Annotated in this window: 56 protein-coding genes and 1 tRNA gene (2 of these 57 only partly in view); 29 read left to right on the top strand and 28 right to left on the bottom strand. The window is 65.7% G+C overall.

Going from position 1 to position 54,709, the window contains the following annotated elements; all coding sequences use genetic code 11:
* Nucleotides 1-179 carry the end of a hypothetical protein gene (locus LGN19_RS09920; RefSeq protein ID WP_226214316.1) on the top strand. 226 nt of this gene lie to the left of the window's left edge, so the window shows 179 of its 405 coding nt (coding positions 227-405); the start codon falls outside the window, past its left edge; it ends in the stop codon at nt 177-179.
* Between the two features lie 200 nt (nt 180-379).
* Here LGN19_RS09920 and LGN19_RS09915 read toward each other — a convergent pair whose 3' ends face one another.
* A complete protein-coding gene (locus tag LGN19_RS09915) occupies nt 380-1,540 on the bottom strand; it encodes a porin (protein WP_226214314.1) in 1,161 nt (386 codons plus the stop codon).
* A 3-nt stretch (nt 1,541-1,543) separates the two neighbouring features.
* Here LGN19_RS09915 and LGN19_RS09910 point away from each other — a divergent pair, with 3 nt between their 5' ends.
* From LGN19_RS09910 to LGN19_RS09900, 3 genes are all read left to right on the top strand, one after another.
* Nucleotides 1,544-1,681, top strand: a complete 138-nt coding sequence (locus LGN19_RS09910; RefSeq protein ID WP_164462811.1) for a hypothetical protein — start codon at nt 1,544-1,546, stop codon at nt 1,679-1,681.
* Between the two features lie 176 nt (nt 1,682-1,857).
* On the top strand, nt 1,858-2,133 hold the full coding sequence (locus LGN19_RS09905) for a DUF4148 domain-containing protein (RefSeq protein WP_226214313.1): 276 nt from the start codon (nt 1,858-1,860) through the stop codon (nt 2,131-2,133).
* Nucleotides 2,134-2,197: 64 nt separating this feature from the next.
* A complete protein-coding gene (locus LGN19_RS09900; RefSeq protein WP_226214311.1) occupies nt 2,198-2,701 on the top strand; it encodes a hypothetical protein in 504 nt (167 codons plus the stop codon).
* 22 nt (nt 2,702-2,723) lie between these two features.
* Here LGN19_RS09900 and LGN19_RS09895 read toward each other — a convergent pair whose 3' ends face one another.
* On the bottom strand, nt 2,724-3,449 hold the full coding sequence (locus tag LGN19_RS09895) for a ZIP family metal transporter (RefSeq protein WP_226214310.1): 726 nt from the start codon (nt 3,447-3,449) through the stop codon (nt 2,724-2,726).
* A 186-nt stretch (nt 3,450-3,635) separates the two neighbouring features.
* On the bottom strand, nt 3,636-4,931 hold the full coding sequence (locus LGN19_RS09890; protein WP_011356015.1) for an O-acetylhomoserine aminocarboxypropyltransferase/cysteine synthase family protein: 1,296 nt from the start codon (nt 4,929-4,931) through the stop codon (nt 3,636-3,638).
* Between the two features lie 133 nt (nt 4,932-5,064).
* Between LGN19_RS09890 and LGN19_RS09885 the strand changes: the two genes are divergently transcribed.
* Nucleotides 5,065-5,733: an O-methyltransferase gene (locus LGN19_RS09885; protein WP_226214308.1), complete on the top strand. Its 669-nt coding sequence runs from the start codon at nt 5,065-5,067 to the stop codon at nt 5,731-5,733.
* Nucleotides 5,734-5,742: 9 nt separating this feature from the next.
* On the opposite strand, the gene LGN19_RS09880 is transcribed toward LGN19_RS09885, so the two are convergent.
* The 5 genes from LGN19_RS09880 to LGN19_RS09860 form a co-directional block, all read right to left on the bottom strand.
* Entirely contained in the window at nt 5,743-6,903 is a 1,161-nt protein-coding gene (locus LGN19_RS09880; protein WP_226214306.1) for a DUF1176 domain-containing protein, read from the bottom strand.
* A gap of 259 nt (nt 6,904-7,162) precedes the next feature.
* Nucleotides 7,163-7,975 carry a nucleotidyltransferase domain-containing protein gene (locus tag LGN19_RS09875; RefSeq protein WP_122949031.1) on the bottom strand — a complete coding sequence of 271 codons (813 nt, stop codon included), beginning with the start codon at nt 7,973-7,975 and terminating at the stop codon, nt 7,163-7,165.
* Between the two features lie 55 nt (nt 7,976-8,030).
* Nucleotides 8,031-9,254, bottom strand: coding sequence for an RtcB family protein (locus LGN19_RS09870; RefSeq protein ID WP_122949723.1), 1,224 nt, complete (start codon nt 9,252-9,254; stop codon nt 8,031-8,033).
* Nucleotides 9,255-9,313: 59 nt separating this feature from the next.
* Entirely contained in the window at nt 9,314-10,456 is a 1,143-nt protein-coding gene (locus LGN19_RS09865; protein ID WP_226214305.1) for a slipin family protein, read from the bottom strand.
* 258 nt (nt 10,457-10,714) lie between these two features.
* Nucleotides 10,715-10,787 (bottom strand) — tRNA-Phe (locus LGN19_RS09860).
* 339 nt (nt 10,788-11,126) lie between these two features.
* On the opposite strand from LGN19_RS09860, the gene rtcR reads away from it, so the two are divergent.
* Both rtcR and LGN19_RS09850 read left to right on the top strand, forming a co-directional pair.
* Complete coding sequence (gene rtcR / locus LGN19_RS09855) at nt 11,127-12,752, top strand: RNA repair transcriptional activator RtcR (RefSeq protein WP_226214303.1); 1,626 nt, start codon at nt 11,127-11,129, stop codon at nt 12,750-12,752.
* 73 nt (nt 12,753-12,825) lie between these two features.
* On the top strand, nt 12,826-13,350 hold the full coding sequence (locus LGN19_RS09850) for an SUKH-3 domain-containing protein (protein ID WP_226214301.1): 525 nt from the start codon (nt 12,826-12,828) through the stop codon (nt 13,348-13,350).
* A gap of 38 nt (nt 13,351-13,388) precedes the next feature.
* Here LGN19_RS09850 and LGN19_RS09845 read toward each other — a convergent pair whose 3' ends face one another.
* Entirely contained in the window at nt 13,389-13,973 is a 585-nt protein-coding gene (locus LGN19_RS09845) for a nuclear transport factor 2 family protein (protein WP_226214299.1), read from the bottom strand.
* Nucleotides 13,974-14,101: 128 nt separating this feature from the next.
* Between LGN19_RS09845 and LGN19_RS09840 the strand changes: the two genes are divergently transcribed.
* Nucleotides 14,102-14,644, top strand: a complete 543-nt coding sequence (locus LGN19_RS09840; protein ID WP_043178107.1) for a MarR family winged helix-turn-helix transcriptional regulator — start codon at nt 14,102-14,104, stop codon at nt 14,642-14,644.
* 58 nt (nt 14,645-14,702) lie between these two features.
* On the opposite strand, the gene LGN19_RS09835 is transcribed toward LGN19_RS09840, so the two are convergent.
* Nucleotides 14,703-15,914, bottom strand: coding sequence for an IscS subfamily cysteine desulfurase (locus LGN19_RS09835; RefSeq protein ID WP_226214298.1), 1,212 nt, complete (start codon nt 15,912-15,914; stop codon nt 14,703-14,705).
* A 253-nt stretch (nt 15,915-16,167) separates the two neighbouring features.
* Between LGN19_RS09835 and LGN19_RS09830 the strand changes: the two genes are divergently transcribed.
* The 5 genes from LGN19_RS09830 (at nt 16,168) to LGN19_RS09810 (ending at nt 20,290) form a co-directional block, all read left to right on the top strand.
* Nucleotides 16,168-16,716 carry a flavin reductase family protein gene (locus LGN19_RS09830; protein ID WP_226214296.1) on the top strand — a complete coding sequence of 183 codons (549 nt, stop codon included), beginning with the start codon at nt 16,168-16,170 and terminating at the stop codon, nt 16,714-16,716.
* Between the two features lie 36 nt (nt 16,717-16,752).
* Nucleotides 16,753-18,231 carry a 4-hydroxyphenylacetate 3-hydroxylase family protein gene (locus LGN19_RS09825; protein WP_043178102.1) on the top strand — a complete coding sequence of 493 codons (1,479 nt, stop codon included), beginning with the start codon at nt 16,753-16,755 and terminating at the stop codon, nt 18,229-18,231.
* Between the two features lie 48 nt (nt 18,232-18,279).
* Nucleotides 18,280-18,666: a hypothetical protein gene (locus LGN19_RS09820; protein WP_011356002.1), complete on the top strand. Its 387-nt coding sequence runs from the start codon at nt 18,280-18,282 to the stop codon at nt 18,664-18,666.
* A gap of 71 nt (nt 18,667-18,737) precedes the next feature.
* Nucleotides 18,738-19,427 carry a DUF2848 domain-containing protein gene (locus LGN19_RS09815; RefSeq protein WP_174958266.1) on the top strand — a complete coding sequence of 230 codons (690 nt, stop codon included), beginning with the start codon at nt 18,738-18,740 and terminating at the stop codon, nt 19,425-19,427.
* A 320-nt stretch (nt 19,428-19,747) separates the two neighbouring features.
* A complete protein-coding gene (locus LGN19_RS09810; protein ID WP_226214294.1) occupies nt 19,748-20,290 on the top strand; it encodes a MarR family winged helix-turn-helix transcriptional regulator in 543 nt (180 codons plus the stop codon).
* Between the two features lie 228 nt (nt 20,291-20,518).
* Here LGN19_RS09810 and LGN19_RS09805 read toward each other — a convergent pair whose 3' ends face one another.
* The 6 genes from LGN19_RS09805 to LGN19_RS09780 form a co-directional block, all read right to left on the bottom strand.
* Nucleotides 20,519-21,706, bottom strand: a complete 1,188-nt coding sequence (locus tag LGN19_RS09805) for an OmpP1/FadL family transporter (protein ID WP_226214292.1) — start codon at nt 21,704-21,706, stop codon at nt 20,519-20,521.
* 517 nt (nt 21,707-22,223) lie between these two features.
* Nucleotides 22,224-22,649, bottom strand: a complete 426-nt coding sequence (locus tag LGN19_RS09800; RefSeq protein ID WP_174958264.1) for a nuclear transport factor 2 family protein — start codon at nt 22,647-22,649, stop codon at nt 22,224-22,226.
* A 23-nt stretch (nt 22,650-22,672) separates the two neighbouring features.
* Nucleotides 22,673-23,425, bottom strand: a complete 753-nt coding sequence (locus tag LGN19_RS09795) for an alpha/beta fold hydrolase (RefSeq protein ID WP_226214290.1) — start codon at nt 23,423-23,425, stop codon at nt 22,673-22,675.
* A 383-nt stretch (nt 23,426-23,808) separates the two neighbouring features.
* On the bottom strand, nt 23,809-24,798 hold the full coding sequence (locus LGN19_RS09790) for an AraC family transcriptional regulator (protein ID WP_226214289.1): 990 nt from the start codon (nt 24,796-24,798) through the stop codon (nt 23,809-23,811).
* A gap of 447 nt (nt 24,799-25,245) precedes the next feature.
* Nucleotides 25,246-26,007, bottom strand: a complete 762-nt coding sequence (locus LGN19_RS09785) for a class I SAM-dependent methyltransferase (protein ID WP_226214288.1) — start codon at nt 26,005-26,007, stop codon at nt 25,246-25,248.
* Nucleotides 26,008-26,020: 13 nt separating this feature from the next.
* Nucleotides 26,021-26,647 carry a LysE family translocator gene (locus tag LGN19_RS09780; RefSeq protein WP_175221717.1) on the bottom strand — a complete coding sequence of 209 codons (627 nt, stop codon included), beginning with the start codon at nt 26,645-26,647 and terminating at the stop codon, nt 26,021-26,023.
* 180 nt (nt 26,648-26,827) lie between these two features.
* On the opposite strand from LGN19_RS09780, the gene LGN19_RS09775 reads away from it, so the two are divergent.
* The 3 genes from LGN19_RS09775 to LGN19_RS09765 all read left to right on the top strand — a co-directional run bounded on the left by LGN19_RS09775 (nt 26,828) and on the right by LGN19_RS09765 (nt 29,262).
* On the top strand, nt 26,828-27,628 hold the full coding sequence (locus tag LGN19_RS09775; RefSeq protein ID WP_174958260.1) for an AraC family transcriptional regulator: 801 nt from the start codon (nt 26,828-26,830) through the stop codon (nt 27,626-27,628).
* A 125-nt stretch (nt 27,629-27,753) separates the two neighbouring features.
* Nucleotides 27,754-28,173, top strand: coding sequence for an ATP--cob(I)alamin adenosyltransferase (locus tag LGN19_RS09770; protein ID WP_226214287.1), 420 nt, complete (start codon nt 27,754-27,756; stop codon nt 28,171-28,173).
* A gap of 93 nt (nt 28,174-28,266) precedes the next feature.
* Nucleotides 28,267-29,262, top strand: coding sequence for a LysR family transcriptional regulator (locus tag LGN19_RS09765; RefSeq protein WP_226214286.1), 996 nt, complete (start codon nt 28,267-28,269; stop codon nt 29,260-29,262).
* 325 nt (nt 29,263-29,587) lie between these two features.
* Here LGN19_RS09765 and LGN19_RS09760 read toward each other — a convergent pair whose 3' ends face one another.
* Entirely contained in the window at nt 29,588-30,496 is a 909-nt protein-coding gene (locus LGN19_RS09760; RefSeq protein WP_226214285.1) for a LysR substrate-binding domain-containing protein, read from the bottom strand.
* A 108-nt stretch (nt 30,497-30,604) separates the two neighbouring features.
* Here LGN19_RS09760 and LGN19_RS09755 point away from each other — a divergent pair, with 108 nt between their 5' ends.
* From LGN19_RS09755 to LGN19_RS09745, 3 genes are all read left to right on the top strand, one after another.
* Entirely contained in the window at nt 30,605-31,687 is a 1,083-nt protein-coding gene (locus LGN19_RS09755; protein WP_226214284.1) for a tartrate dehydrogenase, read from the top strand.
* A 225-nt stretch (nt 31,688-31,912) separates the two neighbouring features.
* Nucleotides 31,913-33,223 carry an MFS transporter gene (locus LGN19_RS09750; RefSeq protein WP_226214282.1) on the top strand — a complete coding sequence of 437 codons (1,311 nt, stop codon included), beginning with the start codon at nt 31,913-31,915 and terminating at the stop codon, nt 33,221-33,223.
* 127 nt (nt 33,224-33,350) lie between these two features.
* Nucleotides 33,351-33,716 carry a nuclear transport factor 2 family protein gene (locus LGN19_RS09745; protein ID WP_226214280.1) on the top strand — a complete coding sequence of 122 codons (366 nt, stop codon included), beginning with the start codon at nt 33,351-33,353 and terminating at the stop codon, nt 33,714-33,716.
* A gap of 33 nt (nt 33,717-33,749) precedes the next feature.
* Here the strand turns inward: LGN19_RS09745 and LGN19_RS09740 are convergent, their stop codons facing one another.
* The 4 genes from LGN19_RS09740 to LGN19_RS09725 form a co-directional block, all read right to left on the bottom strand.
* Complete coding sequence (locus LGN19_RS09740) at nt 33,750-34,247, bottom strand: shikimate kinase (RefSeq protein ID WP_226214278.1); 498 nt, start codon at nt 34,245-34,247, stop codon at nt 33,750-33,752.
* A gap of 270 nt (nt 34,248-34,517) precedes the next feature.
* Complete coding sequence (argG, locus tag LGN19_RS09735) at nt 34,518-35,852, bottom strand: argininosuccinate synthase (RefSeq protein WP_031399031.1); 1,335 nt, start codon at nt 35,850-35,852, stop codon at nt 34,518-34,520.
* A 329-nt stretch (nt 35,853-36,181) separates the two neighbouring features.
* The gene (locus tag LGN19_RS09730; protein ID WP_226214273.1) at nt 36,182-37,252 is read right to left on the bottom strand and encodes an FUSC family protein; all 1,071 of its coding nucleotides are present in this window, start codon (nt 37,250-37,252) and stop codon (nt 36,182-36,184) included.
* Nucleotides 37,253-37,415: 163 nt separating this feature from the next.
* On the bottom strand, nt 37,416-38,948 hold the full coding sequence (locus LGN19_RS09725) for a sensor domain-containing diguanylate cyclase (protein ID WP_226214266.1): 1,533 nt from the start codon (nt 38,946-38,948) through the stop codon (nt 37,416-37,418).
* Between LGN19_RS09725 and LGN19_RS09720 the strand changes: the two genes are divergently transcribed.
* From LGN19_RS09720 to LGN19_RS09685, 8 genes are all read left to right on the top strand, one after another.
* The gene (locus tag LGN19_RS09720; protein ID WP_164462653.1) at nt 38,887-39,129 is read left to right on the top strand and encodes a hypothetical protein; all 243 of its coding nucleotides are present in this window, start codon (nt 38,887-38,889) and stop codon (nt 39,127-39,129) included. The genes LGN19_RS09725 and LGN19_RS09720 overlap by 62 nt on opposite strands.
* Nucleotides 39,130-39,538: 409 nt before the next feature.
* Nucleotides 39,539-41,074: an amino acid permease gene (locus LGN19_RS09715; protein WP_174958254.1), complete on the top strand. Its 1,536-nt coding sequence runs from the start codon at nt 39,539-39,541 to the stop codon at nt 41,072-41,074.
* A gap of 264 nt (nt 41,075-41,338) precedes the next feature.
* Nucleotides 41,339-41,584 carry a DUF3717 domain-containing protein gene (locus LGN19_RS09710; RefSeq protein ID WP_043178075.1) on the top strand — a complete coding sequence of 82 codons (246 nt, stop codon included), beginning with the start codon at nt 41,339-41,341 and terminating at the stop codon, nt 41,582-41,584.
* Between the two features lie 181 nt (nt 41,585-41,765).
* Nucleotides 41,766-42,683, top strand: a complete 918-nt coding sequence (locus LGN19_RS09705; protein ID WP_011355987.1) for a LysR family transcriptional regulator — start codon at nt 41,766-41,768, stop codon at nt 42,681-42,683.
* 109 nt (nt 42,684-42,792) lie between these two features.
* On the top strand, nt 42,793-43,668 hold the full coding sequence (locus LGN19_RS09700; protein ID WP_175221723.1) for an alpha/beta fold hydrolase: 876 nt from the start codon (nt 42,793-42,795) through the stop codon (nt 43,666-43,668).
* A 202-nt stretch (nt 43,669-43,870) separates the two neighbouring features.
* Nucleotides 43,871-44,773: a DUF4424 domain-containing protein gene (locus tag LGN19_RS09695; RefSeq protein ID WP_226214264.1), complete on the top strand. Its 903-nt coding sequence runs from the start codon at nt 43,871-43,873 to the stop codon at nt 44,771-44,773.
* A gap of 72 nt (nt 44,774-44,845) precedes the next feature.
* On the top strand, nt 44,846-45,448 hold the full coding sequence (locus LGN19_RS09690; RefSeq protein ID WP_226214262.1) for a hypothetical protein: 603 nt from the start codon (nt 44,846-44,848) through the stop codon (nt 45,446-45,448).
* Nucleotides 45,435-46,406, top strand: coding sequence for a WD40/YVTN/BNR-like repeat-containing protein (locus LGN19_RS09685; protein ID WP_174958250.1), 972 nt, complete (start codon nt 45,435-45,437; stop codon nt 46,404-46,406). Before LGN19_RS09690 ends, LGN19_RS09685 begins: the two co-directional genes overlap by 14 nt.
* Before the next feature lie 106 nt (nt 46,407-46,512).
* On the opposite strand, the gene LGN19_RS09680 is transcribed toward LGN19_RS09685, so the two are convergent.
* The 3 genes from LGN19_RS09680 to LGN19_RS09670 form a co-directional block, all read right to left on the bottom strand.
* Nucleotides 46,513-46,866: a hypothetical protein gene (locus tag LGN19_RS09680; protein WP_174958249.1), complete on the bottom strand. Its 354-nt coding sequence runs from the start codon at nt 46,864-46,866 to the stop codon at nt 46,513-46,515.
* A 179-nt stretch (nt 46,867-47,045) separates the two neighbouring features.
* A complete protein-coding gene (locus LGN19_RS09675; RefSeq protein ID WP_226214259.1) occupies nt 47,046-48,659 on the bottom strand; it encodes an intermembrane transport protein PqiB in 1,614 nt (537 codons plus the stop codon).
* Between the two features lie 23 nt (nt 48,660-48,682).
* On the bottom strand, nt 48,683-49,345 hold the full coding sequence (locus tag LGN19_RS09670) for a DUF3313 domain-containing protein (RefSeq protein ID WP_226214257.1): 663 nt from the start codon (nt 49,343-49,345) through the stop codon (nt 48,683-48,685).
* Nucleotides 49,346-49,734: 389 nt separating this feature from the next.
* Here LGN19_RS09670 and LGN19_RS09665 point away from each other — a divergent pair, with 389 nt between their 5' ends.
* Nucleotides 49,735-50,337, top strand: coding sequence for a TetR family transcriptional regulator (locus LGN19_RS09665; protein WP_226214255.1), 603 nt, complete (start codon nt 49,735-49,737; stop codon nt 50,335-50,337).
* A gap of 127 nt (nt 50,338-50,464) precedes the next feature.
* On the opposite strand, the gene LGN19_RS09660 is transcribed toward LGN19_RS09665, so the two are convergent.
* Nucleotides 50,465-51,085 carry a TetR/AcrR family transcriptional regulator gene (locus tag LGN19_RS09660; protein ID WP_226214253.1) on the bottom strand — a complete coding sequence of 207 codons (621 nt, stop codon included), beginning with the start codon at nt 51,083-51,085 and terminating at the stop codon, nt 50,465-50,467.
* Nucleotides 51,086-51,179: 94 nt separating this feature from the next.
* Between LGN19_RS09660 and LGN19_RS09655 the strand changes: the two genes are divergently transcribed.
* Nucleotides 51,180-52,421 (top strand): glycosyltransferase, encoded by a 1,242-nt coding sequence (locus LGN19_RS09655; protein ID WP_226214252.1) that lies wholly within the window; start codon nt 51,180-51,182, stop codon nt 52,419-52,421.
* Between the two features lie 15 nt (nt 52,422-52,436).
* On the opposite strand, the gene hutC is transcribed toward LGN19_RS09655, so the two are convergent.
* From hutC to LGN19_RS09640, 3 genes are all read right to left on the bottom strand, one after another.
* Complete coding sequence (gene hutC, locus LGN19_RS09650) at nt 52,437-53,132, bottom strand: histidine utilization repressor (protein ID WP_175045152.1); 696 nt, start codon at nt 53,130-53,132, stop codon at nt 52,437-52,439.
* A gap of 182 nt (nt 53,133-53,314) precedes the next feature.
* The gene (locus LGN19_RS09645; protein WP_226214250.1) at nt 53,315-54,442 is read right to left on the bottom strand and encodes a porin; all 1,128 of its coding nucleotides are present in this window, start codon (nt 54,440-54,442) and stop codon (nt 53,315-53,317) included.
* Between the two features lie 179 nt (nt 54,443-54,621).
* On the bottom strand, nt 54,622-54,709 hold the final stretch of the coding sequence (locus tag LGN19_RS09640) for a hypothetical protein (protein WP_226214248.1). 227 nt of this gene lie beyond the right edge of the window; 88 of the gene's 315 nt are visible here — the last part of the coding sequence; its start codon lies off the right edge, out of view; it ends in the stop codon at nt 54,622-54,624.

Here is a 54,709-nt window from a genome sequence, read left to right as displayed (position 1 = left end):
CGACACATTCCGGCACAACGCCAACCGCGCAGGCGGCACCGGCCGCCGCGAAAAAGCCGGTGCCGGCCGACCTCATGCCCGGCGAGCAGATCGACTATGCCGGGCATCGCTGCGGCAATCCGAACCTGTATGTGAAGACGCATAACTGCCTGTTTCCACAGCGCAATTCAACGCCCTGATCATCGGGGCGCAACCAAAAAAAAAGCCCGGCACTCGACGAGTCCGGGCTTAACGCGTGACGTGCCGTGCGGCAGCGACCCGCTTGCGTGGTCTGGAACGGGCGCTGCCCGTCACGTTTCCGATCGTAGCGATACGACGCTTCGCGAAGCTGATCGGAACATGAAATTTTTGTCACGTTGCGCGCGTATCGCCGCCGCGATCAGAACCGATGACGCAGCCCGAGATTGACGATGCCCTGCGTGCGCGTTCCGCCATAGCCATACGAGCCGATCGACGCCTGCGCCGTTTGCGTGCCGCCGTCGAGCGTGCGCTGCTCGCCGTTCGCGCGTTGCCATGCACCGACCGCGTAAAGGTCGGTACGCTTCGACAGCACGTAGTCGGCGCCGGCGGACACCTGATGGTAGGTCGCGCTCGTATCGCCGCGGGCGCGTGTGTAGCTGTAGCCGACACCGACGAGCAGGCTGGGCGTCGCCTGGTAGTTGAAGAAGCCGCGCGCGGTGTCGTACTTCTGCGTGCTCCGAAACGCGGACATCGCATCGGCCTTGTACAGCGCGTTGCTGTAGTCGATGCCGACCGCGAACGGCGCGAAGTTGTAGCGCAACGCACCGCGCGCGATGCCGATCGATTTCGCCGAAATGTAGCCGCCGTTGACCAGCGACCCGTCGAATGTGCCGTCGGAGGTGCCGTTCCAGCCGGTGCGGATGCCGTTGGCGAGCGATGAACGATTGGCCGCGTAGTAATAGCCGCCCGCCACGTCGACCGGCCCGTTGCTGTACGACAGGCCGGCCGACCAGGTTTGCCCGGCGCCGCTCTTGCCGGCCACGCCGCCGAGTGCGTACATGCCGACGAACTGGAATCCGTTGATCATCGGCGACGTGTATTTCACCGCATTGTCGGTGCGCGACGACGTGTCGTAGTTGTCGACGTCGCCGGGTGTCGCGTAGACGCTGCCGAAGTAGAAGTCGCCGGTGACCGGCCACGCGACGTCCGCGAGCGCGTCGTACTGGCGGCCGAGCGTCAGCGTGCCCCAGCGCGCGCTGTCGAGGCCGACGAATGCCTGCCGGCCGAACATCCGGTTGCCTTGTCCGAGCGCGCCGGTGTTCGGATTGAAGCCGTTTTCCAGCGTGAAGATCGCCTTCAGCCCGCCGCCCAGATCTTCCGCGCCCTTCACGCCGAAGCGGTTGCCGAGCAGGTTGCCGTTGCCGAGGCCGACGAGATTCCTGCCGTCCGCGTTGGCGTTCCATACGTACGTCAGCGACGTATCGAACAGGCCGTACAGCGTGACTTCCGACGCGTGGACTGCCTGGGCAGTCGTCAGCAGCGCCCCCGACATCATGACAAGCCGAACTGGAGTTTTCATGGTGTGTCCCTGAAGTTCAAGATGATCGTTTTGTGCATCGTGCTATTCCGGTACCGCGTGCGTGGCCGGCGGGTGGGGAATATCGCGATCGCGCTGCCGATTCTGGAAAGCGTTCGGATCGTGAAGGTGAGGGACAAATGAGAAAAATGTCATCGCCGCGTCATGGGTGCATCAGCCCGCGAAGATTGTTCATTCGGAATGCGATGCAAATGATGCTGGAGCAGTGACGAAACCGTCATGCGGCAATCACGATTCCGCACCGCCGCTGGATCAAAGTGAAGGCTCCTGTCACGGATTCACAGCAAGGAGCAACCAACATGAACATTCCGCGACCGATGATCGTCGCCGCCGCTGCCGCACTGTCGATGGCGGCCCTCTCGCAAGCGGTGGCCGCACCGCAGAAGACCCGGCAGGAAGTCCTTCAGGAACTGGTACGGGCGCGCCACGACGGCGTGATCCCGAGCCCGAATCACGACTACCCGGCGAGCCCGGCCACCGTCGCGCGCAACCAGGAAATCCATCGCGCGACGGTGCACCGCGGCGAGACGGCACCGCTGGTCGATGCGCACGACAACCGTTTTGCGGTTCGTTGATCGTTCATTCGCGGTCGACCGGCGTAGTGCCTGCCGGCTACACCCCACGGAAGAGGAGCGTGCCATGCGCAAATTTGCGAAAGGAATCGTGCTTGCGGCGTGCCTGATGTCGACGGCCGCGATGGCGGCCGGCTGGCCGGAACGTGCGTTGTCGCACGCGTCGGCGCATGACGTCGGCCGGCGTGCGAACGAGCGGATGCGCTGCGAGTTCGCGGCCGTGCCGGCCGGCGAGTGGAGCGCGACGTTCACGCGTGGGCAATGCGAGGTCGGCAACGGCCGGCTGACGTTCGTGCCGGCCGATGCCGTCGGCGGATCGACCGTCGCGGAGAAGCGGATCCTGCTCGGCGATATCCGCACCGCGTCGCATCAGTCACGCAAGCTGAAAGAGCAGCTGCAACTGACGACAGGCGACGACGTGATCGCGCTGAACGTGCTGACCGACGACGGCAGCCGCAAGTCGCGCGAACATGCGATCGACCTGTGGGCCGCGTTACGCAACGAAGGCGTGACGCCCGTCAACGGCACGCGCATCGTCGAACCGTATCCGACGGGCGCGACGACGTGGTAGCCGGCGCGCCGCCGCATCCGGCTTATCCGGTCTTCACCGATCCTTCGATCAGGAAGAACACGATGAAGCCGATGAAGAACGCGGCCGTCGCGAATGGCGTTTCGGGTACCTCGTGCGCTTCGACCAGCAGTTCTTCGGTGACGAGGTACAGCAGTGCGACGGTGCCCAGCCCGAGCAGCGCCGCGTAGAGATTGGGCGGAAGTCCGGCGAACACCGCGTTACCGGCCACGGCCGCGAGGCTCAGCAGCGCCGCGAGCCCGACCGGTACGACGATCGACAGCAGGCGGCCGATGCCGGCGGCCGCAAGCGCCGCGCTGACCGACAGCGCGAGGAACAGCACCTCGAGCGTCAGCGCGATGGTCAGGATGATGCCGCTTTCGTCGCTCGCGGAGAACGCGATGCCGAGCACGAGGCCGTCGACGACGAGATCGATCGCGGTGACGATGATCAGGCTCACGGGCAACTGCGCGGCCTCGAAGCGCGTCTCGATCGCGCCCGACAGCGCACGGATCGCGAGCATCAGCGCGATACCGAGCACGAAGCCGACGACGACCGGAAACAGCGCATGCGCGCGATCCTGCGGCAGCAGTTCGAGCGCCGCCGCCGCGAACACGATGCCGCCGGTGAAATGCTGGATGACGCTCGACGTTTTCGGGCCGGGGGCGCGCCACGCGGCCGCGAGGGCCCCGAAACAGGCCGCCAGCACGGGCGGTAACGTGAGCAGCGCAAGCTTCGCGGTCGGTGTCATGAGGCCTCTCGGACGGTTGGCGTACCGCAGCGAGGCCGGCGTCTGGCTACCCGGCGGCCTGGTACGGTTGGTGCGTACACGCCGGGCGGTGCCCCGGCTTCAACCGGGGATTGAACACCTTGAAGCCGCTTCAAGGTCAACCCATTCGATGCCGGGCGCACCGGCAAGCCGGCGCGCCCGTGCCGGTCAAAGCTGCGCGAGCGCCTGGTCGAGATCGGCGAGCAGGTCGTCGATATGCTCGATGCCGATCGACAGCCGCACCGTTTCCTCCTTCACGCCGGCCTTCGCGAGTTCGGCCGGTGACAGTTGCCGGTGTGTCGTCGATGCCGGGTGCGTCGCGAGCGATTTCGTGTCGCCGATGTTGACGAGCCGCGTGAACAGCTTCAGCGCGTCCTGGAACTTCGCACCGCCGTCACGTCCGCCCTTCACGCCGAACGTCAGGATGCCCGGCGCGCGGCCCGACAGGTAGCGCGCGACGAGCGGATGGTCGGGGTGATCGGGCAGGCCCGCGTAGTTCACCCATTCGACGTTTTCGTGGCGCGCGAGATGCTGCGCGATCTTCAGCGCGTTGTCGCTGATCCGCTCGACGCGCAGCGCCAGTGTTTCGATGCCCTGCAGGATCTGGAAGGCATTGAACGGCGAGATCGCCGCGCCCATGTTGCGCAGCGGCACCACGCGCGCGCGGCCGATATAGGCGGCCGGCCCGAACGCTTCCGTATAGACGACGCCGTGATAGCTGACGTCAGGCTCGTTCAGCCGCTTGAAGCGGTCCGCATGCTCGGCCCACGGGAACTTGCCCGAATCGACGATCGCGCCGCCGAGGCTCGTGCCGTGCCCGCCGAGATACTTCGTCAGCGAGTGCACGACGATATCCGCGCCGTGCTCGAACGGGCGCAGCAGGTACGGCGACGGCACCGTGTTGTCGACGATCAGCGGAATCCCGTGACGATGCGCAACTTCCGCGAGCGCGGCGATGTCGGTGACGTTGCCGAGCGGGTTGCCGACCGATTCCGCGAAGATCGCCTTCGTGCGCGCGTCGATCAGCGGTTCGAACGACGCGGGGTCGCGCGGATCGGCGAAGCGCGTCGTGATCCCGTATTGCGGCAGCGTATGCGCGAACAGGTTGTAGGTGCCGCCGTACAGCGAACTCGCGGACACGATGTTGTCACCGGCTTCCGCGATCGTCTGGATCGCATACGTGACGGCCGATTGCCCCGATGCGAGCGCGAGCGCGCCGATGCCGCCCTCGAGTGCGGCGATCCGCTGCTCGAGCACGTCCGTCGTCGGGTTCATGATCCGCGTGTAGATGTTGCCCTGGACCTTCAGGTCGAACAGGTCGGCGCCGTGCTGCGTGTCGTCGAATGCGTACGCAACGGTCTGGTAGATCGGTACGGCGACTGCGCGCGTGGTCGGGTCGGGACGATAACCGCCGTGCACGGCGATGGTTTCGAGGCGCCAGTTCGATGCGGCCTGATCGGTCATGGGTGCTCCTTCTGTTGTTGTGGTGGTCGAGCGATTATAGGAGCACGCGCGCGGCTGTCCTTAGAACGAATGGTTTGTTGCTTATGGCGGCGCGGTGCATAAAATGCCTTCTTCCGCACACAAGGGGTACACGATGAACCAGGATCATTGGAACCAGGTGGATGCGTATTTCTCCGCGACGCTCGTGCCGTCCGACGACGCACTCGACGCCGCGCTGGCGGCGAGCGACGCGGCCGGGCTGCCCGCGATCAACGTCGCGCCGAACCAGGGCAAGCTGCTGCAGGTGCTCGCGACGATCCGCGGCGCGCGCCGGATCCTCGAGGTCGGCACGCTCGGCGGCTACAGCACGATCTGGCTCGCGCGCGCGTTGCCGCCGGGTGGCACGCTCGTGACGCTCGAACTGAACCCTGAACACGCGAAGGTCGCGACGCAGAACATCGCGCGTGCCGGGTTCGCGGAGGCCGTGACGGTGGTGGTGGGCAGCGCGAAGGACAGCCTCGCACGGCTCATCGACGCGGGTGGCGCGCCGTTCGATTTCATCTTCATCGATGCGGACAAGGACAACAACCCGGTCTATCTCGACGCGGCGCTGAAGCTGTCGCGGCCGGGCACGGTGATCGTCGTCGACAACGTCGTGCGCGGCGGGCGCGTAGCTGATCCGGACAATCGCGAGCCCGACGTGGTCGGCGTGCGCGACGGGTTCGCGCGTCTCGTGGCCGCCCCGAACGTCACGACCACGGCCGTGCAGACGGTCGGGCAGAAGGGCTGGGACGGGTTCTCGATCTCGATCGTCGGCGCGTAACGGGGTGCGTCAGCGCGGGCTGGCTGCCGCGTCGGCCCGTCGATACAGGCGTGGCCACTGATCGTCGTACAGGCCGTTGCAGGTGCCGTGCGTGGCGATATCGCTGAGCATGAAGTGCCGGCCGTCGAAGATCCACGTTGCGGTCGAGCCGCAATCGCCGGCACTGCGCAGCCTGACCTTGCTCGACAGCATCGCGCCGATCGTGGCGTAGCCGGCGTCGGTCAGTTCGTTCGCGAACGACGCCGAATCGAGTCCCGCATTCGCGTTCTCGCCGAAATTCATCGCCGTCGGCGTGAACGGTGCCGCGCGTCGCACGCGATACCACAGGTCGGTGTGGTTATACAGGCTGCTGGTCTGGCACGGAATCGAGACGAGCGCCTCGTCGGCGGAGATCGCGAAGGCGGACGACGCCTTCCTGCGATCGCTGGCGGACATTTCGTCTTCGACGTCGGTCGCACATTGTTTCACGTCGCTGCCGAATTTCGCGAGCACCGCGTCGACGAGCGGGCCCTGTTCGGCGGCCGACACGGCGGCGGCCGGGATCGGCGCCGGCACGACGGCGGGCGGTAGTACCGGTGCGGCCGGCACCGACGACGCGGGCCGGGTGCCGGGGCGCAGCAGCGCCGTGACCGTGCCGACGCGGCCCTGCGTGTCGTCGATCAGCAGCAGCGCGGCGCTCAATCCCGACAACGGCGTGCGGGCGGTATGCGCCGACGCGGGATCGCCGAAGCTCAGCAGTTGCCCGTTGCGCAATGCGGCGAGCCAGGTGGCAACCGTTGCCGGATCGCTGGTTCGCATCCGGGCACGCGTCCAGAACGAGGGCGCGTCGTCATTCTTGTCGCCGGACGCCCGCCATTGAGCGGGAGCCGCATCGAACGGCCGGCCGTCGACGCGTGCGGTGCGCAGGTCCAGCGGCACCGTCGCGTAGAGGTCGAGCCATGCTTGGCCGTCCGGGCCGGCATCGCGCGTCACGCGCAGGATGACGCGCGTGCGTGCGTCGTCAATATCGTCCGTGTGGCTTTCGGCAATGCAACGGTTGCCGTTGTCGCAGACGACCGACCAGTTCTTGAAGTTGCGCTCGACCGGCGGCCGCGCGAGCGGGCGAGCCTGGGCAACGATCGGGGAAACGGCGAGGAGGGCGGCGATGGCGAGCGAAAGGCGGTGCGACATGACGGTTCGGATCGGCTGTGGATGGGCGGGCGGAAGACGTCGGACTGCAAGCGCATCGTCAGCAAGCGGGGCAGGTCGAGGGCTGCGGCGCATGCGGCGGCGCGCGTTACCGAACGGCATCGAGTATACCGCCGCAATACGCTGCGATCGCGACGACGACGCGTAGTGTGCGGGCACGGACGTTGCTCGCCGGCATGGGTCGGACAAGTGCGGGTAAAAAAAACGGCGCGAAGCCCGCAGGCATCGCACCGTTCAACTGTCATCGACCGTCGACTACGTCGCGCAGGAACGTGTCGAGCATCGCCACGTCGCCCCACGGCCGCTTGTATTCGCGATCGTGCTCGGCATCGGCGAGCATCGTCTCGACGAGCGCGTGGATTGCCGGCCGGCGTGGCCCGTATTCGCTTTCGTTCGCGCTCATCTTCAGCGCGAGCAACGCGTCGAGCTCCGCGCGCACCGCCGGCTCATGCACGGTGCCGTCGACGAGATCCACGAAGCGCATCGGCGGCATGCCGAGCCCCGAGTCGATCCAGCGCACCGCGAGCAACGGCCGCAGTACGTACAGGTACTTCTTGTAACGCACCGTGTCGCCTTGCAGATAGCCGCGAAAGTTCTTCTTCGCCATCGCGAGGTAGTGGTGACGCCCGCGCACCGGCGAGAAGAACGCCGACGCCAGCGACCTGAGCCGCGGCGCCCAGCGCGCGTCTTCGCGATACACGACCGGCGAGTCGAGCCATTCGAGCAGCGTCGGGTTCGAGCGGCGCAGCAGTTGCAGCGCCTTGCGCAACTCCCAGCCGCTGACGTCGAGCTCGTCGTCGAGCGGCCGCTCGATCACGTCGCGTTGCGGTTCGACGCTCAGGTACCAATCGCGCCGATGCGCATACACGAAACGCACGTCGTAGTCGCTGTCGGGTGATGCAAACCCCCAGCCGCGGCTGCCCGATTCACACGCGAACAGCACGCTCACGTCGTGGCGGCGCTCGACTTCCGCGAGCTCCGCCATCACGCGCGCCCGCACGGCCGGGTCGACCGGGTGCGCGCTGCGCACGGTCGTCAATTTTTCCGTTTTCATTCTTGTTGCTTCCCTTTCGTTGTGCGCGGCCGCCGGCCATCGGCCGCGCACCGCGCTACCCTTTCACGCACACCACCTGGCGCAGCGTATGCACCACTTCGACGAGGCTGCGCTGGGCTGCCATCACCGCGTCGATGTCCTTGTAGGCCATCGGGATTTCGTCGACGACGCCCGCGTCCTTCCGGCATTCGACGCCCTGGGTTGCCTTCACCTGGTCGTCAACCGTGAAGCGGCGCTTCGCTTCGGTACGGCTCATCGTCCGGCCTGCACCGTGGCTGCACGAGCAGAAGCTTTCCGGGTTGCCGAGCCCGCGCACGATGAAGCTCTTCGCCCCCATCGAGCCCGGAATGATCCCGAGTTGCCCCTTCTGCGCGGACACCGCGCCCTTGCGCGTCACGAGCACGTCTTCGCCGAAGTGGCGTTCGCGCTGCACGTAGTTGTGGTGGCAGTTCACCGCGTGTTCGTCGACCGAGAACGGCTTCACGATCACGCTGCGCGCCGCGCCGATCACCGCATCCATCATGGCCTGCCGGTTGCGGCGCGCGTAGTCCTGCGCCCAGCCGACCGCTTCGACGTAATCGTCGAAGTGCCGGCTGCCCTCGGTGAAATACGCGAGGTTGCGATCCGGCAGGTTCGCGATGTGCTGCCGCATGTCGGCCTGCGCGAGTTCGATGAACAGGCTGCCGATCGCATTGCCGACGCCGCGCGAGCCGCTGTGCAGCATGAACCACACGTGGTCCGCTTCATCGACGCACACTTCGATGAAGTGGTTGCCGGTGCCGAGCGTGCCGAGATGCGCGTAGTGGTTCGTCTTTTCCAGCTTCGGATACTTGTCGACGATCCGCTGGAAGCCCGGTTGCAGCGACTTCCACGATTCGGTCACGGCGGCCGGCGTGCGGTCGCCCCATGCGCCCGGATCGCGGCGACCCGGCGCGCGGCCGTGCGGCACCGCGCGTTCGATCGCGCTGCGCAGGCCCGCGAGCGAATCCGGCAGGTCGGACGCCGTCAGCGTCGTGCGTGCGGCCATCATCCCGCAGCCGATGTCGACGCCGACCGCGGCCGGAATGATCGCGCCTTTCGTCGGGATCACGCTGCCGATCGTCGAGCCCTTGCCGAGGTGGACGTCCGGCATCACCGCGACGTGGCTGAAGATGAACGGCATCTGCGCGGTGTTGCGCAGTTGCGCGCGCGCTTCGTCTTCAACGGCGACGCCTTGCGTCCACATCTTCACCGGCTTGCCGTTGGCCAGTTCCATCACCTGGTAATCCATATCACTCATGTTCATCACCTTGCTGCTTCGTTCATCGGGCACGACGCCCGTGCGCCGTGCCCGATCATTCATTGCGCACCCTTGATGCTGACGAGTCCGTTCAGCACCTGGTCGAGACCGCCGAACACCGAGATGTGGTCGATCCGTTCCGCGACGCGCTCGAGCGTTTCCAGCTCCTTGAGCCGCAGCGCGGTCGGGTTTTCTTCCATCACCTTCGCGGTGTTCAGCAGCGAACGCGTGGCCGCGGTTTCCTCGCGGCGGCGAATCACGTTCGCCTGCGCGGACTTTTCTGCTTCAACCACCTGTGCGAGGATCGTCTTCATGTCGCCCGGCAGCACGATATCCTTCACGCCGACGCTGCGCACCTCCACGCCAGAATGACCGAGGCGTGCACGCACCTGGGTGATCACGACGTCGTCGATCGACTGCTTGTCTTCCAGCAGCTCGTCGAGCGAACGCGTGCCGACTGCCGATCGCAGCGCGAACTGCAGCTCGCGATACAGGTGTTCGACCGGCTTCTGCAACTGGCCGAACGCATGCAGCACGTCCGCATAGCACCACGTCGCCGACAGGTTCAGCCGCAGCGCGACCTTGTCGCGCGTCAGGATTTCCTGCCCGCCGACTTCGATCGCCTGCAAACGCAGGTCGACGAGTTCGACCGTGACGTCGCGGTTGAAGCGCCAGAACGCCGCAGTACCCGCGTCCAGCAACCGCTCGATCTTGCCGTCGATCTTCAGCACGCCGACGTGGTACGCCGGCACCTGCGCCAGCAGCACGCCCGCCAGGCCCGCCACGCCGCGCGCACGCAGCGCCGGTTGCGCGATGCGCTTCACGAGCGCGGCCGGCAGCATGCTGTCCTGCGCGAGATCGACGCGTTCGAGACGATGCGTGGCCAGGCCGCGCCAGTACAGCCGGCGCGTGCCCGGCGCCAGGATCTCGACGAGCACGTCGTCTTCGTAGCGCAGGCCCGCTTCATCGTCGGCGAGATCCATCGCGACGAAGTGCCGGGCGAGCACGTCCGGTGCGTCGTGACGCAGGTAGTCGGCCAGTGCCGCATCGGCGAGCGGCGCGTCGAGACGCGCGGTCTGCACCGACAGCCGCTTGAGCGGATCGAAGGCCTTGAACACACCCGGTTCGAGCACCTTCACGAAATCGCCCTCATTCATCAGCAGCGCGCGTTCGTTCTTTTTCACGACATGTCGCATCCACATATTCTTGTCCTTTTCTTCAATGGCCGCCGGGTGACACGCATCGTGCGGATCGCGGGGCGACGCAATCGGGCGGGCGGCGCGCTGGCCCGGCGCCGAAGGGTACGGTGACGCATCCTGCATCGCGTCGTCGTGCGCCTTCGCGCGGGCCGTGCGGCCGTCCGGCCGATCGCGCGGATCCGCAACCGGTCCGACGCGCGGCGGGCCTTGCGGCCCGCACCGGCGGGTACTGCTTCTATCAAGAGACTGTCCTTGCGGACAGCGTTCGGACGGGATTCGAACCCGCCACCGGCCGGCTTTCGCCGGCTGCTCCACCTGGCTGAGCTTCCGAACAATGGGCGCCCCGGGATTCGAACCCGGACGAAGCATCCTGGCGCGCGCCCGTTTGCCTTCATCTGTCCATGGCGGCATGCGCTGCCGCAACGAACTGGGTTCGGCGGCGGCGCACCAGCAGGGCTTGTTGAACCCTGGCTCGCGGGCCAGCGGGACATCCGGCGCTCTCTATTTAGCGAGGAGCGTGCCAGCGGGCGCGTTTGTGCTTTGAATGTTTTTTTAAGCGATTGAAAATAAAGAGGATTTATTTGTTTTGGGAGGTTGGGTGCCGATGCTTCCCGCATCGCGTCATCGTGAAAATCCGATACAATCGGATCGCTTCTTATCCCATGAGATAAACATGCGAAAGACTGTCGCCATCGGCTTTCTCGGCACCGTGCTCGACCAGGGCGGCCGCGCGCCGCGCCGTTACCGCAAATGGCGGCCGACGATTTCGCTGTGCGAGCAGCCCGAGCTGCCGATTGACCGGCTCGAACTGCTGCATTCGCTGGACTACACGCGTCTCGCCAACCAGGTGCGGGACGATCTCGCGCGACTGTCGCCGCAGACCGACGTGCGGCTCACGCCGGTCACGCTCCACGACCCGTGGGATTTCGAGGAGGTCTATGCGACGCTGCATGACTACGCGCGTGCGTATCCGTTCGACCTCGAGCACGAGGATTACCTGATCCACATCACGACCGGCACGCACGTCGCGCAGATCTGCTGGTTCCTGCTGGCGGAAGCGCGCTACCTGCCCGCGCGACTCGTGCAGACGGGGCCGCCGAAGCAGACCGACGAGGGGCCGAGCGGGCCGGGCACGATATCGGTGATCGATCTCGACCTGTCGCGCTACAACCGGATCGCGCAGCGCTTCACGCGCGAGCGCGACGAAACGGTGTCGTTCCTGAAGGCCGGCATTGCGACCCGCAACGCGCGCTTCAACGCGCTGATCGAGCAACTGGAGCGCGTGGCCGTGCGTTCGCGCGCGCCGATGCTGCTGGTCGGGCCGACGGGCGCCGGCAAGTCGTTTCTCGCGAAGCGCGTGTACGAGCTGAAGCGCGGCCGCCATCGGCTCGCGGGGCCGTTCATCGAGATCAACTGCGCGACGCTGCGCGGCGACGCGGCGATGTCGACGCTGTTCGGTCACGTGAAGGGCGCGTTCACCGGCGCGCAGTCGGCGCGGGCCGGGCTGCTGCGCGCGGCGGACGGCGGCCTGCTGTTTCTCGACGAGATCGGCGAACTCGGGCTCGACGAACAGGCGATGCTGCTGAAGGCGATCGAGGAGAAGCGTTTCCTGCCGGTCGGCGCGGATGTCGAGGCGACCAGCGATTTCGAGCTGATCGCGGGCACGCACCGCGACTTGCGGCAGATGGTGGCGGCCGGCACGTTCCGCGAGGATCTCTATGCGCGGATCAACCTGTGGACATACGAATTGCCGGGGCTGGCCGAGCGCCGCGAGGATATCGAGCCGAACCTCGAATTCGAGCTCGACCGTTTCGGCCGCGAGCAGGGCGAGCAGGTGCGGTTCAACGTCGAGGCGAAGCGGCGCTATCTCGCGTTCGCCGCATCGGCGCGCGCGGCGTGGGCCGGCAACTTCCGCGAGCTGTCCGCGTCGGTCACGCGGATGGCGACGCTAGCCGATGCGGGGCGGATCACCGAGGCGCTTGCCGAGCAGGAAGTCGAACGGCTGACGCGCACGTGGTCGTCGCCGGGCCCGGGCGGCGCGGGTGCGTCCGATGCTTGCGTCGATGCGGTGTTTGGTGCCCGTGCGGCGGAACTCGACCTGTTCGACCGTGCGCAGCTCGAACGCGTGCTCGACGTGTGCCGCGCATCGGCTAGCCTGTCGGAAGCCGGACGCATGCTGTTCGCGGTATCGCGGCAGAGCAAGAAGCAACCGAACGATGCGGACCGGTTGCGCAAGTATCTCGCGCGGTTCGGGCTGGATTGGGACGGCGTGCGGCAGGCGCTCGATGGGGTGCGGTGATGGGCCCGTGCGCGTCATGCTGTCGAGGCATTGTGCGTGCGGTATCGCGTGTGAAAACTTCAGGAGCGTTGTCGTGATCGAGATTCCGTCGACTGTCAGGCCGCTGTTCGTCGCAGCCGGTTGGCGCGGCGATGCCGATGGCCGCGTGTCGTCACGCGCTGACGACCATCCGGGCAATGCGATTCTGCGCGCGTTCGACGGGTTGATCGTGGGAACGGATCGCGCCGATCGCCGCGGGGAAACCTGCGCGCGGATGGGGATCGCGTTTCATGCGCTGGCGCGCAAGGATCGCCAGATTGCCGCGTGGGAACAGGCGCTCGGGACGACGATGATCGGTATTGCCGAGGACGATCTCGGCTACGTCGAGTTTTATGTCGATGCGCAGGGGCGTGTGTTCGCGACCAATTGCGTGGTCGATGGCGTGTATCTGTGCGGATTCACGTTCGGCGAAGCGGTCGAGCGGACGTTGTGCGGGCGGGTCGCGATTCCGCTAGTGCTCGACGATCGCGCGACGATTGCCTATTACGGCGAGGATCTGACGAGCGACGATCCGCGCGTGATGACGGCCGCGCAGCTTCTCGCCGGGCGCGACGGTTAGCGCCCGTGCCGTGATGCGCTTGCGCGGCCGGCCGTGCTTCAACCGGCCGCGGCTGCCTGCCGGAACGGCGCCAGGAATGCCCAGTCCGGTTGCGCTGCCGCGACATCCGCGAGCCCGCGCGCGAACGCGTGCGCCGGCAGCCACGGATACCCGAACGCCGCGTGCAGCGCATCGAGTTTCGCCGATCGCGGATCGTCGATCGTATCCATCCGTGCGATATGAATATGCAGCGCGGCGATCCGAGCGGCTTCGTCGTCGTTGCCCGCGAACTGCCAGCGGTACGTGCCATGCCCGATCCGCAACGCGCCGTTGTCCTTCTGCCGCATCACGACGAGCCACGACATCGCGCTGACGCCGTGTGGGTCGACCTCGGGTTCCGTGCAAACGTAATACGTCCGGCAGCGCTCGAACCGCTCGCCGAAATCCTCGACCAGCGTGCGTGCAATCGCGGCCGCACCCGTCACGCGCGGCGGAAAATCGATATCGTCGTTCGCGAGCGAAAAGCTCAGCTCGGCATCGGCCGCGAAGCAGTCGGCGATCAGCGCGGGCCGGTTCAGGTCCTTCGCGCGCAGATAGCACTCGAGCAGCGCGCGAACCGTTGCGGGATGAAGCGGGTAGGGCATGAGCGAGCCTCCTGTATCGGGAAATCGGGCCGCATGCGCCGGCCGGCCTTGGCCGTGGGCGTATGTGCCTTTGTCGTATAATTTCGTTTCAAAGCTAAATTCGCATGACCGTACGGAGCGTCGAAGTCATGGCCAAGCAGCAAGAGGAGTCCGTTCTGACCATTACCAACCCGGCCTGCCTGATCGATGGCACGGACACGGAATTTCGCCATCTGATCAACGGGCTGCTGCCGTTCGCGGCCCGCCTGCTGTCGGTGCGCGACGGTTTCGGCTCGCTGATGGGCCTCACCGGCATCCAGTATTCGCTGCTCGTATCGGTCGCGCATCTGTCGCACGACGACGTCGTGACCGTCAACCGCCTCGCCGATCACCTGCACCTGAGCGGCGCCTTCGTCACGATCGAGACCGGCAAGCTGAAGAAGCTCGGCCTGATCGACAAACGTTCGGATCCCGACGACAAGCGCAAGATGCGGCTCACGGTCACGCCGGCCGGTTCGAAGCTGCTGAAGGCGCTCGCCGATACGCAGCAGCGCATCAACAACGTGCTGTTCGAAGGTGTGACGAAGACCGAATTCAAGGCACTCTGCTCGGTGATCGACCGCCTCGTCACCAACGGCGACCGCGCGACGCTCGATCTCGCGCACCTGATCGCGCGCCAGGAAAAAGGCTGACGCACGCGAGCCGCAGGCCCGCCCGCGATCGCCGGCCGGCCTGACGCTTGGGCCACGCTCAGTGCGCGGCCCACTCGATCGTATTCAGGTCGACCCCTTCGAGATGCATGTCCCACAGCGGGCTCAGCTCACGCAGCTTGCCGACCGTGTCGCGCACCTGCGCGATCACGCTGTCCACTTCGGCTTCGGTCGTGAAGCGGCCGAGCGTGAAGCGGATCGAGCTGTGCGCGAGCTCGTCGCTGCGGCCCAGCGCGCGCAGCACGTACGACGGCTCCAGCGATGCCGACGTGCACGCGGAGCCTGACGATACCGCGACTCCCTTGATCCCCATGATCAGCGATTCGCCTTCGACGAAATTGAAGCTGACGTTCAGGTTGTGCGGAATCCGGCGGGTGAGATCGCCGTTCACGTAAACCTCGTCGAGCGTCGACAGGCCGGCCAGCAACCGGTCGCGCAATGCGCCGACGCGGCGGCTTTCCTCCCCCATCTCTTTCTTCGCGAGCCGGAACGCCTCGCCCATCCCGACGATCTGGTGCGTCGGCTGCGTGCCCGAGCGCATCCCGCGCTCATGGCCGCCACCGTGCATCTGCGCTTCGATCCGCACGCGCGGCTTGCGGCGCACGTACAGCGCGCCGATCCCCTTCGGGCCGTAGACCTTGTGCGCGGTCACCGTCAGCAGGTCGACGTTCAACGCATTCACGTCGACCGGAATCTTGCCGGCCGCCTGCACGGCATCGCAGTGGAACACGATGCCGCGCGCGCGGCACAGCGCGCCGATCTCGGCGACGGGCTGGATCACGCCCGTTTCATTGTTCGCGAGCATCACCGACACCAGGATCGTGTCGGCGCGCAGCGCCTGCTTTACGGCATCGAGATCGAGCAAGCCGTCTTCCCGCACGTCGAGGTACGTGACGTCGAAGCCCTGGCGTTCGAGTTCGCGGCACGTATCGAGCACGGCCTTGTGCTCGGTCTTCACCGTGACGAGGTGCTTGCCCTTGCCCTGGTAGAAGTGCGCGGCGCCCTTGATCGCGAGGTTGTTGCCCTCGGTCGCGCCGGAGGTCCACACGATTTCGCGCGGATCGGCGCCGAGCAGCGCCGCGACGTGTGCGCGCGCTTCCTCGACGGCCTGCTCGGCATCCCAGCCGTAGCTGTGGCTGCGTGAAGCCGGATTGCCGAACTGCTCGTGCAGGAACGGCACCATTTTGTCGACCACGCGCGGATCGACGGGCGTCGTCGCGCTGTAGTCCATGTAGATCGGACGGGATTGCATCGAAGCGGCTCCGGAAAGCGGTGTCTCCCGCGGTGCGCAACGCCCGGGGAATAGGGTAGCCGCAGTGTACGTGGACATTCGCGGGTGCCGCGCAACATCCATCACGCCAGTAGGGTTGTCTTTCAAACAAAGCTTTCAAGGTCAGGGTTTACGACAACTTGAACCCGCCTTTGTGTTTACATTTAATAAAAGCTAAATAACAAAGCTAAATAACGGTGCTTTGTTGGGCTGGATTCCGCAGCGGAATCCAGCGATGCAACCCAAGGAGGACGAGATGAGCGAGAACCATGCCGGAACCGGAGCAGGTGCCGACGCGCAGCGGCGCTTTCGCACTGCGCTGTCGATGTTCGCGACGGGCGTCGCGGTGATTACCGCTCCGCGCAAAGAGGGGATGCCGATCGGTATCACGGTCGCGTCGTTCAATGCGGTATCGCTGGATCCGCCGCTGATCCTGTTCTCGGTCGACCGTCGCAGCCTGAGCCTCGGCGATCTGGCCGGCGCGGGCGGCTATGCGGTCAACGTGCTCGACGAGACGCAGCAGCACCTGTCGAACTGCTTCGCGAAAGCGAACGGCGACAAGTGGGGCTGGCGTGCCGACGCGGCCGATGACGACGGCGCGGTGCTGCTGCCCGATGCGCTCGCGACGTTCGAATGCGAACCGTATGCGCAATACGACGGTGGCGATCACGTGATCTTCGTCGGCCGCGTGACGCGGCATTGCGCGCGCTCGGAAGGGCGCCCGCTGATCTTCTTCGGCGGTCGCTACCGCACGCTCGACGGCGTGCATGCGCCGTCTGCCTGAATGCAATCCACGCTTCATTCCACCCAGGAGGACATCATGATCAAGAACGGGACTCAGCACATCGCGTCGCTGCGCGACGGGCGGCAGGTCTATCTGAACGGCCAGCCGGTCGGCGACGTGACCGCGCACGCGGCATTCCGCAATTCGATCCGCAGCTACGCGAGCCTGTACGACTATCAGGCGCGCGACGAGAACGTCGAGAAGATGACGTTCGTCTCGCCCGATACGGGCAACCGCGTCAGCCGGATCTGGCAACTGCCGACGTCCTACGACGAACTCGTCGAACGCCGTGCCGCGATGGAAGCGTGGTCGGAGCTGCATTACGGCTTCATGGGCCGCTCGCCTGACCATGTCGCGTCGTGCCTGTCGGGGATGTATATGGGCGCGGACGTATTCGAGCAATACGATCCGGCGCGCGCGGGCGCGCTGCGCGACTACTACCGCTATGCGCGCGACAACGACCTGTTCCTGACCTACGTGATCGTGAATCCGCAGGCGAACCAGTCGAAGGCGGCGCACGAGCAGGAGGACAAGTATCTTGCGGTCGGCATCGTCGATCAGGATGCGGAAGGCATCACGGTGCGCGGTGCGAAGATGCTTGCGACGAGCGGGATCATGGCGAACGAAGTGTTCTGCAGCTGCATCCAGCCGCTGCGCGAAGGCGACGAGATGTATGCGCTGTCGTTCGCGGTGCCGATGAACGCGAAGGGCATGAAGATCCTGTCGCGCAAGTCGTACGAGGAGAACGCGACGTCGGTGTTCGACAACCCGCTGTCGAGCCGCTTCGACGAGAACGACGCGGTGCTGTATTTCGACGATGTGAAGGTGCCGTGGGAACGGATCTTCGTCGCCGGCAACCCGGCGATGTGCGCGAAGCAGTTCCACGCGACGCCCGCGCACGTGTACCAGAACTACCAATGCCAGGTGCGGCTGATGACGAAGCTGCGCTTTCTCGTCGGGCTCGGCCTGAAGATCTCCGAGGTCAACGGCACCAATGCGTTCCCGCAGGTGCGCGAAACGCTGGGCCAGCTCGCGGCCGAAGCGTCGATGGTCGAGGCGTGGGTCTACGGGATGGAAGCGAAGGGCACCGTCGTCAACGGCTTCTACGTGCCCGACCGCAACATGCTGTACGGCTCGCAGGTCGTCACGCAGCAGCTCTATTCGAAGGTGCTCAACACGCTGCGCGAGCTCGCCGGCGGCGGAATGATCATGCTGCCGTCCAGCGTGCGCGACTTCGAGAACCCCGACCTGCTGCGCATCATCGAGAAGACGCAGAAGTCGCCGGTGTGCTCGTCCGAGGAGCGCGTGAAGTTCTTCAAGCTCGCGTGGGACGCGGTCGGCTCCGAATTCGCATCGCGCCACAACCAGTACGAACTGTTCTATGCCGGCGCGTCGTTCGTCACGAAAGGGCACGCGTATCGCACGTACGACTGGCAGCGCGCATCGCATCTGGTCGATTCGATGCTCGGCAGCTATTCACTGAACCAGGAACTGTCGACGCCGCGCGCCGCCTGATGCGTCGCATCGCGCCCGACTGACCCGCTATCGCTACAGGAGAGACAGATGGCCATCAACAAGCTTCACGACGAATTCCATACGCTGGACATGCAGCGCGACTGGCGGCTGCCGGAAGGTTATGACCCGGCATCCGGCGCGCAGGAACTGATCCTGTCCGGCGCGCTCGACACCGAGCGCAAGCGCGGCAGCCGCACGCGCCTGTTGCGCCTGCCGGCCGGGCTGCACACGAAGAAGCCGTTCGTCCACGACTATTGGGAAGAGGTGTTTCTCGTCGAGGGCGATCTGACCGTCGGCAACGACGAGCACGGCAACGGCGGCACGCCGTTCAAGGGCTATACGTATGCGGTGCGTCCGCCCGGCGCATGGCACGGCCCGTTCAAGTCGAACGGCGGCTGCGTGCTGCTCGAGATCCACTACTACGACCCGGCGTAAGCGCGGCCGATCCATGACATACGGCGGGCGCGGCGCATCCTGCGTGCGCTGCCCGCCACGAGGAGCATTCGATGAAAACCATCACGTTCGCGATCGACGGTCGCGACGGCCGCACCGAGCGCGCGATCGCGATCGACACGCTCGTGATCGCGGGCTGGACGGGCCGCGACACGGTCGCCATGGAGAAGCACATCCGCGAGCTGGAGGAGCTCGGCGTCAAGCGCCCGGCGACGACGCCAGTGTTCTACCGCGTCGCGGCCGATCGTCTCGATCCGGCGCCCGCGATCCAGGTATCGGGCGGGCAGAGCAGCGGCGAAGCGGAGTTCGTGCTGGTGCGCGACGGCGGCGAGACCTTCGTCGGCATCGCGTCCGATCACACCGACCGCGAGGTCGAGACCTACGGGATCACGGTGTCGAAGCAGATGTGCGGCAAGCCGTGCGCGAACACGCTGTGGAAGTTCGACGACGTGGCCGGGCACTGGGATCAGCTCGTGCTGCGCGCGTACGCGACGATCGACGGCGAGCGCGTGCTGTACCAGGAAGGCAAGGTGACCGCGATGCGCGCACCGGACGACCTGCTCGCGCAATTCGCACGCCATGACGGCCGCTTCGTCGACGGCACCGCAATGCTGTGCGGCACGCTTGCGGCGATCGGCGGTATTCGCCCGGCCGAGCGGTTCGAGGTCGAGCTGGAGGATCCGGTGCTGGGCCGCACGATCCGGCACGCGTATGCGGTGGATACGCTGCCTGTCGCGGGCTGACGCGTTCTCGACGAAAACACCATCACGCGCGGCAGTTCGCGATGATCTTTGCGCGGGGCACGATGCCTGCGCGACCCGGCGGCCACGAAGCATCGTGGCACCGGTTCCGTTCGCAGTGGCGCTGCCGCGCGACCGCTCGTCGGTGCGACAGGATCGCGCAAGCGGTTGGCGTTTCCTTGCTTGAATGGATCGGTCTGCGGGCACGACGGAGGAGGTCGCCAGGTTTGGCAGTCTCCAACAAGTGGCACTGGCGATCAAAAAAGATTTGATATATACCTAGTCTACAAAGCTAAATGATGTGCCATCAAGGAGTGGCTGCCATGGCGAACCTGAACGATGAGCGCATCCTGTCCATCACCACCGGAGCGTGTCTGGTTGACGGGACGGATGCCGCGTTTCGTTGCCTGGTCAACGGGCTGTTGCCGTTCGCGGTACGGTTGCAGTCGGTGCGCGACGGTTTCGGTTCATTGATTGGGCTGACGGGCATCCAGTACGCGTTGCTCACCTCGATTGCCCATTTTTCGCCGGATGACGCGGTGACGGTGGATCGTCTGGCGGACCAGTTGCACCTCAGCGTCGCGTACGTCACGATCGAAACCGACAAGCTCAGGAAATACGGGCTGGTCGAAAAACAGCGCCGTCCGGAGGACAGGCGGAGCACGCGGTTGACGATCACGTCCGCCGGTTCAGCGCTGCTTCGGGGGCTTGCGCGTCGGCAACAGGACATCAATAACGTGCTGTTCGAAGGCATCACATCTGCCGAATTCAAGGTGCTTTGCTCGCTAGTCGACCGCCTTGTGATCAATGGCGATCGGGCGACGCTGGATCTGAATCAGTATCTGGCAGACTTGGGAACGATCTGACCCGCGCATGCATGCCGGTGGCGAAGCGCTGTCGGGTCGCGCTGCCGCAGTTGGCAGGATCGGATGTGCGTGGCGACGCATTGGCGTCACCCGTGTCCTCTGCAACCTCCTTGGTCGATCGGTTCATACGCACCCATTCCACCGGTCATCTCGCACACGCGATGAACAATGCAACGGCTCGCTGGCCGTGCATTGTTCGTGCATTCGTTTTTTTAGCGTCGTTTGCCGTCAAAATTTCCTTGTGTACGTGAGCGCCACGTAGTTGTTTTGCAAAAACGGGTTGGTCCCTGCACTCAGGCCGGTTCCGTTCACCTGCACGCGCGGCGAGATGGCATACGCGAATGACAGTTCCGACTGCTTGTTCATCCGATAAGTCGCGCCGACAGTGTAGGTGCGATTGAGCGTGATGGGAACGAGGAACGTAAATGCCGTATTCGCCGGTGTCACGAGCTGATTCGTGATCTCGAAACCTCCCCGCAACGTGAGCGTGTCAGTCACGTCGTATTGCACGCCGATGCGGTAAGCGTTGATATTGGCCAGGCCGAACCCCGGACCGTTCTCCGCACCGAGCGGCGCGGAGAACGTGACCGGATTGCCGAGCACGTGCGTACCGCCGTAGTTGAAGCGAATCCAGTCGAATCCGATCAGCCACTTCGGCGTCGGCCGGAAGGCGATGCCGATGCCGTATTGCTCCGGTTCGTCGAACCGGCCCCCGTCAGGGAAGATCGCGCGGTATTTGTGCCAGGGCGTGTACCGGATCTTCGATGCGTAGAACGCACCCATCGACAGCTGAGACGTGATCTGGCTCATCCACCCGATCTTGAAGCCGTATCCCGGCGTCCAGTCGCGACCCTGGTTCGGTAGCCCGGTCTGCGCCTCGACACCTTCGACGTCGATGGTCGACAGTGCGCCGACCACGGACAATGCAATCGCGTGGTTCCGTTCCGCGCCGAAGCGATACGCGATGGTGGGCGCGACGTGCATGAAGACGCCCTGCGCAAACGTGTTCGAATTCCCCGGGATGCCGCCGTATGGTGTTCGGTAACTCATCAATGCGCCCGATGCCCAGGATGCCACCCCGAACACGAGCGACGGAGACAGCGACTTGACATAGCCGAATTCGGGCATCGGCACGATGCCCGTTCTCGTGTCGTATGTCGCTCCGTTGACTTGTGCGCCGCCGTGGATCGCGAACAAACCGCCGCCAATTTCCACCCGATCGCCAGAAAACGCGATGCCGGCAGGATTTTCTGCCGGTGCCAGCGCCGACTCTCCGGTCGCGATGCCAACGCCGCCCATTCCTTGCTCACGGGTGCCATAACCGGTCGTATAGATTCCGGTGCTGGCGATGCACACATTCGCCACGCTCGCCGATAGTGCCACGGCCAGCGAAATGACTTTACGCTGTTCCATCATGTCTCACTTGTCCTGTTGTCGCTTTTGTTCTGTTTGCCATAGCGTTGCGTCTTGCTATGTCGATATGGGGTTAAGCTGTTCTTGCGATTAAATACGTAATCCTAATCATGGCGAAGAGATGGATTTCCTGAGTGATCGATCTGCTGAGAAGGTCCTTGCCACGACAAAGCGATCACTATCGATTTCCACCCATCGCGACGGCGTCTACGCGGATGTCGGTTTCAGTCATGGCAGGAAGCCACGACGCGGTGCATCGAGAAGACGATCGACCCGGATCGCGAACGCGTTGCCACGCTCAGAGACCGAGTGCGATTTCGCGTGGCGGGGGTGTCTCCCGTGTGCGATCCAGCGCACCGCCGGTGCTTGACGCTATCGAAAGCAGGCCAGCGTCGTTGCCGGAAGGCTTGAGCCGTGGTGTGCCGACGTGAGCAAATGCCAGCAGAGGCGCGTTGTTGCTCCAGCGATGTCCGACACAAGGCGGCATGCGCGGAGCAACCCATCCGACATTCGTGGCGGCCTACTTGGTCGGCATCGCGGGCGAAGGCGCCGTAAGCGTGATGGCCAACGTCAGGTGCTCGAACATCCACCGTCCGGCTTGCCGTGTCATCCGGCCGATCAGCTTCGCGCAACCGAGGATCTCCACGGGGCGCCGATCCATGCCGAACTTCACGACGTATCCATGAATCACCGGCGCATCGTTGCTGCCTTCAACAACGAAGTTGGTCACCGTATGCATCGCGCCGTTCTCCGCTCCCTTGTCGATATGGCTCTGAATGAATGCTTCGATTTCCGCGCGCCCGTGGAACGCGCCATAGATCGCTTCGAACTTGCCGTCCGGGGTGAAGGACTCGGCCCATGCGCGCGCGTTGTGACCGTCGAGCGCCTGATAGACACGCGCGACGGCCTCCTGGACTTCAAGTTTGGTTTCTGCCGATAACGTCATGTTGATTCTCCTTGGGGGTGGCTTCAGGCGGGTGCACGAGCAGCGCTTTGCCAGAACTGTTCGAGCACATCGTTGAAAGGTTTGCCGATCCGCTGGACTGCATGCGTTGAGCCGGGAAAGACTGCTCGTTGGGCACTCAGCTCAGCAGCCAGCGTGTCGCAGATGGCTTCGAACACCGGGCTGCACTGTCCCGAGACGATCAACTTCGGGAACCGGGCGCGCTTGATCTGCGCGAGCGGAATGTAGGTTGCCCACGGTGTCTCGGTCTTCAGGTTGGTCGTTGCCGCAGTAAGCCCCGGCGGAAGCGGTGAGGGCAGTTGCAAAGGCATCTGCAGCGCGGCGGCAAATCCGTCGAGGAAGGTGGCGGCGTTTTCCGTCGATGAACTGGCCCAGTGCCTTTGCATCGCCAGCGATGCTTCGGCCACGACCGGATGGCCCGCCGCGTTGGGAAATGCCGGTGGTTCGATGAGGGTGAGTGAACGAACACGATCCGGCGCGAGTGCCGCGGCACGCGCTGAAACAACGCCGCCCATCGACGTGCCGACCACATGCGCGCCGTCTTCCAGCAGTTCGACGATATCCTGGGCGTCCGCTTCGGGATCGACGCAGGTGACCGGCGGATTGTTGCCGTATCCGCGTCGATTCACGATGACCAGCCTGTAACGCCCGGCTAGCGAACGCTGTTCCGAAAAGGCCGCTCGCCCGTCGTTCAGGCTGCCGTGAACCATCACGACTCGGTCGCCGTGGTCGCCCAGTGTCTCGATATCGAGTTTCATTGCCATGCTCCTCATCACGTTGAATTCGCTCGTGATGGCGCGGAAGCATGTGATTGCTTCAGCACACCACGATTCAGGAGGATTGCGATGCCGTTTCAGCGGTGGTCGGCCGGAACAGCCAGGTGCGCAATTTCTGAAGACAGGGTAGGTGGCCGGAAATCCGTGAACTAGCGGAAACGCGAAGACTTGCTATCGGAATCGCGCAATTCGCAGCAGCGTGATGGATGCGGCTGGACGCATCGTCCTGTTGAGCCGGGAGCGACACAGGGCGGGCATAGGGGAGGACGTCGCGTCAGGCCGAATTTGTGGCTCACGACGCGCGACGTGGGGCGCAGTGCAGCTGCGTTCAGAGGAAGAGGGCAGAAGCAGGTGCCTGATCGCGCCTATTTGTTCAGGACTTCAGAGGGATTCTTTCCGTAGCGACGCTTGAAGTGGGTAGAGAACTCGCCAAGATGGGAGAAGCCGCATTGGAGCGCGACATCCGTCACGGAAGTGCTGCCCGGTGCGGCGAAAGCAAGCGATTCGTACGCGTGTTCGAGGCGCCGGGTGCGCAGCCACTGGGCTGGCGTCACGCCAAGATCGCGCTGGAAGCCGAGTTGCAGGCTGCGCAGGCTGACGTTGCATTCGCGGGCGACTTCGCTGAGCCTGACGGGCTCGCCAAGGTGCTCGAGCATGTAGGTCATGGCCCTCCGGATCTGTGCAGCAGGCGCGCGCTGTTGATTCGCGTTGATCGACGCGCTGAAATTGTTGGGTTGTGCCAGAAGGAGCGTTTCGATCAACAGCTCCTCGATCTGAACGAACAGCCGCGGGTGAGCTTGCGCATTGGCGAGTGCGGTCAGGCCCACGGCGGTTTCAATGAGCGTCAGCCACGGCGTGGGCAGGTCGACTAATGAAAGATTGAAATGCACGGGCTCGAATGTGGTCTTCCCCAGCATGCTCGCGCAAACCGACTCGACTCGCCGTCTATCCAGACGCAGCATGAGTTGGTCGAAACTCGCGCCGATATCGAGCCTGAAGTCGTGGTACGGTCCGACGATCGTGCCGCACCCCCTGGATAAGGGGGCCATCGACGAACCATAAGAGAAACTGGCTTTCCCGCCCAGCGGGATCGAAACGATGAACGTGTCTTCTTCCGGCATGGCCGGTACGATGGTGACATCGCCACCGTAAAGCAACCGGCTGAGCGATAACGGCCCCATTGGCAGGTGATGAAGACGCGCGGCAATCCGTCCATGCCGGCGCCTCAGCACGAGCTGGTGCGGGCGAAGCGCTTCGGCACAGCCGCGTACGACAGCATCCGGGTCTTCACTGGCGAGCATGAGGTGCTCGGCCTGCAAGAGATTGTCGGCAATTCTCGATACGGACGTGCTCATCGACTCGCTCCATCGTCGTCGGTCCTGACGGATCGCTCGCGCGTTCTGGCGTGGGCTGGCTCGCGGCCGTTGGCGCTTGTCCAGGCTTGATGTCGGCCCGCGCGGTGATGGGGGCGCCTGATCGCTTCCTCGCCGATGTTACAGGAGAGCCAGACCTTGTGTTGCCCGTTGTGTTGGCTGACGCGTGGCGCTTCGATGCGGTGCTCGTCTGATGAATCCGGGCACGGATTCAGGAGAGCGTAGTCGCCATGACGAGGTGCCCGATGTCCACGCAACGATGGGCATGTTCCCCGGCGTTCGAACAGCGGGCCGCGAGTCGGGTGCTCGACCTGTTCATGCCGGGCGTTGTTGGCCGCGTAGTACCGCATTCGCTCGATGACGGGTTGGCATCATCTGTTTCGGAAGCAACACCTCGATGCAATGTCCGGAAGCCGTTGGCCACGACACTCACGCGCGGCAGATCGCGATGATCTCCGCGCTGGTCGTTTCGTCGAACGGTGTGCGCTGCCAGTCGCCGAACCAGTCGACCGATGCGAAACCGGCTGCCGTCACGCGCGCGTGCAGGTCGGGTTGCGCGATGAAGCGCAGCCGGCTCGTGTTCGTCAGTAACGTGTCGTCGCGATCGAAGCGGTAGTGCGTGTCGAACGTCACGATCGCGCCGTCTGCCGAGCGCACCGCATGATGAAGATCGACGATGCCCGATTCGCGCGATTCGACGCGGCGTGCCGAATGCTCTGGCGTCCATGCACGCCACGGCGCGATGCGCGGATTGCGGGTGTCGAACAGGAAGCGGCCACTGTGGGCGAGCACGCGCCGCACGCCGCGCAGCGTCGCGTCGATCTCGGCGTCGGTCAGCAGGCACTGGAACGCATGCCCGGTCATCACGACCGCATCGAACGGCGCGCCGGGCGGCAGGCTGTCGAGCCCGCACGCGAGCCAGTGCACGGCATCGGCGCATGGCTGGCGTCGGGCGTAGTCGATCATCGCCGGCGCGGGATCGATCGCGACGACGTCGTGCCCGGCTGCCGCGAGCCGGCGCGCGAACGTGCCGGTGCCGCAGCCGAGATCGAGGATGCGTTGCCGCGCGGTGCCGATCGAGGCTGCGTAGAACGCAAAATCCCGATCGCCCGCGTTGAACAGGTCGTAGACCGCGACGAGGCGCGGGTCGGTATAGAGGGCTTCGCCGGCGGGCGCCGCGGCAGACGTCATGCGGCCGCGTGCGTCAGCGCTGCTGCACGGCCACGCGCAGCCCGAGCGCGATGAAGATCGAGCCGATGATCTTCCCCTGCCAGCGCGTGAGCCACGTGAGCCGCTTCACGATGCGGCCGAGCGGGCGGATCGAGCACGCGATCAGCGTCGTGTAGAGCGAACTGAGCACGACGAAGATCAGCCCGAGCACCGTGAACTGCACGAACGTCGAGCCGCGTTCCGGATGCACGAACTGCGGCATGAACGCCAGGAAGAACAGCGCGGTCTTCGGATTCAGCACTTCGGCGGGAATCGCCTGCAGGTACGCCTTGAGCGGCGTGACGGGCGACACGCTCGGCAGCGACGGATCGGACGGCTTCTCGATCAGCGCGCGCACGCCGAGGTAGATCAGGTACGCGGCGCCGACCACCTTCACGACGTTGAACGCGAGCGCCGACGTCATCAGCAGCGCCGACAGGCCGACGGCCGCGAACAGCGTATGCACGAAGTCGCCGCTCGCGACACCGAGGCCGGTCAGGATGCCGGTCTTGCGGCCACCCTGCACGGTGCGGCTCAGCACCAGCAGCACGGCGGGGCCGGGGATCAGGAACAGGCCCAGGACGACGGCCGTGAAGGTGGTCAGCGTGGTCAGGTCGAACATGGCGGCTCCGGCAGGTGGGCGCAGCGACGGGGGATCGGGGCATTGTATTCGCTTCGGCGTGCGGCTGCTGAGGTGGCACGGGCACCCGCCCGACGGCAGGGCCGCGCCGGCGCCTTTCTGGTATAAGCACGAAAGGGCGCGCGGGTAGCGCGTCCGGCTTCCTCCATCGCCCACCGTTTCATGCGCAAGCTTCCACCGACCACCGATCCCGCCGCGGATGACGACGTCTTCCACGTGCCGCGCCCGCTCGTCGTGTTCGGCGGCTCGGTCGTCGAGCCCGAATGGCGGCTGGAGCGGCACAGCCATCCGCAGGCGCAACTGCTCTACACGCTGAGCGGCGTCATCTACTGCGAGATCGACGGCGGGGTGTGGAGCGCGCCGCCGCAATGCACGGTGTGGATTCCGGGCGATGTCCCGCATGCGGCGCGCGGCTCGGCCGGCGCGACGTTCTACGCGGTGCTGGTCGAACCGGACGCCGCACTCGACCTGCCTGCGCGCTGCTGCACGCTGTCGGTGTCGCCGCTGCTGCGCGAACTGCTGCTGAAGGCGGCGAGCTTTCCGAACCTGTACGACGTCGACGGGCCGCAGGGGCGGCTGATGGCGACGCTGCTCGACGAACTCGTCGCGGCGCCGGTCGAGGATCTGTACCTGCCGATGCCGGTCGATCGCCGGCTGCGCAAGCTGGTCGACCATCTGCTCGACGACCCGGCCGACAAGTCGCCGCTGCCCGCACTCGCGCGGCGCGCGGGCATCAGCGAGCGCAGCCTGACGCGGCTCGCGGCCAAGGAACTCGGGATGAGCCTCGGCGACTGGCGCCGGCGGCTGCACGTCGCGCTGTCGCTGCGGATGCTGACGACCGGCCGCCGCGTGCACCAGATCGCGATCGACCTCGGCTACGAGAGCGCGAGCAGCTTCGTGACGATGTTCCGCAAGGCGACCGGCAAGTCGCCGACCCAGTACCTGACCGACCGGCAACGCTGAACGTCGACGTCCGCGTCGCCCGTTGTACGCGATTGGCCGGATTGAGCAAGCGGTTGGCCGGGACGATAAATGACGCGATGGGCCTCGATCCATAAAATGAGAATCGTTCTCATCTGGAGGCCAACATGCAGATCGTCACGACCGAATTCCCGTTTGTCTGGTTGCGTTATACCGGTTCGACGCACACCGATCCCGCCCGTCTGATCGCCGAACTCGACGCGTTGCTGGCGCGTCGCGAACCGTTCGTTCTGCTGACCGACGACGCGCCGTCCGGCGACGATCGCGGCGCGGACGATCACGAGTTGCGCAAGCAGCTTGCGAAGTGGAGCAAGGCCAACCGCGCGCAGTCGCGCGAATGGATCCCCGCGATGATCGCGATCGAGCCGGACGCGTCGCGGCGCGTGGCGCTCAACGCCTTCTCGGGCGCGTTCGAGAAGGTATGGGGCTATCCGCTGAACGCGACGGAATCCCGCGACGACGCGCTCGCGCTGGCGCAGCGACTGCTCGCCGAACCGGCGCGCGGTGCCGTGACGGCGAACGTCTGAACCGTCTGCCGCGCCGGCGGCGCGGCGTTCCTCGATACGCATGCACGGTGCGCGAGCGCGCCGTGGCATGCGGCAAACATGCAGGGGTGTCGGGTGGACAATCCGATCCGCGCGATGCGCATCTTCACGCGCATCGTCGAAATGAACAGCTTTACGCGTGCGGCGCAGGCGCTCGGCATTTCGCGCGCCACCGCGACGCGGACCGTGCAGGAACTCGAAACGGCACTCGGCATGCCGTTGCTGGTGCGTACGACGCGTGCGCTGCGCGCGACGCCCGAAGGCGACGCGTATTACCGGCGCTGCGTGCGCATCACGGCGGACGTCGACGAGCTCGAAGCCAGCATTCGCGGCGCCGCGCTGCATCCGAGCGGGCCGCTGCGCGTCGAGCTGCCGGCGGCGGTCGCGGACGCGATCGTGCTGCCGGCGCTCGGCGGGTTTCATGCACGGCATCCCGATCTGGTGCTGAGTTTGGGGGTGTCCGGCCGTGTGGCCGATCGCGTCGGCGACGTGATCGACTGCAGCGTCCGGCTCGGCGAGCTGCCCGATTCGTCGCTCGTCGCGCGCCGGCTCGGCATGCTCGAGCGCGTGACGTGCGCGAGCCCCGCGTATCTCGACCGACACGGCGCCCCGCGCACGCTCGACGACCTGGCCGTGCATCGAGCGGTCAGCGCGTCGTCCAATCCGGGCCAGCGTACGGCCGAACTCGATTTTCTCGTCGATGGCGCGGTGCGCAAGGTGCGGCTCGACGGGATCGTCAGCGTGGACGACGAGCACGCGTATCTGGCCTGCGGCGCGCATGGCCTCGGGTTGATCCAGCCGCCGCGCGTCGCCGCGCAGCCGTTGATCGACGCGGGGCAACTGCGGGAAGTGTTGTCGCGGTGGCCGCCGGCGGCGCTGCCCGTGTCGGCGGTGTATGTGAAGCGTCCGCATGTGTCGCCCGGCGTGCGCGCGTTCGTCGACTGGATCGCGGAGCGGTTCGAGGCGGCGGTGGGGGATCATGTGGGCATGGTCACCACGCGGGTGTGGCGGCCGATGACGGATGCCACGGACAGGGTCGATCAGGTGGATGCCCAGATGGCCGCCGCTTGATCGGCGAGCCTCGAATCAGGCGCGTTCAAGCATTCGCAAGGTGGAATGCGGGGCCCATGCGTTCCTGCTCGCGGTCGGGAAGCCCGAATCTCGTCGCCAGTGTTCCCCATTAGCCGACGATGTTGCGGAAGCTGTCGGTGAGCGCGTCGGGTTGTCCTGGGGAAGCGGTCGGCGGAAACCGCGCGCGGATTCGCGCGACTGCCGGTTCATATGAATGTGCCAATATTCTGGCGATTTTTGACGAAATAGCTGAAATATTGGCTCTTTTGATCGGGCTGCACGCCTGTCTCTCGCGGATCGACGTGCGTCGTTTCCTGCGCCCCGCTCAACCTGCCAGCTCCCCCGCCAGAAAATCGACGAACGCCCGAATCCGCGTGGACATCTGATGACGCTGCGCATACACCGCATAGATGTCGGCGCTCGGCGTTTCGTAGTCGGGCAGCACGACGACCAGGCGGCCGTCGGCGAGATAGTCGCGTAGATCCCATTCCGCGCGCATCAGGATTCCGTGCCCGTCGAGCGCCCACTTCACGGCGATCTCGCCGTCGTTCGTCGTCAGGTTGCCGTTGATCCGCACGGCTTCCGTATTGCGCGCCGTGCCGCGCCCGCTCGTCAGGCGCCAAATCCCGTAACGCTCGTCCCCCTGCCGGATGCCGATGCAGTTGTGCCGCGTCAGGTCGTGCGGCGTGCCGGGTGTGCCGTGCCGTGCGAGATACGCGGGCGCCGCGCACAGCAGCCGGCGGTTCGGCGCGAGCCGCCGCGCAACTACGCGCGTATCGGGCGGCTCGCCGAAGCGGATGCACACGTCGAACGCGTCGTCGGTGAGCGGCGGCGGCATCACCGACAGCTGCAGTTGCACAGACACTTCCGGATAACGCGCGACGAAGCGCGAGATCGCGGGGCCGACCTGGTTGCGCCCGAAGCCGAGCGTCGCGTTCACGCGCAGCAGCCCCTTCGGGCGCTGCTTCGCGCTGCCGAGCAGTTCGCCGAGTTCGTCCATCTGGTCGAGGATCCGGCGCGCGTAGTCGAGATACACGTCGCCTTCGGGCGTCAGCATCATCCGCCGCGTCGTGCGGTTCACGAGCGTGACGCCCGCGCGCCGCTCCATCTGCGTGAGCCGCTTGCTGACGGCCGCCGCGGTCAACCCGAGTTCTCGCGCGGCCGCGCTCAGGCTGCCGGATGCGGCGAGCGTCGAGAAGAAGCCGAGATCGGCTGGCTGGACGGTATCCGCCATGACGAGATTCATGAATTGAAGTTAAAGATGCTTTGAGTCTAGCACCGGTTCTTGCACTTCTGGTTCGGTAAAGTGCTTCCACGCTGACGATCAATCGAGGATGTGCGCATGAAGACCTACCGTATCGCAACGATTCCCGGCGACGGGATCGGCAAGGAAGTGGTGCCGGCCGGCAAGCAGGTGCTGGAAGCGCTGGCCCGCGCCAGCGACCGCTTCGCGTTCGAGTTCGAGGATTTCGACTGGGGCGCCGATTACTACCGCCAGCACGGCGCGATGATGCCGGCCGACGGCCTCGACGCATTGCGCGGCAAGGACGCGATCCTGTTCGGCTCGGCAGGAGACCCCGACGTGCCCGATCACGTGACGCTGTGGGGCCTGCGCCTGAAGATCTGCCAGGGCTTCGACCAGTACGCGAACGTGCGCCCGACGCGCATCCTGCCCGGCATCGACGCGCCGCTGAAGCGCTGCGGGCCCGACGACCTGAACTGGGTGATCGTCCGCGAGAACTCCGAAGGCGAATATGCAGGTGTCGGCGGCCGCGTGCATCAGGGGCATCCGATCGAGGCCGCGACCGACGTGTCGATCCTCACGCGCGCCGGTGTCGAACGCATCATGCGCTTCGCGTTCCGGCTCGCGCAGTCGCGCCCGCGCAAGCTGCTGACCGTGATCACGAAGAGCAACGCGCAGCGGCACGCGATGGTGATGTGGGACGAGATCGCGAAGCAGGTCGCGCAGGAATTTCCCGACGTGACGTGGGACAAGGAACTCGTCGACGCGGCGACCGCGCGCATGGTCAACCGGCCGGCGTCGCTCGACACGATCGTCGCGACCAACCTGCACGCGGACATCCTCAGCGATCTCGCGGCCGCGCTCGCCGGCAGCCTCGGCATCGCGCCGACCGGCAACATCGATCCCGAGCGCCGCTATCCGTCGATGTTCGAGCCGATCCACGGCTCCGCGTTCGACATCATGGGCAAGGGGCTCGCGAATCCGGTCGGCACGTTCTGGTCGGTCGTGATGTTGCTCGAGCACCTCGGCGAAACGGAGGCGGCCGCGCGCGTGATGCAGGCGATCGAAGCGGTGACGGCCGACCCGTCGCTGCATACGCGCGATCTCGGCGGCAGCGCGACGACCGCGCAGGTGACGGCGGCCGTCTGCGAGCGCGTCGCGAACGCGGCAGTCGCAGCCTGACGACAACGGAGGTGATGTGCCGGCGGGCCGCGACATTGCGGCTAGTGGCGGCGCGCGCGCGTAACCGGTAACCGGCCGTCGCCCGTTCATCATCACTCCGTTTTCCAGCCCGCGACTCGCGCATCCGACGCGAGCCGGGCGCCGGCCCGCGCGCTTCGCGGCGGTGCCGGCGAGCATTCATACACCGAGCACGACTCGACGGCTCGACCTCGAAGGAGGAGACACATGCAAGCGGATCTGGAAACCCGCGTCGCGCGGAAACTGATGTGGCGCATCATTCCGTTCGTGATGCTGCTTTACTTCGTCAGCTTTCTCGATCGCGTCAACGTCGGCTTCGCCGCGATGACGATGAACAAGGCGATCGGCCTGTCGCCGACTGCGTTCGGGTTCGGCGGCGGCCTGTTCTTCATCGGCTACTTCCTGTTCGAGGTGCCGTCCAACCTGATTCTTCATCGCGTCGGCGCGCGCATCTGGATCGCGCGCGTGATGATCACGTGGGGAATCGTGTCGGCCGTGTCCGCCTTCGCGTCCGGGCCGACGAGCTTCTACGTGCTGCGCTTCCTGCTCGGCATGGCCGAAGCCGGATTCTTCCCCGGCATCATCCTGTACCTGAGCCTGTGGTTCCCCGCGAAGCAGCGCGCGGTGGCCGCCGCGTGGTTCATGGCGGCCGCGCCGATCTCGACCGCGATTGGTTCGCCGCTGTCGGGCGCGATCATGCAGATGCCGCCGATGTTCGGGCTCGCGGACTGGCAGATGCTGTACGTCATCGAAGCGCTGCCGGCGGTCGTGCTCGGCTTCGTCGTGCTCAGGTGCCTGACTGATTCGCCGTCGCAGGCCACCTGGCTGCGCGCGGACGAGCGCGACTGGCTGGTCGCGAAGCTGAAAGCCGAAGCCGATGTGCGCCACACGCATGCCGGGCATACGGCTGGCGCGTGGCAGGCGCTGCGCGATCCGCGTGTGCTGGCGCTTGCGCTGATTTACTTCGGTACGTCGGCGGGGCTGTACACGCTCGGCCTGTGGGCGCCGTTGATGGTCAAGCAGTTCGGCTTCACCGCGCTGCAGACGGGCCTGCTCACCGGGATTCCGAGCATCGCCGCCGTCGTCGCGATGATTGGGTGGGCGCGGCATTCGGATCGCAGCGGCGAACGCACGTGGCACGTTGTGATTCCGTGCGTGCTGGCATGCATCGGCTTCGTGTTCGCGGGGCAGGCGAGCACCGCGCTGCTGACCGTGCTCGCGCTGGTCGTCGTCAACATCGGCATCAGCGCCGCGAAGGCGCCGCTGTGGGCGATGCCGAGCGCGTTCCTGTCGGGCGCTGGCGCGGCCGCGGGAATCGCGATGATCAACTCGATCGGCAATCTCGGCGGGTTCGTCGGGCCGTTCGCGATCGGCTGGCTGAAGCACGTCACGGGCGGGTATGCCGCGGGGCTCTATGTGGTGGCGGGCACGCTCGCAGTGTCAGCGGTCGTCACGCTGATGCTGAGTCGCAAGGGCGCGCGCGAGCAGGTCGTGTCGGGCGTGCAGCACCATCATTGACGGTGCGGTTCGTTGGCGTACGCGTGTCGAACCAGGCGGCTGCAGGCGGGCGCCACGGCCGCTGCTACACTCGTGCTCGCGGGCCGGCATGCAGGCCGCGTTCGACGACAGGGAGACGGCGAACCCGATGGAACCGATCACCGATGCATTCGCGCAACACTTCGCACAGGAATGGATCGACGCGTGGAATGCGCACGATCTCGACCGCATCCTGTCGCACTACGACGACGCGTTCGTCATGCATTCGCCGATGATCGTCCGGATCGCCGGCGAGCCGAGCGGGTGCCTGCACGGCAAGGACGCGGTGCGGGCGTACTGGGCGAAGGCGCTGCAACTGATCCCTGAACTGCGTTTCGAGTTCATCTCGGCGCTGGCGGGCGTGGACAGCGTTGCGATTCACTATCGCGGCGCGAACGGGCGCGGTGCGGTCGAGGTGTTCCGCTTCGGCGCCGATCATCGCGTGCGGGAAGCCTTCGCGCACTACGCGGCGTGACGTGTCGGCAGCGTCGTTCCTTCTGCGGCACCGCTAGGTCCCGGGCGCCTCGATGCTTCGCGCAATCTCCTGCGCGCACGCATCGGCCGATGCGCGCGACGTATCGAGGAAACGATCACTGAACGCACGCGACGCATAGCCTTCGCGATACATCTCGGCGATCCGGTTGCGCTCCCAGTCCGTCAGCGCGCGGGCGCCGCGATTCGACGACGCGATCGCTTCAGGCGGCGCGAGCGTCACGACGAACAACCGCGCAGCACGCGCATCGCAGGCAACACGCAGCCGCTCGAACTCCGTTTCGCCGATCGGATAGGCGATGACCAGATAACGCTCGCGTGCGTTGGCGATCTGCGTGACGAGACGTTCGAGCGCGATGGCCCACTGCACGTCGAACGGTGCGTGTTCAGGCGCATCGTGATCGTCGCCGTCGATGAAGCGCGCATCGGGCAGCACGCGGGCGAGCGCGAGACCGATCGTCGTCTTGCCGCTGTTGATCGGGCCGTTCAGATGGATGACTGTGAGCGAGGGCATGAGGCTGCGCATAGATCGGACGAATCGCAGCTTGCCACGATTGCGGCCGCGTTGCAGCAGTGTTTGCGCGATAGGACGGGGAGGGTGACAGCTCGCGTAGCAGGAGGCTGCGACGTCGATGCGCGGGAACCCGCGGGAGCACGCGGTCGCGACGGGAAAGGCGGGAAGGGGTAAGCGGAACAACCGGCAGGCCGCGATATGCGCCAGCGCACACACGGCCTGCCCGACCGGACTGCAATTGATGCAGCCCGGCCTCGGGCGTATTGCGACTTACTTGTCGTCGCCCTTGATCTGCGGCAGCGCCGATGTTTCGCCCGGCGTCAGCAGGCCGACTTGCGAGTACACGCGCAGCTTGTCGCGCGTATCGGTGATGTCGAGGTTGCGCATCGTCAACTGGCCGATCCGGTCGCGCGGCGAGAACGTCGAGGCCACCTTCTCCATCGACAGGCGTTCCGGCTGGTACGTGAGGTTCGGCGACTTCGTGCTCAGGATCGAGTAGTCGTTGCCGCGGCGCAGTTCGATCTTCACTTCGCCGGTGATCGCGCGCGCGACCCAGCGTTGCGCGGTTTCACGCAGCATGATCGCCTGCGGGTCGAACCAGCGGCCCTGGTACAGCAGGCGGCCGAGGCGGCGGCCGTTCTCGCGGTACTGCTCGATCGTGTCTTCGTTGTGGATGCCGGTGACGAGACGTTCGTACGCGATGTACAGCAGCGCGAGGCCCGGGGCTTCGTAGATGCCGCGGCTCTTCGCTTCGATGATGCGGTTCTCGATCTGGTCGCTCATGCCGAGGCCGTGGCGGCCGCCGATGCGGTTCGCTTCCAGCAGCAGCTCGACCGGGTCGGTGAACTCGACGCCGTTCAGCGCGACCGGCTGGCCGGCTTCGAAGCGCACCGTCACTTCTTCAGCGGCGATCTTCACGTCGTCGCGCCAGAACGCGACGCCCATGATCGGGTTCACGATCTTGATGCCGCTTTCGAGGCTTTCCAGATCCTTCGCTTCGTGCGTCGCGCCGAGCAGGTTCGAATCGGTCGAGTAGGCCTTCTCGGCCGACATCTTGTACGCGAAACCGGCCTGGTTCATGAATTCGGACATTTCGGCACGGCCGCCGAGCTCGTCGATGAACGTCTGGTCGAGCCACGGCTTGTAGATCTTCAGATCCGGGTTCACGAGCAGGCCGTAGCGGTAGAAGCGCTCGATGTCGTTGCCCTTGTACGTGCTGCCGTCGCCCCAGATGTTGACGCCGTCTTCCTTCATCGCGGCGACGAGCATCGTGCCCGTCACGGCGCGGCCGATCGGCGTGGTGTTGAAGTACGTGACGCCGGCCGTCGTGATGTGGAACGCGCCGCTTTGCAGCGCGGCGATGCCTTCGGCGACGAGCTGCGCGCGGCAGTCGATCAGGCGGGCGCCGGCTGCGCCGTATTCGATCGCGCGTTTCGGGATCGCGTCGTAATCGTCTTCATCGGGCTGGCCGAGGTTCGCCGTGTATGCGTACGGGACGGCGCCCTTGAGTTTCATCCAGTGCAGCGCTGCGCTGGTGTCCAGGCCGCCGGAGAAGGCGATACCGACCTTCTGGCCGGTCGGGAGGCTTTCGAGAATCGTGCTCATAGGAATTACCGTGGATTGAAGCCGGTGGGATCGTATTTCGCGGAATATGCGAGTATCGGCTGTCCGGGAGGTTGGGGCAAGGGTTGATTTTCGTGCGGAACCGTCGTCGGGCCTGTCGCGGCGGGCCTGACGGGCGGTTAACCGGGCGGAGAACGCCGCGCAAGCCGGGGCGAAATCGCGGCAGAAACAGGCATCGACGCGCCCGGCCGAGGGCCGTATTTCCGGGGCCGGAGCGGCCGAAGCGCGAGGCTGTTGCCGTCAGGGTGCCGGTTTGCCGCAAAGAAAGACAAATGAAAGGTCGGGGCGCGAAGCCCGGATTCCCGCAAATCTCAGATATTCCACGACTGTGCGGTATCGAGCAGCTTCTCGCGCAACTGGTCGACTTCCGCGGCCAGCTTGGCCGTGATCGATACGTACCCGGACAACTGCGGCGGCGGCGCGTCGTGCGGCAGGTCGGCCGGCCGGCGGCGCGGCGCGAGCCGGCTCGGCGTGCCGAACTTGAGCGCGCGGCTCGCGCCGACCAGCGTGTCGCGGATGCGCCGGTTCACGGCCTTCATGTCGACGCGCATGTATTCGCGGGCCGCGACGTCGTCACGGGCCGGCACCGCGCTCGACAGGATCTCCAGATACCCGATGCACAGGCGCAGGCTGCGCTGGATCGCCTCGAGCTGCGTCATCGACGTCTCACATTCCTTCGACACCGACGGCATCAGCGAGCGCAACTGCACCAGCAGCGCGCTCAGCGCGGCCATTTCCTTCAGGTGCGCGTCGTCGCTCACGTGGCGGTCGCCCGCGAGCCGCGTATGCACGGCGGCGCACGCGCGCAGCGCGTCGGCGAGCTTGTAGCGCCACGAGTAGGTGGCATAGAGCGGCAGCGCGAACGAGAACGCCAGCGCGATCGCGATGCCGGTCAGCACGTTCACCGCGCGCCACAGGCCGTCGACGATCTCGTTGTCGCCGTGCCCGGCGACGATCACCATCGTGATCGCCGACAGCAGCGCGATATAGCCGGCCTTGCCGATCGCGTGGTACGCGCAGAAGCCGCACGCGAGCGCCATCAGCAGGTAGATCGCGAGCGGCGCGTGCAGGAACGAATAGAGCAGGATCAGCCCGAGCCCCGCGAGCGCGCCGATCGATGTGCCGAGCGCGCGCTCGGCCGCCTTCTTGCGGATGTTGCCGTGGTGCTGCAGCCCGCCGACGACGATCAGCACGGTAATCGTCGACCATTCGCCGTGCGGCACGTTCAGGCCGGTGGACAGCGCGATCGACACGAGAATCGCGAGCGAGACGCGCGCCGCATGGATCAGTTTCGCGTGCCGGTAGCGGCGGTACGGGTCGAGCAGCGGGCGGAGCGCGTTGCGCAGGAGCGGCGGCAGCCGGGTAGGGAGCGGGGCGGTCATGTCGGAGCTGGGGTGGCCGGAATGCGCATGGCGGCCTGCGCGGGACGGCGCCGCGCCGCCTGTGCAGCAGACGTAACGCTAGCCGAACGCGGGAGGACTGTCCACGGCGCGGTCGTCCGGCCTGGCCGGCCGCCGCGCGACTTCACGTCACGTCATGGCGATGTCATGCGTTCGCGGTGGACGGCTGCGCCTCCAGCACGCGGTTGCGGCCGCCGGACTTCGCGCGGTACAGCGCCTCGTCGGCACGCCGCAGCAGCGTCGCGGCGTTCAGGCGGCCGTCGGCGGCGGTCGCCGCGCCGATGCTCGCCGTGACCCGCCCGTACGGGCTGTTCATGTGCGCGATGTCGAGCCCCACGATCGCGCGCCGGATGGCCTCGGCGACGATCGCGGCGCCTTTCGCATCGGTGTCGGGCAGCGTGACGACGAATTCCTCGCCGCCGTAGCGCGCGACGTGATCGCTGTCGCGGCGCAGGCAGCGCGACGCGGTTTGCGCGACGCGCCGCAGCACGTCGTCGCCGGCCGGGTGGCCGTAGTAGTCGTTGAACGCCTTGAAGTGATCGACGTCGACGAACAGCACCGACAGCGGGCGGCCGCTGCGCGACGCGCGCTGTGCCTCCTTCGCGAGCACCGTGTCGAACGTGCCGCGGTTGTCGAGGCCCGTCAGCGCGTCGGTGTGCGCGAGCCGGTACAGCTTCGATTCGGCGATCTGCCGACGCTTCAGCTCGCGCGACAGCGCCAGCGACCCCCACGCGATGAAGCCGGTGAACAGGCACATCAGCACGACGGTCCAGACCGCGCGGTGGTGCCACGACGCGTAGATGTCGATCTCGGCGGGCGCGACGTCGACGATCAGCGGCAGGCCGGCGAGATGCTTGTAAACATAGATGCGCCGGATCCCGTCGATCGCGCCGGTGCCGGTCAGCACGCCGGCGCGGGCGCGTTGCGATTCGATGAACAGTTGCGAGTCGTGCAGGTCGAGGCCGACCACGCGCGCGTCGTACGGCAGGCGTGACACGAGCGTGCCGTTGTCCTCGACGATCGCTGCGCTGCCGTGCTTGCCGACGGCGAGGCCGTCGAGCAGCGCGCGGAAGTAGTCGATGCTGAGCGTGCCGACGACGATGCCGGCGAACGTGCCGTCGGGCCGGCTGATCCGGCGGCTCAGCGCGATCGTCAGGGCGCCCCCGCGCAGCCGGGACGCATACGGCCGGCTGATGTAGAGGCCCTGCGTGAGCCCGTCACGATGCACGGCGAAGTATTCGCGGTCGGCAAAATTGCCTTGCCGCGCGGGCGATGCGCTCGAATCGATCGCGATATTGCCGTGCGCATCCATGACAAAGATCGACCCGAGATACTCGCCGGTCGCCGCGCGGTCGAACAGCAGCCGGTGGCGCTGGCGCGGCGGCAAGGTCATCAGTTCCGGGTCGGCCACGCCGTCGACGACGTTCTGCAGCGACAAATCGTAGAGTTCGATATTGCGCGCGATATCGCGTTCGATCAGCAGCATCAGGTTGCGCGCATTTTCGACCGCATGGTCATATGCGTCGCGCCGCGCCTCGATTAAAAGCGACGTCGAAAGCCCCCAACTGAACACCAGCAGCACGATCCCCGCAACGAGCACGCCGCGGGGCGACAGAATGCGTGCCACGATCGACGCGGTATGGCGGCGCAGCGCGGCGGGCAGCGTGAATGACTTCATCCTCGGGGGTGGCGGGCGGCGGATTTTCGCGTCGTTGGCGATTCCGCGCGCTGTTTATTTCGAATTGGCTCGCATTATCTCGCGATTTCCTGACATTCGCGTGCGCATGCAAAACATGCATGCGGATATGGCGATTCGAAATTGTTACGCATCATTACCGCTTTACGCTCGGGTGATTTGATTTGAATCAATGATCGATATTGATTGTTTTGTCTGAATAATGACGCGATTATCTGGCGATATTGCGTATCGGCGCGGGTTCGGGAGGGTTGCGACAGGACAGCGGCGACACACCGGGCGGATCGGAAAGCCGGATACCCGCCCGCAACGCGTGGTTTTGACGCCGGCATCCGGCCACGGCCCGTTCCGATGCGGCCAACTCCTTGATTCTGCGAAATCTCCGTGATGGCGGCGGGTGGCGGCACCTGAACTGCCCCCGTGACGAATCAGGTAGAATCCGCGCTTCGCCGCAGGCGCCCGCCGCGCAACGCGTATCGGGGCCGCATCGAATGCATCGCAGGACGCGCACCGCGCTCCGATTCCGCATGCGCCGGCTACGGATGCCGGCCCGCTCAACGTTCGTCTCGTTTATGTCCGCAATTCCGAAATCCGACCCACCCGGTTCGCCCGCGAACCCACCCAAGCTTCATCGCGCGCTGAAGGCGCGCCACCTGACGATGATCGCCATCGGCGGCTCGATCGGCACGGGCCTGTTCGTCGCGTCCGGCGCGTCGATCTCGCAGGCCGGCCCCGGCGGCGCGATGGTCGCGTACATGGCGATCGGCCTGATGGTCTACTTCCTGATGACGAGCCTCGGCGAAATGGCCGCGTTCATGCCCGTGTCGGGCTCGTTCGCGACCTACGGCGCGAAATACGTGGACGAAGGCTTCGGCTTCGCGCTGGGCTGGAACTACTGGTACAACTGGGCCGTGACGATCGCGGTGGAGCTCGTCGCCGCGCAGCTCGTGATGCATTACTGGTTTCCGGACGTGCCGGGCGTGTGGTGGAGCGCGGCGTTCCTCGGCGTGATGTTCCTGCTCAACGCGCTGACCGTGCGCGGCTTTGGTGAAGCCGAATACTGGTTCGCGCTGATCAAGGTCGTCACCGTGGTCGCGTTCATCGGCGTCGGCCTGCTGATGATCTTCGGCATTCTGAAGGGCGCGCCGAGCAACGGCTGGGGCAACCTGACGATCGGCGACGCACCGTTCGCGGGCGGCCTGCCGGCGTTGATGGGCGTTGCGATGATCGCCGGCTTCTCGTTCCAGGGCACCGAGCTGATCGGCGTCGCGGCCGGCGAATCGGAAAACCCGCGCACGACGATTCCGCGCGCGGTGCGCCAAGTGTTCTGGCGGATCCTGCTGTTCTACGTGTTCGCGATCTTCGTGATCGGCGTGCTGATTCCCTATACCGATCCGAACCTGCTGAAGACGGACGTGACCGACATCGGCGTGAGCCCGTTCACGCTCGTGTTCCGCCACGCGGGCCTCGCGTTCGCGGCCGGCGTGATGAACGCGGTGATCCTGACGGCCGTGCTGTCGGCCGGCAACTCGGGCATGTACGCGTCCACGCGGATGCTCTATAACCTCGCGACCGAAGGCCGTGCGCCGAGGATCTTCGCGAAGCTGTCGCGCGGCGGCGTGCCGCGCAACGCGCTGTACGCGACGACGGCCGTCGGCGCCTTGTGCTTCTTCACGTCGCTGTACGGCGACAAGACCGTGTACCTGTGGCTGCTGAACACGTCGGGGATGACGGGCTTCATCGCGTGGCTCGGCATCGCGGTCAGCCATTACCGGTTCCGCAAGGGCTACGTGAAGCAGGGCTACTCGCTCGACCAGTTGCCGTATCACTCGAAGTGGTTCCCGTTCGGCCCGCTGTTCGCGTTCGTGCTGTGCCTCGTGATCGCGCTCGGCCAGGACTATCAGGCGTTCCTCGCGAACCGGATCGACTGGGCGGGCGTGGCCGCGACCTATGTCGGCATTCCGCTGTTCCTCGTCGTGTGGCTCGGCTTCCGGTTCCTGAAGAAGAGCCGCTTCGTGCGCTACGAAGACATGGAAATCGCGCCGTGGATCGCCGCGAGCCGCGGCGCGCAGCGGCAGCCGGTGGCGAACCGCGAAACCGCGGGCTGACACGGGCGCGGCCAGCGGCCGCGCGACATGCGACGAAACGGGAAGCCTTGCGCTTCCCGTTTTTTTTGCCCGGCTTTTGCCTGCACGGGGTCAAAGCCGGTTATATTGCCCGACCCTACCGGGCCACGGCCCGGCCGGCGCGAGGCGTGCAGCGCGGATCGGCATCCGGCGCGCGCGAGGTGCGGCGGCCGGCGCGATGCCCGGCGTTTTCATCGTTCCATCCGGGCCGATACGGCCCGCGGAGCGCGCAACCCAGAGGAATCCATGAGCGCATCACCCGCCGAGCGGAAGGCCGGACCCGTTTCCATCGTGCGACTCGAAGCCGCGATCAACGCGTGGCGCGAGGTGTACCCGCCGGCGCCGGACGGCGAGGACGGCTACGCGCTCGACGCCGGCAGCAATTGCCTCGCGGAGCTGTACGGCACGATGATCTGCTACCAGCTGCCGGACGTGCCGCTCGACTCGCTGAGCGACGCGCAGCGCGACGCGCTCTACGCGACCGAAGTGTGACGGGCGGTCGAGACGCCGCTGTGATGCGGCGTCGATGAAACTAACGGGAAGCTCGCGGGCTTCCCGTTTTGCTTTGGGCGGCGCGGGGCCGTGCGCGTGGCGGTTTCCGCCGCCTGCGGTATCGTGATGACATCATCCGGCCCGGGTTGAACGCCGGATCGCTGTCCGGGAGGCATCGAACATGGAGTTGAGACACCTCCGCTACTTCGTCGCGGTCGCCGAAGAGCGGAATTTCACGCGGGCGGCCGAACGGCTGCATATCGCGCAGCCGCCGCTGAGCCGGCAGATCCAGCAGCTCGAGGAAGCGCTCGGCGTGCCGCTGTTCGAGCGCAACGCGCGGCCGCTGAAGCTGACCGACGCGGGGCGCTTCTTCTATTCGCACGCGGTGCAGCTGCTCGCGCAGACGACCGAACTCGAATCGATGACGAAGCGGGTCGGCAAGATCGAGCGCAGCATGTCGGTCGGTTTCGTCGGCTCGACGCTGTACGGGATGCTGCCGAAGATCATCCGGCGCTTTCGCAGCGAGTATCCGGCCGTCGAGCTGAGCCTGCACGAGATGTCGACGATGGACCAGATCAAGGCGCTGAAGGAAGGGCGCATCGACGTCGGGTTCGGACGCATTCGCCACGAGGATCCGAGCGTGCGGCGCGTCGTGCTGCGCGAGGAGCGGATGATCGTCGCGCTGCCAGTCGGCCATCCGCTCGACAGCGCGAAGCCGGTGCTGTCGCTGCACGATCTCGTGAACGACACGCTGATCATCTTTCCGAAGGCGCCGCGCCCGAGCTATGCGGACCAGGTGCTCGCGGCCTTCCACGATCGCGCGTTGCAGCCGCGCAAGATCTACGAGACGCGCGAACTGCAGATCGCGCTCGGTCTGGTCGCGATGGGCGAGGGCGTGTCGGTCGTGCCGCACAGCGTGTACGGGCTGAAGCGCGACGACATCAGCTACAAGCCGCTCGACGATCCGAACCTCGTGTCGCCGATCATCATGAGCATGCGGATGCTCGACGAATCGGAGGATCTCCGCGCGATGCAGGCGCTGATCTACCGGCTGTACGACGAGGCGCAGATGGAGTATCTGCCGCCGCAGCCCGAATGAACGCGCGAGCGGTGGGGGCTTGCTTGACGCTGTGTGCGGGCGCGGGCCAACATCGCAGGATCCAGTGTGGCCGCCGAGGGGCGGCCGCTTTCATGCAGACGACAGACACATGACCGATATCGTGACCGAGGAGACAACCGTCGAGACGCCGCAAGGGCGCCTCTTTGCGAAACGCTGGCGCGGCGGTCCGGCGCAACAGGCAGCGGGTGCGTTGAATGTGGGCGCGCCTGAGCCGGCCGCGCCTACGCCGGCCGCACCTGAGCCGGCCGCACCTACGCCGGCCGCACCGATCGTGCTGCTGCACGATTCGCTCGGCTGCGTCGAACTGTGGCGCGACTTCCCCGCGCAGCTCGCGAGCGCCACGCAGCGCGACGTGATCGCCTACGACCGCCTCGGCTTCGGCCGCTCGGATCGTCATCCGGGCAAACTCGGCACGACGTTCGTGCGCGACGAGGCCGATCGTGCGTTCGCGGCACTGCTCGAACAACTGGGCGTCGACGCGTTCGTCGCGCTCGGGCACAGCGTCGGCGGCGGCATGGCGGTCGGGTGTGCGGCCGCGCATCCGGAGCGTTGCCGCGCGCTCGTGACGATCGCCGCGCAGGCGTACGTCGAGGATCGCACGCTGGCCGGCATTCGCGACGCGGGGCAGCAATTCGACGAACCGGGCCAGCTCGACCGGCTCGCGCGCTATCACGGCGACAAGGCCGAATGGGTGCTGCGCGCGTGGGTCGATACGTGGCTGTCGCCGGCCTTTCGCGACTGGAGCCTCGACGACGTGCTGCCGCACGTGCGTTGCCCGACGCTGGCGATCCACGGCTCGCAGGACGAATACGGCTCGTCCGTGCACCCGAACCGCATCGCGTCGCGAGTGGCCGGAACGTCGTCCGTCGTGATGCTGAAGGAATGCGGGCATGTGCCGCACCGCGAGCGCACGGCCGACGTGCTCGACGCGGTGAAGGATTTCCTGACGCGGCATGGGGTGTGAGCGCAGGATGGTCGTGCGATGAGTTGTCGATCCGCCGTCCTGGCCTGAAAACAGGGGAATCGTTCGCGCCTGCGCAGCGTATATTGGCCCGCGCGAGACCGGCGAGGGGGACTGCATAAGGCGACAACCATCGGGTTGAAAAAAAATGGCGACCTCACGGACGCCGAATTGAGAATGTGACCGCGCTGTGTCGGTATTTTAAATGATGAAGAGTGCGAAGCGATTTTTGATCGGGGCGGTCATGACGATGGCGGCCACATGCACACAGGCCTTCGAGTTCGAAGATGCGGTGCCGCTGACGATCGGCGCGATACAGCGCAACGCCCGGCCATCTGACGTCGAGATGTCGCTGGATGGGAAAACAATCACCGTCTCGGCGCGATTGAGCAATGAAACACATGCTTTGGTGAAGAGAGGGTATTACGCATACACGCCACTGTTTCACCGTCTTGGCGCTGGCGAGGAGAATTATGACAAAAGCTTTTCTGATTTGAAGGTGACCTTCGACGGAAAAGCGATTCCGCTCGTCACCGGGCGGCGCGCGTTCTTTCTCGGCAAGGACGTGACCGGCGAGGTAAGGGCGGCAGGCCTGGATCCGCTTCCGAGTGAAGAGAGCGATCTCGCGAAAGTTGCTCGAATTAAACCTCAGTTGGGAATGAAACTGAGCGATGGCCGCGATTGGGAAGGTTTCGTGTCGTACTCCTGGGCCATTCCGGTGCCGGCTGATTCGACGGGCGTATTGACCATCCGCTATCAGGCGCTGCCGCAGTTCAGTCTGGATGAGGTGACGAGTGCGCGTTTTGCCCGTCTCGTCGAGCAGCACTGCGGCGACGTCGCGCAAGTGACACAAAGGCTGCACGCGATGGATGCGGGATCCGGACAGATTCTGGTTCAGCGATACGTCGTGCCCGTTTCCTTCATAAACAGGGCGCCGGTCAAAGTGAGCCTGTCGCAGCCAAGCCCCGACTGGATGGGCGGACGACCGTTGTTGTCGCTCACGTGCGGCTTGACCCCGCGCGACGGTGCGTCGCTTCCTGCAACAGGCCGGATCGACGATTCGGATGCGAAGTTATCGATTCTGGTTATTTCGAGCCCGGCCCGTTAACTATCGCTGCAAATCAGTAAATCGTACGACGAACGGCTTACAGTTCTGCAAGTGCATCAGGAGAAACAGGCAATGGCCCAGGCACAAGGAAAGGTCACCCCTAAAAATGATTCGGCAGGCGTTGAGGTCAATATTTGTCAACCCCAATGGATCGCTGAGCAAGAAACGTTCAAGATCGCCAACAGTCCTCCGCGTACGGCAAATCTGACGTTCTCTGGGGCAGACCTGAATTACCTGGCCCGGGTGTTGTATGCGGAGTCGAGCGGAGCAGGGATACTGCCCGATGAAAGCGACCGCCGGATCGAGAAAGAGGCTCTGCTGAACGTTTTCTATTTCAGATTGAATCGAAAGGGCTATCCAAGAAACGATTACATTGCCAAGACTTTTTCCATGGTTTGCAATGCTGCCGGTCAATTTGACTCGTTGCAGCCGAAGCCGAGGCCGAAATTCATTAATTCTGGAAATCCGAAGTATAAGGCGTTGGGAAAGAGCGAGTGTTCTGATTTGCAGGAATCAATCGACGCAGTGCAGGCTTTCATTGCAGGTGGGCTGAACTCGAAATATATATACGATAACTTCAGATCCCGCTCGGCGCGTCATAGTGGCACGATTATCGGCAACTCAAAGTTTTGGCTTTCGGAATTGGGTAAGGAAGAATCCGATGCAGTGCGCTAAATGGATCAAGACTACGCTCGCTGCAGCCTTGTTTGCATTCGGGGGCGCGGCAAGCGTCGCTGATGCGGCGAATTCAGGCGCAGACAATCCGGTACACAAGCTGGAGATCGGTCGGCTGACGATTTTCCAGAAGTACTCGGAGTACCTGCGGTTCGTCTTGACTGATGACCGGCAAATCGCCGTGACAGATACGGCGGGTTTCTATTGGCCATTGGTGAGCGCCGACACGCAGGGGCGCTTCTACATCGGCAACAGGGTCATCGATAGCGCCAATGGTCGTGTGGTAAAAACCGACGCAGATCGACGAGCCATCGTCCTCGGCGCTCATTACACCGTGTCTGCTGACGATGTTCGTCATTCGGTGAAGGTCCGGCGTGGTGGGCACGTGTGCGAAGTCAATGTCAGGAAACTGGGCCTTGATCCGGCAGACGGAAGTGCCAGCGAGTTCCTGCGCGGTGTCATCCGCTTCGTCGATGCGGACGGGCCGCTGGTCGGCCTGGTGACGTTGGGCGGCAATCAGGCCGGCGATACCCGTTATCTTGCCGTCAGTATTTCGCCCGAGACATGCGCCGTAAAATCGACCGATCTCGGCAACCCGGATTATCTGTTTGAACTGGGTTGGACACCGAACGGACATTGGTGGATAACGGGCACGACCGAGGGAACGTTGATCCGCTCCGACGATGGCATGACGTGGGTCACGACCCAATTGCCCGATACGATATCCCAGGCTGTCAGTGCGTACGTTGCCGATCCGAACCATGTCTGGCTCGCAGCCAATTATGCGCATATGGCGGACAAGGACAATCCCGAGATCGTGTATTCGGAGGATGGTGGCAAGACATGGACGCCGCTCACGTGGCAGAGCAGCTTGATGTCCCGTATCCCGCCATACTGGCTGGAAGGGCAAATGCGTTCTAGAAGCAAGCCTGTCATGAACGAGTCCAAGACTCGCTGACATAAGTCATCGAGCGACGATGCGGGCGGACGGTCGACGTGCTCGCCGCGGTCTGCGATTTCCTGCACCGCTCGGGCGCCTGAGCCCCCGAGCGGGCAGCGGGCCCTCAGAACGCGAGCTGGATCGCGAGGTCGATCGCGAGCAGTGCGATCGAGCAGCCGATACCGAGGATCACGTTCGGCAGCCGGTGCTCGAAGTCGCGATTGTCGCGGCGCATCGCGGCGCCGAGCAGGAAGATCGCTTCGACGAATATCTGCAGCCCGACGAACAGCAGCATCAACAGATACTCGTAACCCATCTGCTTGAACCCGGCGAAGTGCATCCCGTGATCGCGGATCCATTGGCCGACGCGCAGCAGTTCGTAAACGAACAGCAAGGCGGGAAACAGGTAGCTGATGAAATAGGTCGGCGCGGTGGCGTGCCGTAGTTCGAGGTGGAAGTGCTGATGCGTGGTTGCCATCACGAATCCCTCCTTGCAACGCATGATTGCGGTCGCGACGGCGGCGCGACAACGTGCAAATAAAGGGATTACCCGAGGCGTCGTGCGCAGCCGTACGACATCAGCATACTGCTGCACGGGAAATTTGGCATGCGGTGAGTGCGGTCGTCGCAAAAATGCATCTGCGCGGCGAGACGCGTTCATCGTGTCGTATTCGCCGTATTCGCAGGATGCGCTGCATCGGCCGGCTCGGTGGCGCGCGATGCATTCGGCATCCACCCCTCCGGATGCTGCTCGAGATCGTCGGCCAACGCGCGCAGCGCGCTCGAAGTTCGCGCGAATTGCGTCAGCGTGCGGCGGATGTTCGATGTATTGGCACCTTGTTGCGCGAGCATCGCCTGCGCGGCCGTGAACGACTGCCGCGCGGTGCCCAGCGCCGCGCGTGCATGCGGGGCGAGTTCGGTATCGAGTTGCCTGAACAGCGCATCGGTATTCACGAGCGCGGCGTTCAGATCCGTACCCATGCGATCGAGCGGCAACCGGGAAAGCGTGCCGGCGATATCGGTCATCTGGACGCGCAGGACGTCGAGCGTGCCGGGCACGGTCGGCAACACGATCGGCTCGCGATGCGTGTCGACCGAGGTGGGTGGGGCATTCGGGAACATGTCGAGCGCGACATACGAGCGGTTCGCGATCGGGTTGCCGACGCGCAACTGGCCGCGCAAGCCGCGCGCGACGAGCGTGCGCAGCAGTGCCTTGCCGGCTTCGGACTCGCCGTTGCCGAGCGTGTCGCGGTAGCGCTGCCCGAGGCGATCGGGGTAGAGCGCCATCGTCACGCGCATCGCGACGTCGCCGCGTGCCGCATCGTATTCGGTACCGACGGCCGTCACGTTGCCGAGTTCGATGCCGCGAAACTCCACCGGCGCGCCGATCTCGAGGCCACGCAGCGAACGATCGAAACGCATCACGACGGGCGCAGGCTGCGCGTTCGGCGTGCGCATCGCGTCGATTTCATCATCGGCTACGCGAAAGCGTGCGCCGTCCGGTGCCGCGCGGCCCGGTGCGCGTCCGGGCGGCGAGGCGAACGCAAGTGCGCCGCCGAGCAGCGCGGCGAGCGACGGCGTGTCGAGCTGCATGCCGCCCGCGCCGAGCCGCAGGCCGAGGCCGCCGGCCTGCCACCAGCGCGCATCGACGTCGACCGCTCGATCGAATGGCGCGGCGACGAACACGTCGATCGAGACGCCGTGCCCGTCGGCGTCGAGCGCATAGCCGGTCACCTGGCCGACGCGTGCGCGCCGGTGATAGACGGGCGAACCGATCGCAACCGAGCCGAGCGAGGTCGCGCGCAGCGTGTAGTGACGGCCGCCTTCTTCGGTGACGGGTGGCGTATCGAGCCCGGTGAACGTCGTGTGCGGTTCGCGCGAATGGCCAAGCGCGGCCGCGATGTACGAACCGGACAGCACCGTATCGAGACCGGAGAGGCCGCCGGGCCCGATGCGCGGCTGCACGATCCAGAAGCGTGTGTCGGCCACCGCCAGTGCGTGCGCGTCGGCGTTCAGATGCACATCGATCGTCACGCCTGGTTGTCCGCGCAACGCGCGAACGCGCGTGACGCGGCCGATGTCGACATTGCGCAGCCGCAGTGTCGATTGGCCGGCTGCGAGCCCGTCGGCGGTCGCGAAGGTGATCGTGATCGTCGGCCCGCGACTGCCGAACGACGCGATGCCCCATGCGATGCAGAGCGCAGCGGCCGCGAGCGGCACGATCCAGACGAGCACCGCCCGCGTGCGGGCCGGCACGCATCCGCGCAACACGGGCCAACGTGTGCCGGCGGGTTTCAGTCGAATTGCGCGACGAGTGCATCGGCGCCCTTGTCGATGCCCGTCCTGGCCGCGCTGAGCGCGCCGAAACTCGCGCCGATGTTCATCGCATTCGGATACTGCTTCGTCACGTATGCGTTGATCAGCCGGTTCGTCGCGGCATCGCGGATCTCCACCGCATACATGACCGAGCCCGTGAACGCGCCTTCACGGCCGCGGATCGCCTGCACGCCGTTGTACACGTTGCCCGCGAGGTCGAAGTGCGCGAATGCGCCGGCAAACGTCGTCGTCGTCACGGCGCCCGTCAGCGTCAGCTTGACGCGCAGCGTGCCGGGGCTCGGCGTGGTCGTCAGTTCGAAGCGCTTGCCGAGCTTCTTCGCGAACGTGTCGCCCATGTACGCGGCGAGCGTCGATTTGTCCTGGTCGGTCAGGTCGCCGAACTGGTGGTCGGTGCCGCGATAGATGGCCACCGGGTCGAGGATCAGCTTGCGGTAGCTGTGCCAGTCCGCCGGCAACGCGTAGCGGTAGGGCACGCGGCCGGACTTGTCCTGCGGATCGCTGCGCAGGTACGGCGACGATTCGATGCTGCTGTAGCGGGCGGGCTGGACGCCGGCGCATCCGGCGAGTGCGACGCAGAGCGCGGCGTTGAGCAGGTGGCTGGGCTTGATCGATCGGTTCATCTGACTCTCCGGGTCGGGATTCGCGCCGGTAGTGCCGGGCGAAGGGTGGTGAAACAGGGCGGTGTCGCTGCTTCGGGCTGACTAAAAAAACCAACCAGACGGTTTGTTTTTGGGGCGAAGTAACCCCATGAATGCCGGGAGCAACAAGCCGTCGGGCAGGGATGATCGGCCGTGCAGCCAGGCTGCGGGCGGCGCTTGTACCGCGCCGTGCGATGCGCGGTGCGGTTCGGCATCCGGCCGGGGCCGATGCGGGAGCCGATCGTAGCACCGCCATTTCTGGAAGTAAACCGACCAGGCGGTTTGTTTGTGATAGACTCCGCGCACTTCCTTCATACGATCGTGCCGGTTCGGCGCGGTCGCATTGCATGACTCCATAGCGGGGACAGTTCATGGACAACCCGACGCGTTCCGAGCGAACGCGCACTGCCGCGATCCAGGCGGCGCTCGCGATTCTCGAGCGCGACGGCCCGGGCAAGCTCACGTTCGATGCGATTTCGCGCGAAAGCGGCATCAGCAAGGGCGGGCTGATGCATCAGTTCCGCACGAAAGGCGATGTGCTGAACGCGCTGATGGAACATCAGCAGGACTACTACCAACGATTCCAGCGCGACTATCTGGCCGCGCGCGATCCGGGCGCGGGGCAGCCGACGCTGTCCGCGCAGATCGCGACGATGCGTGAAGTGATCGACCAGCAGCCGTCGGCGGCGCTGGCGATCATGGCGGCGCTGGTCGAGGATCCCGCACCGCTGCAGCAGGTGCGCGATATCGATGGCGAGAACGCGAAGCGCATCGCGGCCGAATCCGGCGATCCCGATCTTGCGTTGCTGCGCTGGAAGGCGGCCTGGGGGCTCGCGCTATCGGCGATGTTCGGGTTGTGCCCACTGTCGTCCGACGAGCGCGCACGGCTGTTCGACCGGCTGCTCGACGAGACGCAATGGCCGTCGGGCGGCGGCGCTGCCGCACCGGCCGCGCAATCGTCGCGGAAAAAATGAAGCGGGCATTCGTCGCATGCGGGATGGCGGTCGTCCGTTTCGGGCGCTCGCTGCTCGCGGTCGTGCTCGGGCGCTTGTGATCCGGTGAGCGCCTGGCCGGCCACCGGCCATTGACCACCGCCGCCGCTCAGCCTTTCGCTTCCGCGCCTTCGACGAACAGCTTCGAGACCGCCTGGAACTCCCGTTTCAGCGATAGCCCCGGCACGGTCAGCCAGCGCAGCATCGCCGCGAGATACAGGTGATGGAACCACGTCGCGAGCTGGTCGGCCCGCAGTGTGCCGTTCAGTTCGCCGGATTGCTGCCCGGCTGCGATCAGTTGCTGCCACACGAGCGCGATATCGCTGCCGTTCTCTCCACCGCTTGCCGGTTCAACCGCGCCGATGCTCAGGAAGCGATGACGCAAATACGCGAGCAGGTACGCGGGATGCTGCTCGCACCACGCCGCCGACGCATCGAGCACGCAGCCGATGCGCGACGCGAAGGTCTTGCGCCGCGCGACGTCGCGCTGCAGATGCGCAAGATCGCGTGCGAGTTCACCTTCCAGCCAGTGCGCGAGCACGGCTTCCTTCGTTGCAAAGTGGTTGTACAGCGTGCGCTTCGCGACATCGGCCTGCGCGGCGATCTGTTCCATCGTGACGGCGTCGTAGCCGTGCGCGTCGAACAGGCGTGCGCCGGTGGCGGCGAGATGCGCGAGCATCTGGATGCGCTTGCGCGCACGACGGCCCGGATCGTCGGTCGGAATCGGCATGGCGGGGGATTGGCTGAAAGTGCACGAATTGCATTAGTATACGACGTGCATTTTTTTGAATCCACCCGTTCCCGCCGTGCACGAGGAGTCACGCATGAAGCTCGTCATCGCCACCTACGGCACCGAAGGCGACACGCGCCCGCTTGCGGCGCTCGGCCGTGCGCTGATCGACGCCGGCCATGAGGTCCGGCTGCTGGCCGACGCGGCGACGCTCGGGTCGGCCGCGTCGCTCGGCGTGCCGTCGGCGCCGTTGTCCGGCGATATCCGCCGGGCGATTGCGCCGGATGGCGCGTTGGCGGATGCGGTGCGCGGGCGCGGCGGTTTCAACGACACGTCGAAGGCGCTCGCGGCAATCGCGAATGCGAACACGGCCGCGTGGATGCGGGAAATCGTGGAGGCGTCGGAAGGCTGCGACGCGATCCTCGTGTCGGGGCTCGCTTCGTTCGTCGGTTTGTCGGTCGCCGAGTTTCGAGGCGTGCCGGCGATCGGCACCGGCATGATCCCGATCACACCCACTACGGCATTCGCGTCGCCGTTCCTGCCGCCGGGGAAGCTGCCGCGCTGGCTGAACCGCGCGAGCCACCGGTTCGTGAACGCGCTGTTGTGGCAGGCGTTCAAGAAGGCGACGAATGCGGCGCGAGCGAGCGTGTGCGGATTGCCGCCGCGCAAGCATGTGTGGACCGATCATCCGATGCTGTACGGCGTGTCGCCGGCACTGCTGTCCGGCCCTGGCGACTGGCCGTCGAACGTGCGGGCATGCGGCCAGTGGCGAATGGATGCGCGGGCATGGGAGCCGCCGCCTGAACTTTCGGCTTTTCTCGAAGCGGGCGATCCGCCCGTGTACATCGGCTTCGGCAGCATGGCCGGCTTCGATCGCGCCGCGATGGTCGATGCGCTGACGCGTGCGCTCGCCGGCCGCCGCGCGTTGTTCTATCCGGGCTGGAGCGGTATCGACGCGTCGAGGCTGCCCGCACACGTTCACGTGATCGGCGATACACCGCATGACTGGCTGTTCCCGCGCGTGTCGATGGCGATCCATCACGGCGGGTCGGGCACCACGCATTCGGCTGCGCGGGCCGGCATTCCGTCGGTCGTCGTGCCGTTCGCGGGCGATCAGTTCTTCTGGGCGAACCGGTTGCAGCGGCTCGGCGTCGCGGATGCGCCGGTCGCGGGGCGGCGCGTGGATGCTGCCGCGCTTGCGCAGGCCATTGCCTTTGCCGAACGGGACGAAACGAAAGCGCGTGCGCTCGAACTCGGCGCGCGCATCGCGCAAGAGGAAGGGTTGAAGCGGGCTGTCAGTGCGATCGAGCGATGGGGGCGGCCGGGCGCGCGGTAAGCCCGCGCATCACCCTCAGAAATGCCCGGTGAACCGGTAACGGCTGCCCGGGTGCCACAGATTGGCGACCGACGCGACCAACCCCTGCGACCACGTGCGCCGATGCAGCAGCAGGCACGGCTCGCGGTCGTCCATCGTCAGGTGGCGGCGCGTTTCGGTGTCGGGCATCGCGGCCTCGATCCGGTATTCGACGCGCTGCAGCGGCGCGACGCGCGTCAGGTACTGGTTCGGCGTCGTCGTCGTGAAGTCCTGCAACGCGTACTCCGGCGCGCAGGCCGGATTGACCCAGCGTTCCTCGAGCTGCACGGGCGTGTCGTTCTCGAAATGCAGCACGCGCGAATGGAAGATCGGGCTGCCCGTGTCGATCTGCAGCTCGTCGGCGAGCTTCGCATCGGCGACGGCCGCGCCCACTTGCAGCACCTGCGCGCGATAGCCGTGGCCGCGCGCGGCGACTTCGTCCGAGATGCTGCGGATCGCGACGAGCGTCGATTCGTACTTCGGCGAAGCGACGTATGTGCCGGAGCCGCGTGTGCGCGTGAGCACCTGCTCGGCGGTCAGCTCGCGCAGTGCGCGGTTGACGGTCATCCGCGCGACGTTGAATTCGCGTGCGAGCTCGTTCTCCGACGGCACCTGGTCGCCTTCCGCCCATTCGCCGGCATGAATGCGCGCGAGGATGAAGTCCTTGATTTCCTGATAGATCGGTGTGGTCATGGGATCACGATTCGAGAGTCGGCAGCGGCCCGCCGCCGAATGCCGATCCGGCGCGCGCCCGGCGCCGAGTGTACCGGTTTCGCGGACGCGCGGGCCCGGATTCCCCGAATGATCCCTTTTTGGCCGGCGCGCGTCCATGCGGGATTGCACAGAGCGGCCGGCCTTGGAGCGCCGGCGTGCGGTCAGAACCGATGCCGGATGCCGACCGTCCCGACCACTTGCGTGTTGTTCGACGAAGCCGCGAGCCCCGTGACGTTCGCGAAGCCGAGCGTCGCGCCCGACGGCACGCCGAACTGGTGCTGGTAGACGGTTTCCGCATACACGTCGGTGCGCTTGCTCAGCGCGTAGTCGGCCATCAGCGTCACCTGATGCCATTTCGGCCGATGGCTGCCGGTTGCGTCGTCGTAGCGGCCGTTGGTGAACGTATAGGCGCCCGCGAACGACACGGCCGGCGTCAGCGCATAGCGCGCGTTGACCTCGAAGTTGTCGAAGCGCAGCGCGTTCAGCGCGCCGGGCAGCGACGACGCGGCCGTTTCATCGAACATCGAATGCGTCCACAGCGCGCCGACCGTCAGCCGGTCGAACGCGTAGCTGCCGCCCGCGCCCATCACGCGCTGGCGCACGGCCGGGAAGTTCGGGCCGTCGTTGGTCGACAGCGCACCGCCGGCCGTCAGCCCGCCGCGGTTGAGCTGCAGGTACGCGGCGCCGAGGCTGACCGGCCCGTTCGCATACGACACGCCCGCGCTGTACGCGCGGTTGTTCGCGAAGCCGCCGGCCGCGTTGCTGAACCCGTACAGGCCGCCGAACTGCCAGCCGGCGAGCGTCGGGCTCGTGTATTTCACCGCGTTGTCGATGTAGAACGAATCGTCGATGTTGTCGTTGTCGAACGGGTGCGACGCGAGGTTGTTGCCGTCGCCGTTGTTCGCCATCGCGAGCGGGCCGAGGTAGTCGACCACGGCGTCGTACTGCCGGCCGAGGGTCAGCGCGCCGTACTGGTCGCTCTGCAGGCCGACGTACGCGCGGCGGCCGAACATCGTGTTCTTGTACGACTGCGTGCCGTTGTTCAGGTTGAAGCCGTTCTCGAGGCGGAACAGCGCATGCAGGCCGCCGCCGAGATCCTCGTTGCCGCTCAGGCCGAAGACCGTATTCGATAGCAGGCCGCTGCCTTGCTGCCACGCGCTTTTACCCGACTGGTTGTTCGTATAGACGATACCCGCATCGAGCATCCCGTAGAGCGTGACGCTGCTTTGCGCATGCGCGGCGGCACTGAGGAACGCGAGGGAGAGGGTACCGACGACTGCTTTTTTCATTGTGAGTGTTTCCTGGAAAGGCCCGTAGCGACGGGAACGACGATCCGGCGCGCGCACCGGCGGCGAACCGGCGCGGCTCGTGACGAACCGCGCGCGTTCGCATCGGAGACGCGCGTTCGAATCGATGAAAGGGGAGCGGGCGCGTGACGCGTGCCACGCGCGGCCGCAATGGATATCGGCTAGTGCTGCAGCAGGCGGATCGTGCCGAATTCGGCGGCCGGCAACAGGCGGAGGATCGACAGGATCGCCGGCGATGCCTGCGAACGC

It is taken from the genome of Burkholderia sp. AU30198, from assembly GCF_020419825.1.
Lineage (GTDB): Bacteria > Pseudomonadota > Gammaproteobacteria > Burkholderiales > Burkholderiaceae > Burkholderia.
The sequence above is the reverse complement of the archived record's forward strand: the minus strand, read 5'-3'. Positions and strand labels throughout refer to the sequence as shown.

Bases quoted from the DNA above. Each gene is read 5' to 3' on its own strand.
- LGN19_RS09670 (WP_226214257.1), bottom strand. From the start codon at position 49,345: ATGAACCGATCGATCAAGCCCAGCCACCTGCTCAACGCCGCGCTCTGC.
- LGN19_RS09890 (WP_011356015.1), bottom strand. From the start codon at position 4,931: ATGACCGATCAGGCCGCATCGAACTGGCGCCTCGAAACCATCGCCGTG.
- LGN19_RS09660 (WP_226214253.1), bottom strand. From the start codon at position 51,085: ATGCCGATTCCGACCGACGATCCGGGCCGTCGTGCGCGCAAGCGCATC.
- LGN19_RS09905 (WP_226214313.1), top strand. From the start codon at position 1,858: ATGAACATTCCGCGACCGATGATCGTCGCCGCCGCTGCCGCACTGTCG.
- LGN19_RS09845 (WP_226214299.1), bottom strand. From the start codon at position 13,973: ATGCCCTACCCGCTTCATCCCGCAACGGTTCGCGCGCTGCTCGAGTGC.
- rtcR (WP_226214303.1), top strand. From the start codon at position 11,127: ATGCGAAAGACTGTCGCCATCGGCTTTCTCGGCACCGTGCTCGACCAG.
- LGN19_RS09830 (WP_226214296.1), top strand. From the start codon at position 16,168: ATGCAACCCAAGGAGGACGAGATGAGCGAGAACCATGCCGGAACCGGA.
- LGN19_RS09755 (WP_226214284.1), top strand. From the start codon at position 30,605: ATGAAGACCTACCGTATCGCAACGATTCCCGGCGACGGGATCGGCAAG.
- argG (WP_031399031.1), bottom strand. From the start codon at position 35,852: ATGAGCACGATTCTCGAAAGCCTCCCGACCGGCCAGAAGGTCGGTATC.
- LGN19_RS09750 (WP_226214282.1), top strand. From the start codon at position 31,913: ATGCAAGCGGATCTGGAAACCCGCGTCGCGCGGAAACTGATGTGGCGC.
- LGN19_RS09690 (WP_226214262.1), top strand. From the start codon at position 44,846: ATGGCCCAGGCACAAGGAAAGGTCACCCCTAAAAATGATTCGGCAGGC.
- LGN19_RS09745 (WP_226214280.1), top strand. From the start codon at position 33,351: ATGGAACCGATCACCGATGCATTCGCGCAACACTTCGCACAGGAATGG.
- LGN19_RS09705 (WP_011355987.1), top strand. From the start codon at position 41,766: ATGGAGTTGAGACACCTCCGCTACTTCGTCGCGGTCGCCGAAGAGCGG.
- LGN19_RS09720 (WP_164462653.1), top strand. From the start codon at position 38,887: ATGCGTGCCACGATCGACGCGGTATGGCGGCGCAGCGCGGCGGGCAGC.
- LGN19_RS09805 (WP_226214292.1), bottom strand. From the start codon at position 21,706: ATGATGGAACAGCGTAAAGTCATTTCGCTGGCCGTGGCACTATCGGCG.
- LGN19_RS09815 (WP_174958266.1), top strand. From the start codon at position 18,738: ATGAAAACCATCACGTTCGCGATCGACGGTCGCGACGGCCGCACCGAG.
- LGN19_RS09685 (WP_174958250.1), top strand. From the start codon at position 45,435: ATGCAGTGCGCTAAATGGATCAAGACTACGCTCGCTGCAGCCTTGTTT.
- LGN19_RS09655 (WP_226214252.1), top strand. From the start codon at position 51,180: ATGAAGCTCGTCATCGCCACCTACGGCACCGAAGGCGACACGCGCCCG.
- LGN19_RS09810 (WP_226214294.1), top strand. From the start codon at position 19,748: ATGGCGAACCTGAACGATGAGCGCATCCTGTCCATCACCACCGGAGCG.
- LGN19_RS09770 (WP_226214287.1), top strand. From the start codon at position 27,754: ATGCAGATCGTCACGACCGAATTCCCGTTTGTCTGGTTGCGTTATACC.
- LGN19_RS09915 (WP_226214314.1), bottom strand. From the start codon at position 1,540: ATGAAAACTCCAGTTCGGCTTGTCATGATGTCGGGGGCGCTGCTGACG.
- LGN19_RS09825 (WP_043178102.1), top strand. From the start codon at position 16,753: ATGATCAAGAACGGGACTCAGCACATCGCGTCGCTGCGCGACGGGCGG.
- LGN19_RS09870 (WP_122949723.1), bottom strand. From the start codon at position 9,254: ATGAGTGATATGGATTACCAGGTGATGGAACTGGCCAACGGCAAGCCG.
- LGN19_RS09820 (WP_011356002.1), top strand. From the start codon at position 18,280: ATGGCCATCAACAAGCTTCACGACGAATTCCATACGCTGGACATGCAG.
- hutC (WP_175045152.1), bottom strand. From the start codon at position 53,132: ATGACCACACCGATCTATCAGGAAATCAAGGACTTCATCCTCGCGCGC.
- LGN19_RS09835 (WP_226214298.1), bottom strand. From the start codon at position 15,914: ATGCAATCCCGTCCGATCTACATGGACTACAGCGCGACGACGCCCGTC.
- LGN19_RS09800 (WP_174958264.1), bottom strand. From the start codon at position 22,649: ATGACGTTATCGGCAGAAACCAAACTTGAAGTCCAGGAGGCCGTCGCG.
- LGN19_RS09785 (WP_226214288.1), bottom strand. From the start codon at position 26,007: ATGACGTCTGCCGCGGCGCCCGCCGGCGAAGCCCTCTATACCGACCCG.
- LGN19_RS09795 (WP_226214290.1), bottom strand. From the start codon at position 23,425: ATGAAACTCGATATCGAGACACTGGGCGACCACGGCGACCGAGTCGTG.
- LGN19_RS09715 (WP_174958254.1), top strand. From the start codon at position 39,539: ATGTCCGCAATTCCGAAATCCGACCCACCCGGTTCGCCCGCGAACCCA.
- LGN19_RS09645 (WP_226214250.1), bottom strand. From the start codon at position 54,442: ATGAAAAAAGCAGTCGTCGGTACCCTCTCCCTCGCGTTCCTCAGTGCC.
- LGN19_RS09725 (WP_226214266.1), bottom strand. From the start codon at position 38,948: ATGAAGTCATTCACGCTGCCCGCCGCGCTGCGCCGCCATACCGCGTCG.
- LGN19_RS09730 (WP_226214273.1), bottom strand. From the start codon at position 37,252: ATGACCGCCCCGCTCCCTACCCGGCTGCCGCCGCTCCTGCGCAACGCG.
- LGN19_RS09790 (WP_226214289.1), bottom strand. From the start codon at position 24,798: ATGAGCACGTCCGTATCGAGAATTGCCGACAATCTCTTGCAGGCCGAG.
- LGN19_RS09780 (WP_175221717.1), bottom strand. From the start codon at position 26,647: ATGTTCGACCTGACCACGCTGACCACCTTCACGGCCGTCGTCCTGGGC.
- LGN19_RS09895 (WP_226214310.1), bottom strand. From the start codon at position 3,449: ATGACACCGACCGCGAAGCTTGCGCTGCTCACGTTACCGCCCGTGCTG.
- LGN19_RS09760 (WP_226214285.1), bottom strand. From the start codon at position 30,496: ATGGCGGATACCGTCCAGCCAGCCGATCTCGGCTTCTTCTCGACGCTC.
- LGN19_RS09885 (WP_226214308.1), top strand. From the start codon at position 5,065: ATGAACCAGGATCATTGGAACCAGGTGGATGCGTATTTCTCCGCGACG.
- LGN19_RS09680 (WP_174958249.1), bottom strand. From the start codon at position 46,866: ATGGCAACCACGCATCAGCACTTCCACCTCGAACTACGGCACGCCACC.
- LGN19_RS09900 (WP_226214311.1), top strand. From the start codon at position 2,198: ATGCGCAAATTTGCGAAAGGAATCGTGCTTGCGGCGTGCCTGATGTCG.
- LGN19_RS09740 (WP_226214278.1), bottom strand. From the start codon at position 34,247: ATGCCCTCGCTCACAGTCATCCATCTGAACGGCCCGATCAACAGCGGC.
- LGN19_RS09880 (WP_226214306.1), bottom strand. From the start codon at position 6,903: ATGTCGCACCGCCTTTCGCTCGCCATCGCCGCCCTCCTCGCCGTTTCC.
- LGN19_RS09865 (WP_226214305.1), bottom strand. From the start codon at position 10,456: ATGTGGATGCGACATGTCGTGAAAAAGAACGAACGCGCGCTGCTGATG.
- LGN19_RS09700 (WP_175221723.1), top strand. From the start codon at position 42,793: ATGACCGATATCGTGACCGAGGAGACAACCGTCGAGACGCCGCAAGGG.
- LGN19_RS09875 (WP_122949031.1), bottom strand. From the start codon at position 7,975: ATGAAAACGGAAAAATTGACGACCGTGCGCAGCGCGCACCCGGTCGAC.
- LGN19_RS09710 (WP_043178075.1), top strand. From the start codon at position 41,339: ATGAGCGCATCACCCGCCGAGCGGAAGGCCGGACCCGTTTCCATCGTG.
- LGN19_RS09665 (WP_226214255.1), top strand. From the start codon at position 49,735: ATGGACAACCCGACGCGTTCCGAGCGAACGCGCACTGCCGCGATCCAG.
- LGN19_RS09695 (WP_226214264.1), top strand. From the start codon at position 43,871: ATGATGAAGAGTGCGAAGCGATTTTTGATCGGGGCGGTCATGACGATG.
- LGN19_RS09775 (WP_174958260.1), top strand. From the start codon at position 26,828: ATGCGCAAGCTTCCACCGACCACCGATCCCGCCGCGGATGACGACGTC.
- LGN19_RS09840 (WP_043178107.1), top strand. From the start codon at position 14,102: ATGGCCAAGCAGCAAGAGGAGTCCGTTCTGACCATTACCAACCCGGCC.